General features: G+C 66.9%; 46 protein-coding genes, 1 tRNA gene, 2 pseudogenes and 1 riboswitch (1 of these 50 running past the window's edge). Of the genes and pseudogenes, 27 read left to right on the top strand and 22 right to left on the bottom strand.

Translation table 11 applies throughout. The annotated features are described in order from the left end of the window. On the bottom strand, window positions 1-942 hold the 5' portion of the coding sequence (locus LCD33_RS13595) for a hypothetical protein (RefSeq protein ID WP_224961749.1). The gene continues 327 nt to the left of window position 1, outside the view; only the first 942 of its 1,269 coding nucleotides appear in the window; it begins with the start codon at window positions 940-942; the stop codon falls past the left edge of the window. A 369-nt stretch (window positions 943-1,311) separates the two neighbouring features. On the opposite strand from LCD33_RS13595, the gene LCD33_RS13590 reads away from it, so the two are divergent. Both LCD33_RS13590 and LCD33_RS13585 read left to right on the top strand, forming a co-directional pair. Continuing rightward, window positions 1,312-1,815: a DUF3145 domain-containing protein gene (locus LCD33_RS13590; RefSeq protein WP_224961748.1), complete on the top strand. Its 504-nt coding sequence runs from the start codon at window positions 1,312-1,314 to the stop codon at window positions 1,813-1,815. Window positions 1,816-1,876: 61 nt separating this feature from the next. Then, entirely contained in the window at window positions 1,877-2,464 is a 588-nt protein-coding gene (locus LCD33_RS13585; RefSeq protein WP_224966352.1) for a hypothetical protein, read from the top strand. Between the two features lie 78 nt (window positions 2,465-2,542). Here LCD33_RS13585 and LCD33_RS13580 read toward each other — a convergent pair whose 3' ends face one another. The 5 genes from LCD33_RS13580 to LCD33_RS13560 all read right to left on the bottom strand — a co-directional run bounded on the left by LCD33_RS13580 (window position 2,543) and on the right by LCD33_RS13560 (window position 7,399). Next, a complete protein-coding gene (locus LCD33_RS13580; RefSeq protein ID WP_224961744.1) occupies window positions 2,543-3,790 on the bottom strand; it encodes a beta-ketoacyl synthase in 1,248 nt (415 codons plus the stop codon). Continuing rightward, window positions 3,787-4,026, bottom strand: a complete 240-nt coding sequence (locus LCD33_RS13575) for an acyl carrier protein (protein ID WP_373689974.1) — start codon at window positions 4,024-4,026, stop codon at window positions 3,787-3,789. The genes LCD33_RS13580 and LCD33_RS13575 overlap by 4 nt, the downstream gene beginning before the upstream one ends. A gap of 71 nt (window positions 4,027-4,097) precedes the next feature. Further along, entirely contained in the window at window positions 4,098-5,078 is a 981-nt protein-coding gene (locus LCD33_RS13570) for a beta-ketoacyl-ACP synthase III (RefSeq protein ID WP_224961742.1), read from the bottom strand. Next, window positions 5,075-6,052 carry an ACP S-malonyltransferase gene (locus LCD33_RS13565; RefSeq protein ID WP_255614751.1) on the bottom strand — a complete coding sequence of 326 codons (978 nt, stop codon included), beginning with the start codon at window positions 6,050-6,052 and terminating at the stop codon, window positions 5,075-5,077. The genes LCD33_RS13570 and LCD33_RS13565 overlap by 4 nt, the downstream gene beginning before the upstream one ends. Before the next feature lie 144 nt (window positions 6,053-6,196). Continuing rightward, a complete protein-coding gene (locus LCD33_RS13560) occupies window positions 6,197-7,399 on the bottom strand; it encodes a CdaR family transcriptional regulator (protein ID WP_224961738.1) in 1,203 nt (400 codons plus the stop codon). Between the two features lie 245 nt (window positions 7,400-7,644). Here LCD33_RS13560 and LCD33_RS13555 point away from each other — a divergent pair, with 245 nt between their 5' ends. Then, window positions 7,645-8,592 carry an N-acetylmuramoyl-L-alanine amidase gene (locus tag LCD33_RS13555; RefSeq protein ID WP_224961736.1) on the top strand — a complete coding sequence of 316 codons (948 nt, stop codon included), beginning with the start codon at window positions 7,645-7,647 and terminating at the stop codon, window positions 8,590-8,592. 210 nt (window positions 8,593-8,802) lie between these two features. On the opposite strand, the gene LCD33_RS13550 is transcribed toward LCD33_RS13555, so the two are convergent. Then, window positions 8,803-9,039 (bottom strand): DUF3263 domain-containing protein, encoded by a 237-nt coding sequence (locus tag LCD33_RS13550; protein ID WP_224966353.1) that lies wholly within the window; start codon window positions 9,037-9,039, stop codon window positions 8,803-8,805. A gap of 194 nt (window positions 9,040-9,233) precedes the next feature. Beyond that, window positions 9,234-9,378: riboswitch (FMN riboswitch) on the top strand. Between the two features lie 95 nt (window positions 9,379-9,473). Between LCD33_RS13550 and LCD33_RS13545 the strand changes: the two genes are divergently transcribed. Continuing rightward, window positions 9,474-10,112 (top strand): nicotinamide mononucleotide transporter family protein, encoded by a 639-nt coding sequence (locus tag LCD33_RS13545; RefSeq protein WP_224977909.1) that lies wholly within the window; start codon window positions 9,474-9,476, stop codon window positions 10,110-10,112. Between the two features lie 207 nt (window positions 10,113-10,319). Here the strand turns inward: LCD33_RS13545 and aceE are convergent, their stop codons facing one another. Beyond that, window positions 10,320-13,088 carry a pyruvate dehydrogenase (acetyl-transferring), homodimeric type gene (gene aceE, locus LCD33_RS13540; protein WP_224963067.1) on the bottom strand — a complete coding sequence of 923 codons (2,769 nt, stop codon included), beginning with the start codon at window positions 13,086-13,088 and terminating at the stop codon, window positions 10,320-10,322. Between the two features lie 291 nt (window positions 13,089-13,379). On the opposite strand from aceE, the gene LCD33_RS13535 reads away from it, so the two are divergent. From LCD33_RS13535 to LCD33_RS13500, 8 genes are all read left to right on the top strand, one after another. Next, window positions 13,380-13,814, top strand: coding sequence for a DUF3052 domain-containing protein (locus LCD33_RS13535; protein WP_184477758.1), 435 nt, complete (start codon window positions 13,380-13,382; stop codon window positions 13,812-13,814). A 137-nt stretch (window positions 13,815-13,951) separates the two neighbouring features. Next, window positions 13,952-14,416, top strand: coding sequence for a peroxiredoxin (locus LCD33_RS13530; protein WP_224963069.1), 465 nt, complete (start codon window positions 13,952-13,954; stop codon window positions 14,414-14,416). A gap of 69 nt (window positions 14,417-14,485) precedes the next feature. Continuing rightward, window positions 14,486-14,557 (top strand) — tRNA-Val (locus LCD33_RS13525). 1,141 nt (window positions 14,558-15,698) lie between these two features. After that, a complete protein-coding gene (locus LCD33_RS13520) occupies window positions 15,699-15,938 on the top strand; it encodes a hypothetical protein (protein WP_224966365.1) in 240 nt (79 codons plus the stop codon). After that, entirely contained in the window at window positions 15,920-16,942 is a 1,023-nt protein-coding gene (locus LCD33_RS13515; RefSeq protein WP_224966366.1) for a beta-ketoacyl-ACP synthase III, read from the top strand. Before LCD33_RS13520 ends, LCD33_RS13515 begins: the two co-directional genes overlap by 19 nt. 32 nt (window positions 16,943-16,974) lie before the next feature. Next, window positions 16,975-17,214, top strand: coding sequence for an acyl carrier protein (locus LCD33_RS13510; protein WP_308011275.1), 240 nt, complete (start codon window positions 16,975-16,977; stop codon window positions 17,212-17,214). Continuing rightward, on the top strand, window positions 17,214-18,437 hold the full coding sequence (locus tag LCD33_RS13505; protein ID WP_224966367.1) for a beta-ketoacyl synthase: 1,224 nt from the start codon (window positions 17,214-17,216) through the stop codon (window positions 18,435-18,437). The genes LCD33_RS13510 and LCD33_RS13505 overlap by 1 nt, the downstream gene beginning before the upstream one ends. Before the next feature lie 19 nt (window positions 18,438-18,456). Continuing rightward, a complete protein-coding gene (locus LCD33_RS13500; RefSeq protein ID WP_224966368.1) occupies window positions 18,457-20,319 on the top strand; it encodes an acyl-CoA dehydrogenase in 1,863 nt (620 codons plus the stop codon). A 257-nt stretch (window positions 20,320-20,576) separates the two neighbouring features. Here the strand turns inward: LCD33_RS13500 and LCD33_RS13495 are convergent, their stop codons facing one another. Continuing rightward, window positions 20,577-21,833, bottom strand: coding sequence for an MFS transporter (locus LCD33_RS13495; RefSeq protein ID WP_224966369.1), 1,257 nt, complete (start codon window positions 21,831-21,833; stop codon window positions 20,577-20,579). A 72-nt stretch (window positions 21,834-21,905) separates the two neighbouring features. Here LCD33_RS13495 and LCD33_RS13490 point away from each other — a divergent pair. Further along, window positions 21,906-22,474: pseudogene (locus LCD33_RS13490) on the top strand (Tn3 family transposase). Window positions 22,475-22,785: 311 nt separating this feature from the next. Here LCD33_RS13490 and LCD33_RS13485 read toward each other — a convergent pair. Continuing rightward, a complete protein-coding gene (locus LCD33_RS13485; RefSeq protein ID WP_224966370.1) occupies window positions 22,786-23,391 on the bottom strand; it encodes a TetR/AcrR family transcriptional regulator in 606 nt (201 codons plus the stop codon). Window positions 23,392-23,461: 70 nt separating this feature from the next. On the opposite strand from LCD33_RS13485, the gene LCD33_RS13480 reads away from it, so the two are divergent. Next, window positions 23,462-24,481 (top strand): NAD-dependent epimerase/dehydratase family protein, encoded by a 1,020-nt coding sequence (locus LCD33_RS13480; protein ID WP_224966371.1) that lies wholly within the window; start codon window positions 23,462-23,464, stop codon window positions 24,479-24,481. A 470-nt stretch (window positions 24,482-24,951) separates the two neighbouring features. On the opposite strand, the gene LCD33_RS13475 is transcribed toward LCD33_RS13480, so the two are convergent. Continuing rightward, entirely contained in the window at window positions 24,952-25,236 is a 285-nt protein-coding gene (locus tag LCD33_RS13475; RefSeq protein ID WP_224977908.1) for a hypothetical protein, read from the bottom strand. A 479-nt stretch (window positions 25,237-25,715) separates the two neighbouring features. Beyond that, window positions 25,716-26,539 (bottom strand): IS5 family transposase gene (locus tag LCD33_RS13470; RefSeq protein WP_224966373.1). Its coding sequence is split into 2 segments (ribosomal slippage): window positions 25,716-26,194 and window positions 26,194-26,539, totalling 825 coding nucleotides; the frame shifts between segments, so codons are not numbered across the junction. Window positions 26,540-27,556: 1,017 nt separating this feature from the next. Here LCD33_RS13470 and LCD33_RS13465 point away from each other — a divergent pair. From LCD33_RS13465 to LCD33_RS13445, 5 genes and pseudogenes are all read left to right on the top strand, one after another. Next, window positions 27,557-28,308, top strand: a pseudogene (locus LCD33_RS13465) (transposase family protein). A 394-nt stretch (window positions 28,309-28,702) separates the two neighbouring features. Further along, complete coding sequence (locus LCD33_RS13460; protein ID WP_224966374.1) at window positions 28,703-29,623, top strand: metal ABC transporter substrate-binding protein; 921 nt, start codon at window positions 28,703-28,705, stop codon at window positions 29,621-29,623. Continuing rightward, window positions 29,620-30,375, top strand: coding sequence for a metal ABC transporter ATP-binding protein (locus LCD33_RS13455; protein ID WP_224966375.1), 756 nt, complete (start codon window positions 29,620-29,622; stop codon window positions 30,373-30,375). Before LCD33_RS13460 ends, LCD33_RS13455 begins: the two co-directional genes overlap by 4 nt. 8 nt (window positions 30,376-30,383) lie before the next feature. After that, window positions 30,384-31,247 (top strand): metal ABC transporter permease, encoded by an 864-nt coding sequence (locus LCD33_RS13450; RefSeq protein ID WP_224966376.1) that lies wholly within the window; start codon window positions 30,384-30,386, stop codon window positions 31,245-31,247. Then, window positions 31,237-32,112 carry a metal ABC transporter permease gene (locus LCD33_RS13445; protein WP_224966377.1) on the top strand — a complete coding sequence of 292 codons (876 nt, stop codon included), beginning with the start codon at window positions 31,237-31,239 and terminating at the stop codon, window positions 32,110-32,112. Before LCD33_RS13450 ends, LCD33_RS13445 begins: the two co-directional genes overlap by 11 nt. 153 nt (window positions 32,113-32,265) lie before the next feature. Here LCD33_RS13445 and LCD33_RS29615 read toward each other — a convergent pair whose 3' ends face one another. Further along, a complete protein-coding gene (locus LCD33_RS29615; RefSeq protein WP_224966378.1) occupies window positions 32,266-32,745 on the bottom strand; it encodes a transposase in 480 nt (159 codons plus the stop codon). Window positions 32,746-32,902: 157 nt separating this feature from the next. Here LCD33_RS29615 and LCD33_RS29610 point away from each other — a divergent pair, with 157 nt between their 5' ends. Continuing rightward, window positions 32,903-33,118: a (2Fe-2S)-binding protein gene (locus tag LCD33_RS29610; protein WP_374228472.1), complete on the top strand. Its 216-nt coding sequence runs from the start codon at window positions 32,903-32,905 to the stop codon at window positions 33,116-33,118. 3 nt (window positions 33,119-33,121) lie between these two features. Here LCD33_RS29610 and LCD33_RS13430 read toward each other — a convergent pair whose 3' ends face one another. From LCD33_RS13430 to mrf, 3 genes are all read right to left on the bottom strand, one after another. Then, the gene (locus LCD33_RS13430) at window positions 33,122-34,261 is read right to left on the bottom strand and encodes a serine hydrolase domain-containing protein (protein ID WP_224966380.1); all 1,140 of its coding nucleotides are present in this window, start codon (window positions 34,259-34,261) and stop codon (window positions 33,122-33,124) included. 180 nt (window positions 34,262-34,441) lie between these two features. After that, window positions 34,442-35,260, bottom strand: a complete 819-nt coding sequence (locus LCD33_RS13425; protein WP_224966381.1) for an arsenic resistance protein — start codon at window positions 35,258-35,260, stop codon at window positions 34,442-34,444. A gap of 563 nt (window positions 35,261-35,823) precedes the next feature. Continuing rightward, on the bottom strand, window positions 35,824-37,059 hold the full coding sequence (mrf, locus tag LCD33_RS13420) for a ribosome hibernation factor-recruiting GTPase MRF (RefSeq protein ID WP_224966382.1): 1,236 nt from the start codon (window positions 37,057-37,059) through the stop codon (window positions 35,824-35,826). Window positions 37,060-37,164: 105 nt separating this feature from the next. On the opposite strand from mrf, the gene LCD33_RS13415 reads away from it, so the two are divergent. Beyond that, complete coding sequence (locus tag LCD33_RS13415) at window positions 37,165-38,295, top strand: NAD(P)/FAD-dependent oxidoreductase (protein WP_224966383.1); 1,131 nt, start codon at window positions 37,165-37,167, stop codon at window positions 38,293-38,295. Between the two features lie 124 nt (window positions 38,296-38,419). After that, entirely contained in the window at window positions 38,420-39,229 is an 810-nt protein-coding gene (locus tag LCD33_RS13410; protein ID WP_224966384.1) for a class I SAM-dependent methyltransferase, read from the top strand. Window positions 39,230-40,620: 1,391 nt separating this feature from the next. On the opposite strand, the gene LCD33_RS13405 is transcribed toward LCD33_RS13410, so the two are convergent. From LCD33_RS13405 to LCD33_RS13390, 3 genes are all read right to left on the bottom strand, one after another. Beyond that, window positions 40,621-41,679, bottom strand: a complete 1,059-nt coding sequence (locus LCD33_RS13405; protein ID WP_224966385.1) for a hypothetical protein — start codon at window positions 41,677-41,679, stop codon at window positions 40,621-40,623. Then, window positions 41,676-42,029, bottom strand: coding sequence for a PadR family transcriptional regulator (locus LCD33_RS13400; RefSeq protein ID WP_224966386.1), 354 nt, complete (start codon window positions 42,027-42,029; stop codon window positions 41,676-41,678). Before LCD33_RS13400 ends, LCD33_RS13405 begins: the two co-directional genes overlap by 4 nt. Before the next feature lie 1,239 nt (window positions 42,030-43,268). After that, window positions 43,269-43,961, bottom strand: a complete 693-nt coding sequence (locus LCD33_RS13390) for a TetR/AcrR family transcriptional regulator (RefSeq protein WP_224966387.1) — start codon at window positions 43,959-43,961, stop codon at window positions 43,269-43,271. Window positions 43,962-44,083: 122 nt separating this feature from the next. On the opposite strand from LCD33_RS13390, the gene LCD33_RS13385 reads away from it, so the two are divergent. The 3 genes from LCD33_RS13385 (at window position 44,084) to LCD33_RS13375 (ending at window position 50,155) form a co-directional block, all read left to right on the top strand. Continuing rightward, the gene (locus LCD33_RS13385; RefSeq protein WP_224966388.1) at window positions 44,084-45,628 is read left to right on the top strand and encodes an MFS transporter; all 1,545 of its coding nucleotides are present in this window, start codon (window positions 44,084-44,086) and stop codon (window positions 45,626-45,628) included. 13 nt (window positions 45,629-45,641) lie between these two features. After that, window positions 45,642-48,791, top strand: coding sequence for a bifunctional cytochrome P450/NADPH--P450 reductase (locus LCD33_RS13380; RefSeq protein ID WP_224966389.1), 3,150 nt, complete (start codon window positions 45,642-45,644; stop codon window positions 48,789-48,791). A 206-nt stretch (window positions 48,792-48,997) separates the two neighbouring features. Continuing rightward, the gene (locus LCD33_RS13375) at window positions 48,998-50,155 is read left to right on the top strand and encodes an MFS transporter (RefSeq protein ID WP_224966390.1); all 1,158 of its coding nucleotides are present in this window, start codon (window positions 48,998-49,000) and stop codon (window positions 50,153-50,155) included. Between the two features lie 93 nt (window positions 50,156-50,248). Here the strand turns inward: LCD33_RS13375 and LCD33_RS29390 are convergent, their stop codons facing one another. The 3 genes from LCD33_RS29390 to LCD33_RS13360 all read right to left on the bottom strand — a co-directional run bounded on the left by LCD33_RS29390 (window position 50,249) and on the right by LCD33_RS13360 (window position 54,754). Continuing rightward, on the bottom strand, window positions 50,249-51,631 hold the full coding sequence (locus LCD33_RS29390) for a M28 family metallopeptidase (RefSeq protein WP_224966391.1): 1,383 nt from the start codon (window positions 51,629-51,631) through the stop codon (window positions 50,249-50,251). Next, window positions 51,628-53,025: an NAD(P)/FAD-dependent oxidoreductase gene (locus LCD33_RS13365; RefSeq protein ID WP_308011274.1), complete on the bottom strand. Its 1,398-nt coding sequence runs from the start codon at window positions 53,023-53,025 to the stop codon at window positions 51,628-51,630. Before LCD33_RS13365 ends, LCD33_RS29390 begins: the two co-directional genes overlap by 4 nt. 319 nt (window positions 53,026-53,344) lie before the next feature. Then, window positions 53,345-54,754 (bottom strand): FAD-binding oxidoreductase, encoded by a 1,410-nt coding sequence (locus tag LCD33_RS13360; protein ID WP_224966393.1) that lies wholly within the window; start codon window positions 54,752-54,754, stop codon window positions 53,345-53,347. Between the two features lie 205 nt (window positions 54,755-54,959). On the opposite strand from LCD33_RS13360, the gene LCD33_RS13355 reads away from it, so the two are divergent. Together LCD33_RS13355 and LCD33_RS13350 are read left to right on the top strand one after the other, a co-directional pair. Further along, window positions 54,960-56,375, top strand: a complete 1,416-nt coding sequence (locus LCD33_RS13355; protein WP_224966394.1) for an amidase — start codon at window positions 54,960-54,962, stop codon at window positions 56,373-56,375. Window positions 56,376-56,524: 149 nt separating this feature from the next. Then, a complete protein-coding gene (locus LCD33_RS13350) occupies window positions 56,525-57,157 on the top strand; it encodes a TetR/AcrR family transcriptional regulator (protein WP_224966395.1) in 633 nt (210 codons plus the stop codon). Window positions 57,158-57,671 lie beyond the last annotated feature (514 nt).

Here is a 57,671-nt window from a genome sequence, read left to right as displayed (position 1 = left end):
CTCGCACGGGTGCCGCTGGAACCAGGCCCGCACGTCCCCGAACGCGGCCTCGGTGCAGTCCCCGCCCTGCTCGGCGCTGGTCCGGGTGAACGCGACGCCGTCCACCCGCTGCGCCGCGACCTCCCGAGCCCCCTCCGAACCACCGGCCAGCAGCAGCGCGGACACCGCACCGGCCAGCACCACCGCCACCGCGCCCAGCACCAGCAGCTTCGCGCGGCGCGGCACCGCGGCGAGCCGCTCCCGCAGGCCGTCCGGGCGCGCGGGCGGGCCGGGCGCCGGCTCGTCCGCCACCTTCGGGATGAGCAGCGTGCTCGCCACGGCGAGGTCGGGCGCCACCGAATCCGGGAAGCCCTCCTCGGTCAGCTCCGCCACCGAGATCCGGCGCGTGCGCTCGTCGAGGACGCCCAGCACCTTCCGAGCAGCCTCCACCCCGCACGCCCGCTCGTAGGTGGCGAGCTCGCGGGCCGCCGCGAGCATGCTCGTCGTGGACGGGTACAGCACCCGCACCCCGCGGTGCAGATCGCTCGTCGGCTGGATGATCCGCTCCGCGTAGGGACCGACGGCGATGATCGCGGCCACCGGCAGCGGTTCCGCGCCCCGGGACTGCAGCGCGCGGGCCAGCGCGGCGGCCGACTCCAGCGCGTCCAGCGCGGGGTTCATCGCCGAGTCCTGGCGCAGCAGCGGCCAGCCGTCCACCGTCCACGGCGTCTGCACCGGGGCCTCCAGCGAGAGCACCGACCCCGGCAGGTCCACGCCGACGACCACCACGATGCCGCGGGGCAGCACCAGCACCGCGTCCAGCGCCCGCGGCGCCCCCGGCGGCCGCACGCCGCACACCGCGACCCCGCCGTACACGCCGCTGCCCGGCCCCCAGGCCGTCACGGCCGCCCGGATGTCCGCGCCGATCTCGGTCGGCTCCTCGCCGAGCCGCACCACTCGCATGCTCGTCTCCCGTCCCCGAAGCTCGGGCCGGCCTGCCGCCGCCGGGCCCGGGTCGGCATTCTCGCCTACTCCGCGTACTCCCCCGTTCGAGTGGTATCGGCCACTCGTCCGCACCTGCTCCGTTGCGCCGTTCGGGGCGCCCGCTGCGTCGCGCGGGTGCGCCCGGAACTGCGACGACCCCGCGCCGGGTGGGCCGGGGAGCTCCGGCGAACCGTAGTCGAACCGCGCGACCCGTACGGGGAGTTCACCCACTTCATGTGGCGGTCGCGGTCGAGGCCCGTGCAGAATGACGCCGATCACCCGTGATCGGATCGCCGCAGGACGAGGTCGTAGGGGAAGACGTCCCTCGTCGAACAGCGGAGGTCAGCAGTGAGCACCCGTGGCAGCACAAGTGGCGTGATCTACGTCCACTCGTCGCCGTCTGCGGTCTGTCCGCACATCGAGTGGGCCGTTGCCGGCGCACTCGGCACGCGGGCGGAACTCCGCTGGACGGCGCAACCCGCGGCGCCTGGGCAGTTGCGCGCCGAACTCACCTGGACCGGCGAACCCGGTACCGGATCCAAGCTCGTCACCGCGCTGCGCGCGTGGCCGATGCTGCGCTTCGAGATCACCGAGGACCCCAGCCCGGGGATCGACGGGCAGCGCTTCTGCCACGTGCCCGGGCTCGGCCTGTGGAACGCGCGCACCAGCGCCAACGGCGACATCGTCGTCAGCGAGGACCAGTTGCGCACGCTCGCCGCCAACAGCCGCGGCTCCGAATCGTTCACCCACCGCGTCGACCAGCTGCTCGGCGCCGCCTGGGACGCGGAGCTGGAGCTGTTCCGCCACGCGGGCGACGGCGCACCGGTCAGCTGGCTGCACCGGGTGGGCTGACCGAGGTCCGGTCCGCGCCCGGTGCGGTCGCGGGACGTGCGGCTGTGGGAAGCTGATCGGCGTGCAGTCGTATTCTCCGGCCGGTCGTTCGCAGCACTCCTGGTGGAAGTTGGGGGTGCCGATCGCCGCGCTCGTGCTGATCGCGGCGGGCGTCGGCGGGGTCGCGGCGCAGCAGTACTACCCCGACTCGGTGCTCGCGGGCATCGACCCGGGCGTGCCGGGGCAGCCGGAGAGCTCCGAGTACGCCAACATCGAGTTCACCCCGGACGCGGAGGCGCACCCGGACCACGCGGACATCCGCTGGACCCTCCAGATGCACTTCAACGCGATCAACACGCGCCGCTACGAGACCTGGAAGACCACGGTCGTCGCGGCCAAGCAGCAGCAGCTGCCCGAGGACAAGTGGCAGCGCGAGTACGCCACCACGCGCGACGCCGCCATCAAGGTGCACCGGATCGAACCGGGCCCGGACGACTCGGTGCGCGTCCTGATGACCTTCGTCAGCACCCAGGACCCGAAGGACGCCCCCGCCGGGATGCAATCGGCGTGCCTGCGGTGGCGCGTGGTCTACCCGATGGTCGTGGACGGCGGCGGGTTCCGGCTCGACACCAACAGCCTGCCGGGCAGCGCGCTCGCCGTGCCCTGCTGACGGCAGCCGCACGACGAGGAGCGCCCCGCCCTCCGGTTCGCACCGGGAGGGGGGGCGCTCGCGCGAGCGGCCGGGACATCAGGCCTTGGTGAAGGCCAATGCCACGTTGTGCCCGCCGAAACCGAAGGAGTTGTTCACCGCGGCCGACACCTCGACGTGCCGCGGCTTGTCCGTCACCACGTCCAGCTCCACCTTCGGGTCGAGCTCGTCGAGGTTGCGGGTGGGCGGGATCTGCCCGTGGTAGATCGACAGCAGCGTCACGATGCTCTCGACCGCACCGGCGCCGCCCACGAGGTGCCCGAGCGCGCTCTTCGGCGCGGTCAGCGCGACCCCGTCGCCGAACGCCTTGCGGATCGCCGCCGCCTCCCCCACGTCACCGACCACGGTGGAGGTCGCGTGCGCGTTGACGTGCTCGACGTCGGAGGTGGACAGGCCCGCGGTGCGCACGGCCTGCGTCATCGCGTTGACCTGGCCGACGCCGTCCGGGTGGCTGCCGGTGATGTGGTAGGCGTCGGAGGTGATGCCCACCCCGCCCAGCCGGCCGTAGATCCGCGCTCCGCGCGCCTTGGCGTGCTCGGCGCTCTCCAGGATGACCACGCCGGCGCCTTCGCCGAGGACGAAGCCGTCCCGGCCCGTGTCGAACGGGCGCGAGGCCAGCTCGGGCTCGTCGTTGCGGGTGCTCAGCGTCCGGGCCTGGCAGAACCCGGCCACGGTGATCTGGTGGATGCAGGACTCGGCGCCACCGGCCACGACCACGTCGGCCTGCCCGGAGCGGATCATGTCCCACCCGCGCGCCAGCCCCTCCGCACCGGAGGCGCAGGCGGAGGCGGGGGAGTGCACCCCGGCTCGCGCGCGCAGGTCGATGCCGACGTGCGCCGCGGGCCCGTTGGGCATGAGCATCGGCACGGTCAGCGGCGAGATCTTGCGCAGCCCGTGCTGCTCCAGCAGGTCGTCCTGGTCGAGCAGCGTCACCGGACCGCCGATCCCGGTGCCGAGCGCGACACCGAGCCGATCCGGATCCACCGACTGGTGCTCGTCGGTGGGCATGTCGTAACCGGCGTCGCTCCAGGCCTGGCGGGCCGCGATGATCGCGATCGCCTGGCAGCGGTCCAGCCGGCGCAGCTGCACGCGGGGCAGCACCTCGGCGGGCTCCACGACCAGCGGAGCGCCGATCTTGGCGGGCAGGTCGTACTTGTCGACCCATTCCGCCGTCAGCCTGCGCACCCCGCTGCGACCGGTCAGCAGACCGTCCCAGGTGGACGCGACGTCACCACCGAGTGGTGTCGTCGCGCCCATCCCGGTGATGACGACGTCGGTCGCCGTCATGCGTTCTTGGTGATGTAGTCCACCGCATCACCCACGGTCTTGAGGTTCGCCAGCTCGTCGTCGGGGATCTTGACGCCGAACTTGTCCTCCGCCTGCACGGCGATCTCGACCATCGACAGCGAGTCGATGTCGAGGTCGTCGACGAAGGACTTCTCGACGGTGACCTCGTCGGCGTCCACACCCGCGACCTCTTCGACGATGCCGGCGAGACCCTGCGCGATTTCCTCGTTCGCCACGATGGTTCCTTTCGTTGTTGCGGTGGTCACCGCGGACGTGCCCGCGGCGGTTCCGGTGAGCGCGGACGCGCTCAGGGGCAGATCACGACCTGGCCGGCGTAGGACAATCCCGCCCCGAAACCGACCAGGAGCAGCACATCGCCGCTGGAGAGCTCGCCCGCCGACCGCATGTGGTCGATCGCGAGCGGGATCGACGCGGCCGAGGTGTTGCCCGAGTAGACGATGTCACGCGCGACCACCAGGTCGTCGCGGGCACCCTGGCTCTGCAGCTTCTTGGCGATGCCCTCGACGATCCGCAGGTTCGCCTGGTGCGCGACCAGGGCGTCCACATCGGACAGCTCCAGGCCCGCGAGCTCCACGGCCCGCATCGCCACCGGCGCGATCTGGGTGGTCGCCCAGCGGAAGACCGACTGGCCCTCCTGGTAGATGTACTTGCCGTCGCGCAGGTAGATCGTGTCGACCAGGTCACCCGCGCTGCCCAGCGCGGCCGGGGCGATGCCCGGCTCGTCGGCCGGTCCCACGACCGCCGCACCCGCGCCGTCGGCGAAGATGATGCAGTTCGCCCGGTCCTCCCAGTCGATCCACTCCTGGAACCGCTCCGCGCCGATCACCAGCACCCGGCGGGCCGAACCGGCCAGCACCATGTCCGATGCGGTGTTGAGCGCGTAGCAGAACCCGGCGCAGGCGGCGTTGAGGTCGAACGCGCCGGAGGCCTTGATGCCGATCTTGTCGGCGACCTGCGCGGCCGCGTTGGGGATCCCGCCCGGCATCGTGCAGGTCGCGATGATCACCTGGTCGACGTCGGCCGGAGTCAGGCCCGCGTCGGCGATCGCCTTCGAACCGGCCTCCACGGCCATCGAGACCACGGTCTGGTCCTCGTCGCCGAGGCGGCGGTGCACGATGCCGACGCGCTGCTGGATCCACTCGTCGTTCGTGTCGACGATCTCGGCCAGGTCGTGGTTGGTCACGACCCGGTTGCCCTGGGTGCTACCGAAGCCGAGCAGCTTGGTCGCCGCCGGTCCGGTGGACTTGCGCAGGGTCGGTGTGCTCACGCATCGCTCCCAGAGGTGTTCGCGTCCTGGGCGGTCTCCTCGGAGTCCGCTGCCAGCAGGTCGGCGACCTTGTCGAGGTCTTCGGGCTTCTTCAGCGCCACGGTCTTGGTGCCCTTGAGCTCGCGGCGCACCAGGCCGGTCAGCGCACCGGCGGGCGGGAACTCGACCACCGCCGTCACCCCGCGCTCGGCGAGGGCGGTCATGCAGTGGTCCCAGCGCACCGGCCGGGTGATCTGCGCGACGAGCAGGCGCACGAACTCGTCGCCGGACTCGACGAACGAGCCGTCCGAGTTGGACAGCAGCGGGAACGCCGGGTCCTTCGCCGCCGCCTCCTGCGCCCGCGCGCCGAACGCGTCCTGCGCGGGAGCCATGAAGCGGGTGTGGAACGCCCCGGCCACGGCCAGCGGACGCACCTTCGTGCCCGGCAGCGGCTCCTCGGCCAGCGCCTCCAGCGCGGGCTTGCGGCCGGCCGCGACGATCTGGCCCGCACCGTTGCAGTTCGCCGGGTCCAGGCCCAGCGACTCCAGGTGGGAGATCACGGCGTCCCGGTCCCCGCCCATCACCGCGGACATCGCGGTCGGTTCCAGGGCGCACGCCGCCGCCATCTCCCGGCCGCGCACCGCGGCCAGCGCGACCGCGTCGTCGGGGGAGAGCACGCCTGCGATCGCCGCCGCCGCCAGCTCGCCCACCGAATGACCAGCCACCGGGGTCTCCGCGGGCACGTCGAAGCGGGCGCGCAGCTGCTCGGCCGCCAGCAGGGACAGCGCCACCACCAGCGGCTGCGTGACCGCGGTGTCCTTGATCTCGTCCGCGTCGGCGGTGGTGCCCAACCGGACCAGGTCCAGGCCGGCGTGCTCCGACCAGGCCTCGACGCGCTCGCGGGCGCCGTCCGGTTCGAGCCACGGGGAGAGCATGCCGGGGGCCTGGGAGCCCTGTCCGGGAGCGAGGAGCGCGATCACCCTGCTACTACACATGGCCGACCGAGATCGGCGTGATGCCGGTACGGACGAAGTCCGAGGCACAATCTTGTGGAGTGTCTACAAGGACAACGACGATTCGGGCATCACGCACCGTGATTCGTTGTCGCTCGTGCCGGTCCGGTGCCGACACGGGACCGATCACCACAGGCCGCGGGCCCGCGCCAGCCGGCCCACGGACAACGCTACCCGCAGCACCAGGGCGTCCCGCGCGTTCGCCGGGGTGCGGCCGGTCAGCTCGGCGACCCGGCGCAGCCGGTACCGCACCGTGTTCGGGTGCACGTACAGCTGCCGGGCGCAGTTCTCCAGCACCCCGCCCAGCTCCAGGTAGGTGTCCACCGTCTCCAGCAGCGCACCGCCCGCGTCCACCAGCGGCAGCACGATTCCCTCGACCAGCTGGCGCTCCGCCTCCGGATCACCGGCCAGCGCGCGCTCCGGGAGCAGGTCCTCCGCCAGCACCGGGCGCGGCGCCGTCGGCCAGGCCACCACCGCCCGCAGGCCGGACATCGCGTCCGCCGCCGAGCGGTGCGCCTCGGACAGGCTCGCCACCGTCGGGCCGACCACCACGGGGCCGCTGTCGAAGGCCTCCGCCAGCTTGTCCGCCGCCGCCGGCGCGCCGTGGTCGTCGGACGGGCCGCCGAACACCACCACCAAGCGGGTGCCCTGCACGCCGAGCAGCACCGGACGTCCGGCGCGGGCCGCGCTCCGGCGCACCTGGTAGATGATCGTCGGCGGGTCGTCGGAGGGGGCCGTGCCGACCAGCACCGTCGCCTCCGAACCCGGCTCCCAGCCGAGGGCGGCGGCCCGCGACAGCAGCGACTCCTCGGGGTCGCCGCGCACGATGCCGTCCACGACGAGCGCCTCCAGCCGCGCGTCCCACGCACCGCGCGCCTCGGCCGCCGCCGCGTACGAGGTGGCCGCCGCGAACGCGATCTCCCGCGTGTAGCGCAGGATCGACTCGGTGAGCGCGGTGCGCTCCGCCTCCTGCTTGGCGAGCTCCGGCAACCGCTGCTCGAACACGTCGATCGCCGCGCGCACCAGGTCCAGCGTCTGCCGCAGGCTCACCCACCGCGACAGGTCCTTCGGAGCGGCGCGGAACGCCTCCGCCGTCAACCGGATGGCCTCCGTCGGATCCTGCATCCAGGCCACGAAGTTCGACACCCCGGTCTGCGTCACCAGCAGCACGCTCGCCCGCTGATCGGCGGGCAGCCTGCGGAACCACGGCAACCGCTGCTCCATGGCGCCGACGCTCGCCGTCGCCAGGTCACCGGAAGCCCGCTCCAGTGCGCGCAGGGTGGTCGAGGAAATGCGTTCGCCTTGTTCACCTGCGCCTTCGGAATGCATGCCGCCAGAATCGCACGCCCCCGCGACGCCCGGTGCCGGGCACCGCGTGCACCGCGGACCGGGCGACCAGGTAGGCGGGACCGGGGTCCGGCGCGGCGTCGCCCGCTCGCCACGCCCGGTTCGGCCCCCGGAAACCGGCAGCGCAGCGGCATTTCATCCGATCAGGCGTGGCCGGTGCGGCGCACCGCGGGACACGATGGGAGCAGGCGACGCGGCCACCGACGGCCGCCAGGGGAGTGATGGCGATGGCTCTGCCGCTGGTGTGGCTGGGAGACGTGCTGCGGGCGGCGGGGCTCACCGTCGTGGAGACGCCCGGATGGCTGGAACGCACCGCGAACTCGGGCGCGCAGCCCGAACCCGTCGGGGTGCTGGAGCACCACACCGCCACGGTCGCCTCCTACGAGGACCCGGCGCCGAGCCTGCAGCTCGTCGTCGACGGGCGGTCCGACCTGGCCGGGCCGCTGTGCCACGGGCTGATCGGCTTCGACGGCGTGGTGCACTTGATCTCCGCCGGGCGCGCCAACCACGCTGGGAAGGCGCGGGCCTCCGGGCCGGTGCCCGAAGGCGACGGCAACGTGCTCTACGTCGGTTTCGAATGGGACTACCAGGGCGTCGAGCAGGGGCCCAGCCCCGAGCAGTACGCCGCAGCGCTGACCGCGACCAGGGCCGTGCTCGACCACATCGGAGCACCTCCCGAGGCCGCGCGCGGGCACAAGGAGACCAGCGTGACCGGCAAGATCGACCCCGGCCACGTCGACCTGGACCGCTTCCGGGCCGAACTCGCCACGAGTGAACAGGAGAACGCCGACATGACGCCCGAACAGGACGCGATCCTGCGCCGCATCGAGAACGAGCTGCTGGGCCCGCGCGGGCCGGAAGGGCAGATCGCCGGCTGGAACACCGCGCTCGGACCGCGCACCCCGGTGGCGATGCTGGTGGACCTCGTCAACGGGCTGCTCGCCACGCAGACCCCAGCGCCGCAGCAGCAGGCCGCCCCGCAGCAGCAGGCGCCCGCCGTGCCGCAGCAGCAGGCTCCACCGGCTCCCGCGCAGACCGCGGGCGACGTCGAGTCGATCAAGGCCGCGTTCGCCGCGCTGTCACCGGCGCAGGCCGCGCCGCTGCTCGCGGACCTGGTGCGCATCCAGCAGGAGCGCCAGCTCACCCCGGAGCAGCAGGCCGCCGCGGACGCTTAGGCCACCGCTCGGCCGCACATCGCCTGGGTGGGGGCGGAACCGCACGGCTCGTCCTCGCGCGCGGTGGGTGCTTCGCCGGTTCCCGGGGGAGGGAGTCGCCGGAGTTCCCGAGACCGGGGTCTCCGGGAGAAAGCCGCCGCGGTCCTGCTGCCCGAGTTCCCCGCGCCCGGAGCCGAGGGGCGGGCCGTGGGCGGTCGAACTCGGCGGAGGTCAGCGCCGGGGGGCCGCCGCTCGACGATCGGAGCGTTCGGCCCGCATCCGCAATAATCGCTTCACCAGGACCGGCTGCTGGGCCAGCGCCTCCGGCTCGTCCAGCAACCGGTTGAGCCGCTGGTAGTAGCGCGTCGGCGAGAGGCCGAACCGCTCCTGGATGACGCGGTCCTTGCTGCCCGGGTAGCGCCAGAACTCGCTCTCGAACGCCAGGATCGCCTGATCGACGTCGTTCACCCCGCCACCCCCTTCGCGTCGAGCGCTCGCCGCCCGGCCGATGAGATCCGTTCAACCGGAGATCGCCACTGTACCCCGCGACGCACGTTTGTTCGATCACTTGAGCGACGACTCACCCGTGGTGTGATCCGAGCCACCAGTTGGCGACGGAACAACTCCCGCGGTCGACGATGTTGGCAGGAGTACGAGAAGTCGTGCGCTCCGGGGCTCGGTGAGATTCCGAACCGGCGGTGACAGTCCGCGAACCGGCGCCTCCCGGCCGAACCCGGCCCGGGGAGCCCGGCCGATCCGGTGGAATTCCGGAACCGACGGTGACAGTCCGGATGGGAGGCGGCGCACGGGTACCTGACCGGAACCGGTCGCCGTCCGCGGCACCGGCGCCCGTCGCGTTCCCGACCATCCCCGGCGCCAGGACCGGCTGGGAGGAGTGGGTTGTGCGCGCTGCGGCGGAATGGTTGCTCGGCAACGGGATCACCGTGCTGGGCCAGCAGATCTCCTGGGCAGAGCTGGTGGGGCAGCTGTGCGCGCTCGCCGTGGTCTTCCTGGCGCAGCGCCGCACCTTGGCGACCTGGCCGGTGCAGGTGACGGCGACGGTGCTGCTGTTCGCGGTGTACGCGTCGGCGCAGCTCGGCGGGCTGGCCGTCCGGCAGATCGTGATCCTGCTGATCTCGGTGTACGGCTGGTGGGCGTGGAGCCGCCGCAGCGACCCGGTGTACGGGGTGGCGGTCCGCAAGGGGACCGCGCGCGAGCGGCTGGTGCTGCTGGGCGTGCTGGCGGCGGCCACCACCGGGTTCGCGCTGCTGCTGACCGCGCTGGACGCCTCCTGGGCGCCGTGGCCGGACGCCTGGATCTTCGTCGGTACCGCGGTCGCGTTCTGGGCGCAGGGCCGCGGTCTGGTCGAGTTCTGGCTGGTGTGGCTGGCCGTGGACGCGGTCGGGGTGCCGTTGCAGCTGGCGTCCGGGCTGCACTTCAGCGCCGCGATCTACGTGGTGTTCGCCGCGCTGGTGATGCACGGCTGGTGGAGCTGGAACCGCACCGCCAAGTCGCAGCAGCTGGCCCCGACCCGGGTCTGAACGGCGAACGGGCCCGGCCGTCGCGGGGCGGCCCGTTTCGCCCGGACCTGGGCGGTGGGTCCTGCCGATTCCCCGCTGAGCAGCGACCCGGCGCGGAACAGGACCATCCGGTGGTTCTCAGCGGGATTCGCGCGAGGACGTCGCGAGCGATCATCCCGCTGAGGTTCTGCCACCCGCTCCGCCGAGCGGCCCGGGTGGCGGTCCGTTTCAGGCGTCGCCGGACTCGGAGGTCTGCGGACCGGCGGCTCGCACATCGCCCAGCCGGTAGCGCTGCGCGGCCTCGGTGACCCGGGACCGGTCGACGAGTCCGCGGCGGGCCAGCGCGGCGAGCACGGCGACCACGGTGGACTCGGCGTCCACCAGGAACACCCGGCGCGCCGCCGGGCGGGTGTCGGAGAAGCCGAACCCGTCGGCGCCCAGGCTCACCATGTCGCCCGGCACCCACGAGCGGATCAGGTCCGGCACCGCCCGCATCCAGTCGCTGACCGCCACCACCGGCCCGTCGGTGTCCAGCAGCGCGCGCGTCACGTACGGCACCTTCGGCTCGGAGTCGGGGTGCAGCAGGTTGTGCCGGTCGACGGACTCGGCCTCGCGGCGCAGCTCGGTCCACGAGGTCGCCGACCACACGTCGGCCCGCACGTCCCACTCCTCGGCGAGCAGCTGCTGCGCGCGCAGCGCCTCCGGCATCGCCACCCCGGAGGCCAGCACCTGCGCGGGGACGGAGCCACCGGTGCCGCGGCGGAACAGGTACAGCCCGCGCAGCAGCCCGTCCACGTCCACGTCGTCCGGTTCGGCGGGCTGCCGGTACGGCTCGTTGTAGACGGTCAGGTAGTAGAAGACGTTCTCGGCGTCCGGCCCGTACATCCGCCGCAGCCCGTCCTTGACGATGTGCGCGACCTCGAACGCCCACGCCGGGTCGTAGGACACCACCGCGGGGTTCGTCGCCGCCAGCAGCAGCGAATGCCCGTCGGCGTGCTGCAGGCCCTCCCCGGTGAGCGTGGTGCGCCCGGCGGTGGCGCCGAGCAGGAACCCGCGCGCCATCTGGTCCCCGGCGGCCCACAGGCTGTCGCCGGTGCGCTGGAACCCGAACATCGAGTAGAAGATGTAGATCGGGATCATCGGTTCGCCGTGGGTGGCGTAGGCGGTGCCCGCGGCGGTGAACGAGGCGCTGGACCCGGCCTCGTTGATGCCTTCGTGCAGGATCTGCCCCTGCTCGCTCTCCCGGTAGGCGAGCATCAGCCGGTAGTCGACCGGCGTGTAGGACTGCCCGTTCGGGTTGTAGATCTTCTGCGACGGGAACATCGAGTCCATCCCGAAGGTCCGCGCCTCGTCCGGGATGATCGGCACGATCCGCGGTCCCACCTCGGGGTCCTTGGCGAGGTCCTTGAGCAGCCGGACGAACGCCATCGTGGTGGCGACCTCCTGCTTGCCGGAGCCGCGCCGGATCACGTCGTAGACGTCGTCGCCGGGCAGCACGAGCGACTTCGCCTTCACCCGCCGCTCCGGCAGGTAGCCGCCGAGCCGCTGTCGGCGTTCCCGCAGGTACTGGATCTCGGGAGCGTCCTCACCGGGGTGGTAGTAGGGCGGCAGGTACGGGTCGGCTTCGAGCTGCTCGTCGCTGATCGGGATCCGCAGGCTGTCCCGGAACAGCTTGAGGTCGTCCAAGGTCATCTTCTTCATCTGGTGCGTGGCGTTGCGGCCCTCGAAGTGCGGGCCGAGCCCGTAGCCCTTGATCGTCTTGGCGAGGATGACGGTGGGCTGCCCGTGGTGCTCGGTGGCGGCCTTGTAGGCGGCGTGGACCTTCCGGTAGTCGTGGCCGCCGCGGCGCAGCGCCCACACCTCGTCGTCGGTGAGGTCCTTGACCATGTCCTTGGTGCGCGGGTCGCGGCCGAAGAAGTGCTCGCGGACGAAGGCGCCGTCGTTGGCCTTGTAGGTCTGGAAGTCGCCGTCGGGCGTGGTGTTCATCAGGTTGACCAGCGCGCCGTCCCGGTCGGCGTGCAGCAGCGAGTCCCACTCGCGGCCCCACACGACCTTGATGACGTTCCAGCCCGCGCCGCGGAAGAACGACTCCAGCTCCTGGATGATCTTCCCGTTGCCGCGCACCGGCCCGTCGAGCTGCTGCAAGTTGCAGTTCACGACGAACGTCAGGTTGTCCAGCCCTTCGTTCGCCGCAACGTGCAGCAGTCCGCGCGATTCGGGCTCGTTCATCTCCCCGTCGCCGAGGAACGCCCACACGCGTTGCTGGCTGGTGTCCTTGATGCCGCGGTCGTGCAAGTAGCGGTCGAACCGGGCCTGGAAGATCGCGTTCATCGGGCCGAGGCCCATCGACACGGTGGGGAACTCCCAGAAGTCCGGCATCAGCCGCGGGTGCGGGTAGGACGGCAGCCCGCCACCGGGGCCCGCGTGCGAGTGCTCCTGGCGGAACCCGTCGAGCTGGTCGGTGGTCAGCCTGCCTTCGAGGAAGGCGCGGGCGTAGATGCCGGGGGAGGCGTGGCCCTGGATGTAGAGGTGGTCGCCCCCGCCGGGGTGGTCCTTGCCGCGGAAGAAGTGGTTGAACCCGACCTCGTAGAGGCTGGCGGACGAGGCGAACGAGGAGATGTGCCCGCCGACGCCGATCCCGGGCCGTTGTGCACGATGCACCATCATCGCAGCGTTCCACCGCATCCAGGCGCGGTAGCGCCGTTCGACCTCCTCATCGCCGGGGAACCACGGTTCCTGGTCGGTGGCGATGGTGTTCACGTAGTCGGTGCTGGTCAGGGCGGGAACGCCGACGCCGCCTTCGCGGGCGCGCTCCAGCAGGCGGAGCATCAGGTAGCGGGCACGCTGCTGGCCGTGCTCGCCGAGCATCGTGTCGAACGACTGCAACCATTCTTCGGTCTCCTCCGGATCGATGTCCGGGAGATGCGAGGCGAGACCGTCTCGGATGACCCGCACCCGTTGCGGGGTGCCGCCGACGTCGTTGCTGTGCGCGGGCAAAGGAACTCCTCGACTGCTTGCGGTGCTTGTCGCGGGCTGGGGTGACGCCCGACACGTCCCATGGTCCCCCATCTTCACGGCCGCTGCGTGCACCGCGGTCATTACTTGGCGGTACCGTTCTAGCCTGACCTGGATGCGGGCGCCTACAGTCGAGTTCCACGCCGGATACCGGCGTGTCGTGCGCCCAGCAGTTGCGCCGGAAGCGGTTCGCAGTGTTCGCTATCGGCCAGATCTGCCCAACCTGGGTGCGGTGGAGGCACCGCACCACCGCATTGGAGGAGTGAGAACGCCGTGGTCGCCGCGGGAGACGCCGGCAAGAGCGAGGTCGACGTCGCCGACAGGCTCGACATCGAGCCGGAGATGGTCGTTCAGGAGATCGGTTGGGACGAGGACGTCGACGACGCCGTTCGTGCCGCGATCGAGGAGCGTTGCGGGAGCGAACTGCTCGATGAGGATGCCGACGAGGTCGTCGACGTCGTGCTGCTGTGGTGGCGGGACGATGACGGTGACCTGACGGACACGCTCCTCGACGTGATGACGCCTCTTGCCGACGAGGGGGTGATCTGGGTGCTGACGCCGAAGACCGGTCGGGACGGCTACGTGGAACCCAGTGACATCGCTGAGGCAGCGTCCACGTCCAACCTGGCCCAGACCTCGAACGCGAGTCTGGGGGAAGCCTGGATGGGTACCAGGCTCGCTTACCGCAAGGCCAAGTCCAAGCGCTGACGAGTTCGGCCCAGCGCCGAGCGGATCGCCGTACCCACTACTGGGCACCGGTGGCGACCTGCCGCCGGTGCCCAGGTGTGCGTGATCGGTGTAGGTTCGGCGGCGTACGTGCACAGGCCGAACAGAAGGGTGCGCGCATGACGGTCGAGGTCGGCGCCGATGCTCCGGACTTCACGCTGCCGGACTACAACAAGGAGCAGGTCTCCCTGTCCGGCTTCAAGGGCGACAAGAACGTGCTGCTGGTGTTCTACCCCTTCGCGTTCAGCGGGGTCTGCCAGGGCGAGCTGTGCCAGGTCCGCGACGACCTGGCCGACTTCCAGAACGACCAGGTGCAGGTGCTGGGCGTCTCGGTGGACACCCCGTTCGCGCTGAAGGCGTGGTCGGAGCAGCAGGGCTACACCTTCCCGCTGCTGTCGGACTTCTGGCCGCACGGCGAGGTCGCCAAGGCCTACGGCGTGTTCCACGAGCCGGCGGGCATGGCACTGCGCGGCACCTTCCTCATCGACAAGGACGGCAAGGTCCGCTTCGCCGAGGTCAACCAGCCCGGCGAGGCCCGCGACCAGAACGTCTGGAAGAAGGCGCTGGCCGAACTGGCCGCGTGAGGCCCGGCGGTTCCCGGTCGGTACAGTGATCCGGCCGAAGCGCGGCCGATCTTCGGACGGCCGCGCCCGGGGCGCATAGCTCAGCGGAAGAGCACTTGCCTTACAAGCAAGGGGTCGCTGGTTCGAACCCAGCTGCGCCCACCGCGCGAGAAGCCCGCTGATCTGGATCGAATGTCCAGGTCAGCGGGCTTTCTGCTTGATTGGTATTGATCTTGTTTGTCTGTCCTTTGTGGTCTGGAAGTGCTGCCCGGGGCGCTGATGGGAGGATTTTGGGAGGATTCGTTTTGCGCGCCTGTGTCCGGCCGTGTTGGGTGCGTCGTCGCGGGTTGGGTGCCAGCTGAGCCAGCTAATGGGGAGGGCTGGTTGCCCTACGTGCGATTGTCGGGATTCTTGGGGTTCTGGACGGTTGGTGCGCGACGCGGGGCCTGATGAGGGGCAGCCCCTGGCGCTGCAAGTGCACCCGCCCGGCAGTGATAGCCGCCGTCGGCCGCGCGACGCCCCGATGAAGGGCGGCCCCCTGAAGGGGCCGCAGGATGTTAACGATCGTGAGTGCACGTGCCAGTGCGGATCGCCGCCTCGATGAAGGGCGGTCCCCGGAGGGAGCCTCACACATCAGGTGTCAATCAAACCCCGGGAAGCCCCCTGCGGTTCCGGAGACGTCAGACGGCTTTCAAGTGAGCACAGCCGTCGACGACGGCTTCGACTGGATGGTCGGGCGGGGATCGTGACCGAAGACCGGTGCCGGAAGCTGCGATGATGCCCGCCCGGCGAGCTGAAGGGCAAGCGCGTGCACTTCTGCGCGGAGCGCCGACGGCCACCGGGAACTCCGAGAGGCGGGATCCAGCGGGTGTGGGCGTGCACGGAGAACGGTGGATCGGCCACGAGCGCGCGGTGAAATCCTGATGAAACAACCATGTCCGGAGTGGCGCGCCAGCGCACTGCGGGCGCACCGGTGATAGCGATTTTCCGGATCATCAATTCGGATGTGATTCCGGGATCGCGCGCGCAGATACCCCGAAGCGTCCGGGCGGTCCATCCCGGCTCGATTTTTGTCGGGAATTTGATGCGTTCCACCCGGCGCGCCCAGAGCCGTGTGTCGGCCAACACACTGCGAGGGATCTTGTCGTCCCGTGTGGACCTCGGGTAGCCTCCTGTTGCATTGAAAATGAGGCTACTGAAGGTAACGAACTCGGCGTTGCCGAAGCGGGATCGAGTCGTGTCGATCGCATCGAGCAGTCGATGTGATTGCCGTGTTTTCGCGCCTTGGTGACGAACGGCGCTGGTGCCGAAATCGGACGGATGGCGTTGCCGTAAAAAGTCGCTGAACGACGCGGTTCGGGCACGGCTGCCGATCCTGGTGGACGGCTTTGCATTCGGCCTGCGCGCGCTTCCCGGCAAGGCTCGGGATGCGGTCGGCCGTTTCCTTTCGGTCGCGCGATGCTCGTCTTCTTCTGTTGGCCGTTTCGGCAATGAAGACGCCGCAGGGATGATGGAGTTGGGAAGATGGCAGCGAGTGCTGTAATTGCGGGGTTGGGGGCATGGCTGCCGCCGTCGGTGGTGACCAACAGCGACCTGTGCTCGCGGCTGGACACTTCCGAGGAGTGGATAGAAAGCCGCACTGGGATTCGGGAGCGCCGCGAGGTCTCCGGCGGGGCGGCGACAGTGGACCTCGCGGTCGAAGCCGGCGAACGAGCGCTGAAGTCGGCTGGTCTGCGATTCGTCGACGCGGTCGTCGTTGCCACTACCTCGCCTGATCGGACCTGTCCGGCGGGCGCGCCGGAGGTGGCGTCAAGGCTGGGCATGGGTGGGGTCGCCGCTTTCGACCTGACTTCCGCCTGCAGCGGTTTCGTGTACGGGCTTGCCACCTGCGCGGGGCTCATCGCCGCCGACATCGCCGAGACGGTGCTCTTCATCGGTGCGGAAGCGTTCTCCACGTTCGTCAACCCGGCGGATCGGACGACGGCGCCGATCTTCGGCGATGGCGCCGGCGCGGTGGTGCTGCGCCGCGGGAGTCCCGGCGAAAAGGGCGCGATAGGCCCGTTCGATCTGGGCAGCGATGGCGAGAACGCCGATCTGCTCGCGGTATCGGCAGGCGGTTCCCGGCAGCGCGCATCAACCGGGCTCGGCAAGCAGGACGTGCCGACGGAGGACTGGTACCTGTCGATGTCCGGGCGGGCCATCTTCCAACACGCGCTGGCGCGGATGACGGCGTCGGCGAACACAGTGCTGGACCGCGCCGGCTGGGCGGTGGCGGACGTGGATCGTTTCGTGGGGCACCAGGCGAACATTCGAATTCTCACGTCGGTCGCCCAGCGTCTGAATATTGCGCAGGACCGGGTTCCCGCCAACATCGACCGGGTCGGTAACGCTCTGGCCGCTTCCATCCCCCTCGTTCTCGCGGAATCCTGCTCCACGGGCGAGCTGAGGCCGGGTGATCGGGTGTTGATCACCGCGTTCGGTGCGGGACTCTCGTGGGGATCGACGGTGCTCGTGTGGCCGGACATCCCGGCGAAGAGCCCCTTCTGATTTTAACCGGTCCATTGAAGGAGGAGATTGTGGTGGAAAAACTGATCAGTCGTGTCGGGGAAATTTTGGCCAGTCGGTTCGAGGTCGATCCGGATGGTGTGATCCCCGAGGCGTCGTTCGACGACCTGGGATTGGACTCGTTGGCGCAGGTCGAGCTCGGGGAAATTCTTGAGCAGAACTTCGGAATCGAGGTGTCCGACGAAGAAATGGAGAAGTTGGCGACGTTGGCCGATCTGGCCGAGATGCTGAAGAGCAAAGGCGTGGCCGCCTGATGCCTGGGTTCGCCGCGGCGGTCACCGGGCTGGGGTTGATCACCCCCGCCGGCATCGGGGTCGAAGCGAACTGGGAACGCGTCACGTCCGGTCGGCCGACAGCAGCCATCGATCCGGAGCTCGACGGTCTCCCGGTCAAGTTCGCATGCCGAGTGCCTGACTTCGATCCCGCCGCGAGCCTTGGCGAGCAGAACACCTGGCAGCTCGATCGCCATCAGCAACTCGCCCTCGTAGCCGCCCACGAAGCCATTCGAGATGCCCGGCTCTCCCCGGGGAGTTGGGACGGCTCGCGCGTGGCCGTCGTTCTCGGGTCCGGCGCCGGCGGCAGCTCGACGATGGAGACCCAGCAGACCCGATTCCTCGAACGGGGAGCCGCGAAGGTCTCCGCCCTGACCCTTCCGATGGGACTCGTCAACATGGCCGCCGGCCGGTTGGCGATCGAGTTCGGTGCCCGTGGGCCGAATCTAACGGTCTGCACGGCGTGCGCCTCCGGGGCGAGCGCGATCGGCACGGGCCGCGACCTCCTCCGTTCCGGTGCGGCCGACGTCGTGATCGTCGGTGGCACCGAGGCGGTAGTGACTCCGCTGTTCGTCGCCGCCTTCAACCGGATGCGAGCCTTGTCCAGGAACAATTCCGATCCCGGTGGGGCATCCCGTCCGTTCGACGAGGCGCGCGACGGTTTCGTCATCTCCGAAGGTGCTGCCGTGCTCGTCCTTGAGGGCGAACGCCACGCCCAGGCCAGGGGGGCGCGGGCGCGTGGTCACGTCATCGGCTATGGAGCGTCCGCCGACGGCCATCACATCACCGCGCCGGATGTGGAAGGCGCAGGCGCCGAGCAGGCGCTGCGGACCGCGATGAGAGATGCCGATCTCACAGCCGAAGAGGTTCAGCACGTGAACGCCCACGGCACTTCCACGCCTCTCAACGACGTCGCCGAAGCGGCGACCATTCGGCGAGTAATCGGGGACGACGTCGCCGTGACCTCGACCAAGGGCGTGACCGGGCATGCGCTCGGCGCGGCAGGCGCGATCGAAGCCGCCTACAGCGTGCTCGCGCTCCAGCACGCGTGCGTTCCGCCTACTGCCAATTTGGAGAATCCGGATCCGCGGGTCGACGTCGATCTCGTCGCAGGGGCGGCGAGGGCGGGTGACATCCGGGTGGCGCTCAGCAATTCATTCGGATTCGGCGGGCAGAACGCGGTTCTCGCGTTCGCCCGCGCTTGAGAGAACGGGGAGGAACCCCATGACACGCTCCGCGGAACGACGGGAGCAGACCGAAAATCGCAGTTCGGCTGCCCACGACGAGCTCGTCGCGCTCATTTTTGACGGAAAGTTCGAGAGCCTGCACGAAGACCTGCGCACTGAGCTGGAACGCCCGCTGTTCGATGCGCGACCGGGATTGTCGGTCCTGGATGCGGGGCGGCTGTCCTACGAACGGGCTCGCCGGCTGCACGCCAGCGCGGGCCGTGGTGACGAGCTGGTGCCCGACCCCGAGAGGATGTTCGCGATCAGCGAGTGGTCCTGCCTGGCAGATACCACCGTGCTTCCGGTGTTGAACATCCACTACAACCTGTGCATGGGGACCATTCTCGCGCACGGCGCGGAGCGCGACGACCTCGACGATTACCTCGAAGAGCTCAGCGGCATGTCCTCGGTCGGCCTGCTGATCGCCACCGAACTCGGTCATGGGAACAACATCGCGGCGTTGGAGACAGTGGCGGTCTACGACCACGCGAATGGCGAGTTCGTGCTGAACACTCCGAACGCCAGGGCGCAGAAGTTCATGCCGAACACCGGAATCACCGATATTCCCAAGCTGGCAGTGGTGCTGGCGCGGCTTGAGGTATCCGGGGTCGACCGTGGCGTTTTCCCGTTCATCGTGCGCATCTCCGACCACGACGGCCTGCGCCCGGGCGTTCACGTCGAGCGGCTTCCGGAGAAGCCCGGTTTCGCGCTCGACAACGGGGTGACCAGGTTCGAGCACGTCCGCATCCCGCGCCGGAACCTGCTGACCGGGAACCTGGGTGAACTCACCCCAGAGGGCGAGTTCCGCAGCATCGTGAAGAACAAGCGCAAGCAGGTTCTGCGCGTCCTGGACAGGGTGGCGCCGGGGCGGATCTGCTTGAGCGGTGCGCTGGTCTCGGCCGGGCGGGCCAGCACCTGCATCGCGATCCGGTACTCGTGGCAACGCCTGACGGCCGGCCCCGGGAACGGTGAAATGCCGATCATGGCGTTCCGCAGCCAGCAGACCGCGCTGTTCACCGCACTGGCCCGTGTCTATGCGATGACGTTCCTGCTCAACCACGTGAAACGCGAGTACCTCGGTTGTCGCGGGGAAAACCGCACCGAGGTCAACCAGTTGATCTCGATCGCGAAGGTGCTGTCGAGCTGGGAGATGTCCGAGGTTCTCCACGTCTGCCGGGAGCGGTGCGGCGCACAGGGCATGTTCTCGATCAATCGAATCGCGGACTACATCCCGATGGCGCAAGGCGTGGTCACCGCGGAGGGCGACAACCTACCGCTGCTCGCCACGGTAGCCAGCCAGTTGATGGCCGCCCGACACGGCAGGCCGGTTCCCCGGCCACCGGCGTCCGCCGACCTCCACGACCGCGACGTTCACCTCGAATTGCTGCGGTACCGCGAGGAAAGCCTGCACCAGGAAGCGCAGCAGGACATGTCCGCGCAAAATCAAGAGCGGCAGAGCCTGCACGCCCGGTGGAACGACAGCATGAACACGGCCATGTCGATGGCTCGCACCCGCGGCGCGCGACTCGCCTTGCAGCGATTCGTGGCTGCCGCGGACAGTGCCAGGATCGCGGAAAGCCGTGCTGCGCTGGAACTGCTGTCGAAGATCTACGGCCTCGTCGAGATCGACCGGGACAGCGGCTGGTACCTCGCTCGGGGAGTTGTGCGACCCGATCAGGTGGAGCGACTACCTCGTGAGATCGATTCGCTTTGCCACCAGCTCCTGCCGCACTCGGCGATGCTCGTGGACGCGTTCGAGCTCACTCCCGAACTCTTGCGCGCGCCCATCGCGGCCGAGGACTACGTTTCCGCGGTCGATCAGGCGGTCGGACACGGGCTCACCACGGCTGAGGGCAGCTGACCGCTGCTGCAGCCCTCTCGCAGGAGTCCCCTCCTCTGAGTGCGGCGGTTCCTGACGCGCGCCGCGATCCGCACACGGGTGCATCCGGCCCTGCCCGGTTCCCGGCCGTCTTTGCGGTCATCGGCGATGCGGCGGCGAGCAGGCGCGAGTTGCCTTGCCCGCTTCTCCGCCCGGCCCGCCATCCGAGGCCCTACTGGTGACGGACGCACACGGAACGCAGTTGCGGGTGACTGCTGACGGCAGCAACCGCAACGACGTCATCGGACGGGTCCCGCTGATCGATCCGCGCCGGTGCTACTGACCGGTGAGTTGCGGGGATGTCCTGACCGCGCAGCAGGGCGGATGAACGCGCCGAGCACAGCGATCACGGCCGCGGTCGTGAATGCGGTCACCGGGCCGGCCTCCTCCGAGAGCGCTCCGACCACGCGTGCGCCGACGGCTTGGCCGAGGGCGATGAACAAGAAGGCGAGCCCGACGCCGGCTGCGGGAGCCTGGGTGTAGACCTCGGTTCCCCAGATCAACAGCAGCCCGGTCAACGCGATGTAAGCGGCGCCGAAAGCTGCCGACGCCAACCATGCGACAGCCACAACGCCGGGATACGCGGTGAACAGGGGCGTCGCGGCGGCCAGGACGAACATGGTCGCCATCCAGCTGGTTCCGATGCCGAATCGGTGGGCCAGGTTGCCGGTAGCGGCGCCGAGCACACCGAAGGCCCCGAGGAAGATCCATGCAGTGGACGAGCCGGACTCACTCATTCCTCCGGTGGTGACCAGCACGTCGCGCCCGAAGGTCCACACGGCGGAGCTCGCCGCTCCCATCAGCGCGGCAGCGGAGAGCAGCCGAGCACTGCCAGCGGGTAGGAAAGGTCGCGGGATCAGGGTCTCGCCGACGCCTCCGCCAGAGCGTTTCGCGGGCTCGGAAGAAATCGTGAACGAGGCCCACACGGTGGCAAGAGCGCAGACGAGCGCGAACATGACCCAGGCAGACCGCCAGTGCTCATGGGTCAGTACCGCGATTGGACCGGCGACGGCGACACCGACGCCAGTACCCGCATTGATCACCGTCTGCGTCCGATCGCGTATCGGCGCTTGCACGGTGTGAGCGACAGCATGCGCTAAAGGTGGGGATGCCACGCCCGTACTCGACCCTGCGATGAGTACCCCGGCTGCCAGCACACCGGCCGTCGGCGCGGCCGCGACGACGAGTACCCCGATAGTCGCGATGACTCCTGCTGCAGTGGCGACGGCGCGTCCACCGAACCGCGGGGTGAGGATCGTGGAAGCGATGATCGCGATGCAGTAAGCGACGTAGGAGCCAGAGGCGATCGCCCCGGCTGTACCGGCGTCCAGGGCGAACTCGGAGCGGAAGACCGGCACGAACAATCCGTACGCAAATCGCGCCAGCCCGTAGCAGGCCGCGATCAACGAGAGTCCGGCGCCGGTCAGCCGCAGTGCCTGACGTCGGCTGAGCAGGCCAGGCGGGGCGCCTTCGATCATCGCGTTCTGCTCTGACACCAACCCGCTCCCACCTCATAGATCTGTGAACATTCCCTCCGCCACGGTAGGTTTACCGGTCTGTGAAGTCAATTGGCCCGCGGCCGGGTCGACCTGGCCCGCATCGAGCGGCACTGGGGGGACATCCTGCGGATCATCGGCTCCATCCACACCGGAGCCGTCCGCGCCTACGACGTGATCCGGATGCTCTCCCGGGACGGACGCCCCACCCCGCTCGGTGACGCGATCGCGCACTACGGGCGGATCGTGAAGACCCTGCACATCCTGCGCCTGGCCGACGAACCCGGATACCGCCGCCAGATCAAGGTGCAGGCCAACCTCCAGGAAGGCCGCCACGCCCTCGCCCGAAAGATCTTCCACGGTCGGGCCGGGCAGCTCTACCAGCGCTACCAGAACGGCATGGAGGACCAGATCGGCGCCTGGTCCTCAACGCGCTCGTGCTGTTCAACACCCGGTACGTGGACGCCGCCGTCACCCAGCTCCGCGCGGACGGATTCGATGTCCGCGACGAGGACGTCGCCCGCCTCTCGCCGTTCGTCCGCCACCACATCAACGTGCTCGGCCGCTACTCCTTCCAGCTCCCCGACCTGCCCGGCGGCCTGCGGCCCCTGCGGGACAAGCACGCCACCGACGACGAGTGAACCGTGCTCGCACCGCCGCCGAAGGCGTGGGGCGGGCTTCACTTCCCGGCGGCGCGTGAGCCCTTCGCTACGGCGGACTGTGCGCGGGCCGGGAAACCGGTCTGCGCGGTCCCGCCGCCGGGGTTCTTCGGGCAAAGAAACAGCTGAACCTCACGATCAAACCTGTCAGCCGCCCGAAGGGCATCTCCGGCTTCGTCCTCCTGCCCTGCCGCTGGGGCCAGCGAGCTCATCAGAGGCGCGGCCTACCACGCATCGAGTCCCGGCTGTGCCGCACCTGGCTCTGTCCGTGCCAATAGAGGCCCGGACGCGGTCTACGGGACGTCGAGGAGTGTGAGCATCGCGGGGAGCAGGTCGCTGCCGAGCGGGTCCGGATTGGTGCTGTCGATCGCGCCTTCCAGAGCGAGGGTGGTGTATCCGTGGACGAGGGACCAGACGGCGTAGCTGGGGATGAGTGTGGGGTCGGTGTCGTGTGCTGGTTCGGCGTCTTCGCCGTGTAGGGCGCGGTGCAGGGCGGTGAGGGCGCGGTGTTTCTGCTCGGCCAGTTCGGGGGCGGTGTAGTCGAACTGGGTGATCCGCCACATCAGGTCGAACAGGGCTCGGTTCTCGCCCGCGAACGAGACGTACTCGGCGGCGATGCGTTGGACGCGTGCCGGGGTGCTGAGCCCGGTCAGGTCGAGTGCTTCCAGCTGGTCGCAGAGCTGTTGGTAGGCGCGGGTCGCCAGGGCGCCGAGGAGCCCGCGTGCGTCGCCGAAGTGATGTTTGGGGGCGGACTGTGAGACCCCTGCGCGCCGTGCGGCTTCGCGCATGCTGAACCCGGGGACGCCTTTCTCGGTCAGGACCGTGAGTGCGCTGTCGAGCAGCGCGGCGCGCAGGTTGCCATGGTGGTAATGCTCTCCGGCGAGCGGTTCCTTACCCATCCCCTCATCTTGACAATGGGTAGATGCTCCGTAAAGTGCTCACTGTCAAGATTCTGGTGAAGGAGTTCACATGGCGGACAGAGTGCTGGTCACGGGTGTCTCAGGATTCATCGGCGGGCATCTTGCCGCCGAGTTGTTGCGGCGCGGGTATGCGGTAAGGGGTTCGGTGCGGTCGCTTTCCCGTACCGCCGAGGTGCATGCCGCGATGACGGCCGCAGACGCCGGCACGGCAGATCTCGAGATCTGCCGTCTCGACCTGACGTCCGACCGGGGATGGGCGGAGGCGGCAGAGGGGTGCCGGTACGTCGCGCACGTGGCTTCCCCGTTCGTGCTGGAGAAGCCGAAGGACCCCGACGAACTGATCCGTCCTGCCGTCGCGGGTACAACCCGGGCCGTCACCGCGGCCCTGGACGCGGGCGCGGAGCGCGTGGTCATGACCTCGGCGCTGGCGACGATGCAGTTCGCCCGCGCGCCCAAGGGGCACCTCTACACCGATGCCGACTGGACCGACCCGGACGACCCGAGCCTCAACGCGTACACCGTCTCCAAGATCAAGGCCGAACGTGCCGCACTGGAACTCGCGCAACAGCGCGGAGCTGAGGACCGGCTCGCCCTCATCAACCCCGGCGCGGTGATCGGCCCGCTGCTGACCGATGATCCCGGAACCTCGATCACCGCGATCCAGCAGATCATGTCCGGCGCACTCCCCATGATCCCCGATCTCCGGCTCCCCTGGGTCGACGTGCGCGATGTAGCCGACGCCCACATCGCCGCGATGACCTCCACAAGCGCCGCCGGCCGCCGCACTATCACCGCCACGGACCCGATGTCGCTCATCGAGGTGGCCGCAGTGCTCCGTGAACGCCTTCCCCGGGCAAGCCACAAGCTGCCCAAGCGGTCCATGCCGACCTGGCTCAGCTGGCTCGCCAGCACGTTCGAACCCCAACTGCGCGACAACAGATGGCTGATCGGCCAGAAGCAGCGCTTCGACCGTGCCCCGGCCGAAGCCCTCCTCGGACACCCGCTACGACCGATCTCCGACGCGATCGTGGCAACTGGACGCAGCCTGACCGAACGACAGCTCATCTGAACCCCGAACCCCATAGCCGAGCGCAGTCCTCCCATCGGTGCTGACGGCATTGCGTATCAGGGTGTCGTGAGTCGACCGGGCCCGCGGCGAGTGGGGACGTAGTTAGCCCATGTCATGCCTGACGCCTTGGCGTGTCGTTCGGCGCACTGAGCGGCGTAGCCAACAGCCTGTGCGGGGATGGCGGGCGGCATCTCCGAGACAAGAGCTCGGAGTGCGGTGATGCGGCTGCCGACGAGGGGATGCTGCTGGTTCCGAGCGAGTTCATCAGGTAGGTCGAGTGGATGCGCCGTCCAGGACAGCGGCCGGAGAAGAGCCACGGACGGCTGCGGTTGGCCGCCATGTTGTAGGGGCCGCAGTTCTCGGCGCACTCGCGCAGCACTTGGCCGAAGGGCTTCGGGACTGGAACGGCGCCGTGCCGGCCAGGGGGCGTGCCCCCGGGCCGGGGCGCCCATTCAGCTCAGCGCCGGGTGTCACCGGGCGCGAGGAGGCTGGTCAGCTCGGAGATCGCCTCGTGGGAGGGCTTGAAGTAGCGGGACGTTCTCCGGCTTCTTGTGCCTCGACTTCGCCATCAGCATCAGCAGGGAAGCACCTTGCACTCCGAGTTCGGTCAGGCCGGAGTGGCGGTACTCGTGCAGGTCCCAGCCGGTGCCCGGCCCGTGGGCGGCGGTGTGCTCATCGAGGAGGGCGCGGGCCTGGCCGTAGGAGAGGCGGGTGCCTACCGCCCTTACCAGGGGTCGCAACAGGGCGGTGACCACCTCGGGCCAGTGGATGCTGGCCAGCGGCTGTGCCGACCACCCCTACCAGGGGTCGCAACGCGAAAGACGCGTGCTGGAGGGCGTCCTGGAAATTGTGCCCGCCGCCCCTACAAGGGGTCGCCACACCAGCGCGAATCGGCCGTCCGTCAGGGCCGAGCAGTGCCCGCTCTCAGAAGGGGGCGCAACCGGGTCAGCGGCCTCGCGCGGGTGTGGCTACGTTCGGTGTGCTCGCTGGCCCCTTTCGGTGGGTAGCAGCTACTGCGACCCGTTGAAGTTGTGGCGCTGTTTGGGCGGGTTCTCTGGTTTCTAGTGGGCGCGTGCAGCTGTGGTGACGCGGAACCGTCGTGCGTTCCCGCGCGGTGTTGGATTCGCGGGGAAGGGTGGTTGTGGCGTTAGGGGCTCTTAGCCTCGATCCACCGATGGTTGCTGGTGGTGATCGTTGTCTGGGTTTGCGGTGTTGTTGATCGTGCTTCTGTGATTCAGAGCTTGTCTCGGTTGGCGCGTTGGAGTCGTTTGAAGCAGACGAGGGCTGCTGCCAGGGCGAGGAAGGCTTTGAAGGTGTCGGCGCGGCGTTCGTAGCGCAGGGTCAGGCGCCGGTAGCCGGTGAACCAGGCCATGGAGCGTTCGATGACCCACCGGTGGCGGCCGAGACGTTCCTTGGACTCGATGTCCTTGCGTGCCAGCCGGGGTCGGATTCCCTTGTCCCGCGACCATCGGCGACGTTCGCGGCTGTTGTAGGCCTTGTCGCCATGCAGCTTGGCGGGCTTGCGGCGTCGCGGCCCGCGTCGGGAGCGGATCGGCGGGATCGCGTTGACCAGTGGGATCATCGCCTCGCCATCAGCGGTGTTGCCCGCCGAGATCCCGGTGGCCATCGGCAACCCGGTGGCGTCGGAGAGCACGTGGAGTTTCGAACCGGGTTTGCCGCGGTCGACCGGGCTTGGGCCGGTCATAGGTCCCCTTTTTTGGCGCGCACGTGGGCGGCGTCCACTACCGCTCGGGACCAGTCGATCAAGCCCTGGCCACCTAATTCGTCCAGCACCGCGTGATGGATCCGCGCCCACAGCCCTTCCTCGGTCCAGCGCACGAACCACCGGTGCGCGGTCGGGACCGTGACCCCGAACGACGGTGGCAGCCACGGCCACGCACACCCACTAGTGAGCACATACACGATCGCCGTGAACACCATCCGAGCATCCGCCGGCGCCCTGCCGCCACCCTGTGGGCGGTCCTTGACCTCGGGAATCAACGGCTCAACCAGCTCCCACAACTCGTCCGGAACCAACCGCCGTGACAACGCGATCATCCCGGATGGCGGGTCAAGATCCAAACGAGACGCCCTCTTATTATCCGAAGCGCTAAGCAAGATCGTTCTGTGAGCCTTAATGGTGGGTCGGACGCTCACGGCCGACCAGAAACACCTGGTGGCGCACAGCGCTAGGTCGCTGTTGCCCTACAAGAGATCGTCAGCATCTGGCACGTCCGTGGGCACGTTTTGGAAGCTCGCGGCGACGTTTCCGCTGCGGGTGCGGGCTTGGGGGCGCGCCGCAGCCTGCTACGGCCAGCTCGGGACGGGCAGCTGACGCCCGAGCTGGGCCACCGGGGGCGAGACGAATCCGTGGGAATGCGTTCGCGAACATCCTGATCGGTTACTCCGAGGCGGTGCCTCGGCCGCTTTGACGTGATCGGCTCAGCCGAGGGCGAACCCCAGGCCGTGATGCGCGAGTACCGCCGCTCATCCTGGCACACCACGCTGGCATCGGTGACGGGTGTCCACCTGATCACCTACACCCACGACAGACATCAGTACGTCGGCAACATCGAGCGTTGCGAGGTGCCGAGTCGGCTCCGCCGCGAAGGCCATCAGATGAAAACGGTAACCGTTTTCGTTAGTATGGCGGGATGCAGCGCACGGAGGGGTTCACGGTGATGGCGTGTGGGGTCAAGCCTTGCCCGGCTGTGGGTGTGGACCCGCTAGGGGCGTTACGGTCAGCAGTTCGGAAGTGCGAGCACGGGGTGCTGGTTCAGAGCAGCTGCCCGTTCGCGCTATTCCCTCGCACGACCAGAGCCACGGCTTGCCCGGGCGCGGGACCTTTTGTCCTTGTACAGCCGTGCGACGTCGCACGGCGACCGAGTGGTGGAGCGGTGCTGGCGGGCCCGCTTCACGAAGCAGGTGACGTGGCCGATCTCTGTGATTGGCTGGCCGACGGACTGCTCATCGGCATGCCACTGCCGCAACACCTCCGCCCGACGATAATCACTAGCATCGACCGTCGCTAAAGGTTGTCCCGTAACTGCTGTTCAGGGGTGAGGCGATCTTGTCGTGACCGGTGTGATCATGACGTCGGAGCCGTCCTGGATAGCCCCGTTTACCGGGCTGAGCCCGCGGCAGTTCACCAAGCTGATCACCGCGTTGCGGCTCGGGGGTGCCGATCCGGTCCGCAAGGGTCGGCCATGGTCGCTGCCGGTCGAGGACCGGGTGCTACTGGTGGCCGTGTACTGGCGCACCAACCTCACCCTGCGCGAGCTCGCCCCGCTCTTCAGTGTTTCGAAGTCGGCGGCCGACCGGATCGTCGACAACGTCGGCCGGCCCTCGCCCTCCAGCCCCCGACGGTGCTTCCGCAAGGGCGCCGTGCTCATCGTGGATGGCACGCTGGTCCCCATCCGCGACCGCAGCGTGGCCGCCTCCAGCAAGAACTACGGCTGTTCCACCAATCACCAGTTCGTCATCGATGCCGACTTTCATCTGGTCGTCGCCGTCAGCAATCGGCTGCCCTGCGGCCGCAACGACTGCCCGGCTTGGGAGGAAGCGGGAGCCGGGGCCGCCGTCGGCATCACCCCGGCGGCGGCTACCGCGGCACCGGCCCGCACTACCGCCGCCACAAGAACGAAGTACTGCCAGCCTGGGAAGAAGGCCACAGCGCCTCCCGCCGCACGGTCCGCGCCCGCGTCGAGCACTCCTTCGCCCGCATGAAGAGCTGAAAGATCCTGCGCGATTGCCGCCTCAGGGGCCATGGCGTTCACCACGCCATCTCGGTATCGCCCGCCCTGCACAACCTCACCCCCACCGGATGACAGGCAAACCAACAGGTCAACCAGCATGCTCCCGAGCATTTACGGACACCGTCTAGGGACAGCCTCTTTCGTAAGTGAAGCTCACTGTTGTTGCTGGCCGTTCGTCCTCGCGCTACATGAAAGCGCAGGTGGCAGTAGCTCCCTGCACTGGCGAAATGGCTGTCCTCGCGAGGGGCCGCTGCGAACCTGCCGGTGGTCGTTTTACTCGGATGGTCACTGCTCAGCGGCTCCGTCGCTGACAGGCAGTGAGCAAGAAGTGTCCCGAAGGGAACTAAACGACAATAGTAGTCAAAATAACCAAAACGGATATTTTAATGTGTGCCATCTCATCCCGCAGTCCGGTGCCGGTGTAAGTAAAATGATTACGGTTTTCAATAGTGGAGGTGTGTGGAACATGGGCTTCAGGCACATGGCCGGTGGGGGAACGGCAGCCTTGGTGGCTGCCGTGGTCGGCTTATCCGGGTGCTCGCCGCAGGCGTCGCAGCCCGCGCCGCAGGATGAGGGGCCGGTAGTGGTCGCCAGCACGACGCAGACTGCGGATTTCGCGCAGCAGGTGCTCGGGGATCGCGGGAAAGTGGTCGGCTTGCTGCAGCCGAATCAGTCTCCGCATCACCATGAGGTCACTCCTGCGGATGTCACCAACATCGTGCAGGCGGATGTCGTGGTGCACGGCGGCGCGGGCCTCACGGATGCATGGCTGCCCCAGGCGGTGGCCTCGGCCGGTTTCCAGGGGATTCAAGCGGACGCTGCCGCGGGAGCCAAGCTGCGCAAGCGGGTGAAGGACGGCAAGGTTGAAGACGATCCGCACATCTGGCACGACCCGGACAACGCCAAGGTCATGACTCGCAACATCGCTCAAGCGGTCGAGCAGCAGGACCCTGCCAATAAGGATCTCTACGAGCAGAACGCCTCGGCTTACTTGGCCAAGCTCGACGAGCTGGAGCAGCAGACTCGTCGGGCTCTCGACTCGATCCCGGCTGACCAGCGCAAGATCGTCACGACGCACGGCGCCTTCGGATATTACTGCGATCACTATGGTGTCGAGTTCGCCGGTTCGGTGATCCCTAGCTTCGATGACCAGGCTGAGCAGTCGAGCAAGCAGATCGATGACTTCGTTCGCACGCTCCAGGAGGCGAAGGTGAAGGCGATCTTCACCGAAGCCACGATTCCCGTCGACGTGGTGCGCTCGGTCGGTGAACAGGCTCATGTCAAGATCGTGTCCGACCCGCTGTACTCGGATAACAACGGTCCTGGGCTCGACTACATCGCTACCGAAACGCACAACGCCGACGTAATCGTTTCGAACCTGCGATGACGGACGGCGCTGACCACCGGACGGTCGAGGTGAGTGCGGCCACGTTCAGCTACGACGGGCGGGCCGCGCTGGAGGGCGTCGAGTTCACTGCCTGCTCCGGGGACATGCTGGCGTTGATCGGTCCCAACGGGGGAGGGAAGTCCACGCTGCTTCGAGGACTTCTCGGTCTTGTCGACAGCACCGGGGTCGTCCGAATCCTCGGTGAGAACGCCACCCTGTCTCGATCACGCTGTGCCTATGTGCCGCAAGCCGACGGCGTGGATCCGGAGTTTCCCATCAGCGTGCTGGGTGTCGTGCTCACGGGAGTCGGGAAGCGGACCGGGCCTGCGCTGTGGCCCCGGACCCGGGATCGTGCCACCGCGCGCGAGGCGTTGGGCAGGGTCGGGCTGGACGGGTACGAGCGACGCCTGTTCGGGGAACTGTCCGGTGGCCAGCGCCAGCGCACCCTGCTCGCGCGCGCCCTCGCGGCGCAGCCGCGGGTGTTGTTGCTCGACGAGCCGTTCAGTGGCGTTGATAAGCCGAGCGCGGACATTATCGAGGCAGAGCTGCTGGAGCTGACACGGGGTGGTCGGACGGTGCTGATCTCCACGCACGACCACGAGTTCGCCCGCCGGGCGTGCACGCGTGCAGTGCTGCTCAATCGGGTTCAGCGGGGCTTCGGCCCGGTGGCCGATGTGCTGACGTCGGAGTTGCTCGTGTCCTGCTACACGGGCCGCTCCAGCTCCGTCGGCACCGGAACGGGCAGGGAGTGAGCGGGTCCATGCTGGTCACCATCTTCGCCGTCCCGTTCATGGGGAGGGCGCTCGCCGTCATGCTCGTGCTCTCGGTGCTCGGCGGGCTCCTCGGCCCGTTCATCGTGCTTCGTCGGCTGGAGTTCTTGACCGACTCTCTCACGCACACGGTGCTGCCGGGCGTCGTCGTCGGTTTTATTTTCGGTGGCGTGCCGGGGGTCTTCTGGGGGGCGCTCGGCGCGGCGGCGGTGACCGCGGTCGCCGTGACCGTCCTTGCGCGCAGCGCCGTGGTGCGGCAGGAGACCACCGTGGCCGTCCTGCTGACGACCTTGTTCGCCACTGGGGTCGTGCTGTTGTCCCGGCGCAGTGATTATGCGGGAGAGCTGACGGACTTCCTGACCGGCCAGCCACTGACCTTGTCCACAGTGGATGTTGAAATGGCGTTGGGAGTCGCGCTACTGGTCATGCTCGTGCTGCTCGCGTGCGGCTATCTTCTCTACCAGCGCACATTCGATCCCGTGGATTACGAGGCACGAGGACATAGCGTGTTCGCGGCCGATTTGATTCTGAACCTCCTCATCTCTGTCACCGTGGTCTGCTCGGTCCGCACGGTGGGCACGCTCGTGGCCTTGGGGGTGCTGCTGTTGCCAGGGCTCATCGGCACGACCCTGAGCCGCAGCTGGTCCGGAGCGATGATCAGCGGAGGACTCGGCCTAGCGGTCGCCAGCTGGCTCGGTCTGGTGGTCAGCTACATCGCTTCCGTGCAGGCGGATGTCCAGGTACCTCCATCCGCGGGCATCGTGCTCATCGGCTGTCTGCTGGCCGCGGTCGCTGGAACCTGGCGCGGCGTGCGCTACCGCCTGTCCGGTGCGAGGAGGCCTGATGTGGCCTGAGCTCGACTTCCACGCCCGGGTGCTGATCGAAATCGTGTTGCTCGCCGGGATCAGCGCCGTGCTCGGCACGCATGTGCTGGACCGGAGACTGTCCTACCTCACCCACGCTCTCGGGCATGCCACGTTTCCTGGGATCGCCGCGGCCGCCGCGCTCGGTGTCCATCTGGCATTCGGGGGTTTCGCGGCAGGCATCGTGACGGTCGGCGTGCTGACCTTGTTCATCCGCCGACGTCCGAAGCTGGTCTCGGCCTTCACCGGCGCGTTGATGGTGGGCGGATTCGGCCTGGGCACGGTATTCACGAGTGCCTTCTTGTCGAACACCGCGCGCAATCTGGAGCAGTTCCTCGTCGGCCAGATCGTCAACGTCACCGAGACGGACCTCGTCATGGCGGGGGTCCTGCTGGTGGTCACCTCGGTGGTAGTACTGGCTATGCACGGGAGACTGGTGTTCTCCGCGTTCGACCCCGACGGCTACCGGGCGGCGGGACACCGTACCGGGCCGATGTCGGCCATCATGCTCGTGCTCCTGACCGGGGCTACGGCGCTGATGGCCTCCCAGGTCGGTGCCATCCTCACCGTGGCATTCCTGCTCGCGGCGCCCAGCGCCGCCAGGGTCCTGGTGCGTGGTCCGGTGCTCACGATCGTGCTGAGCTGGCTATTAGGCGCGGCGGCAGGAATGGTCGGGGCGACAGTGTCGGCGAACGTCGCGGTACCCACCGGGCCTGCCATCACGATCCTACTGGGCCTGCTCGCTGCCGCCGCCGGACTCGTCGGCCGATTCTGCCTGCGGCGGACGGTCCGTCCCCTGGGGCCGATAGACGCCACGGGCCGAGACTCGCGGACTGCGGTCCCGCGAGAAAACTGAATCAGAGCCGACTTCGACACTGGCAACCCGTGCCCATTCCCGAGTCGTTATTAGGAGGAGGTTCCACCAAGAAGTCGTGGGACGGTGTCGGCGTGGTGAATCGAGACGCGCAGGGGCCGATATGGCCAGCTCTGATGCTCTCGTTTAGAGCTCCTAGCGCGTGTGGTGTGGGAGTCGGCGGCAGGTGATGGGTCCGCGGGCCAGGGCGGGGAAACCGCAAATGGACGTCGATGCGGCGTTCCCACCTTTCCGGTCAAGCGCCGGTACTGGTGCAGGGGGCCAGGGTTTGCTCAGCGAGTTGTTACCTCGGGTGACACGACGGCTGGTCACAGGCCGTATTCCGCGCTGCCGCAGCAGGTTCCGGTATGTGCCGTAGTCGTAGCCTCGGTCGGCGACGAGGGTCTTTGGTGGGTGGAGCGGTCGACCTCGGTGGTCTCGGACACGGGCAACGGTGTCTGCGAGCGGAACGAGCTGCGCGGTGTAGTTGCGGTTGCCACCGGCAAGTGTGACTGCGCGAGGCACTCCGCCGCCGTCACAGATCAGGTGATGTTTCGATCCGGTCTTGCCACGGTCGACCGGGCTCGACCCAGTCGCAGATCCCTCTTTTTTCGCGCGGACGTGGGAAGCATCCACACATGCGCGCGACCAGTCGATCAGCCCGGCCCGTATTGAGCTCGGAGCAACACCTCGTGGAGGCGGTCGAAGACCCCGACTTCCTGCCAGTCCCGCAGGCGGCGCCAGCAGGTCATCCCGGAACTGGCCCCCAGCTCTTGCGGTAGATCCTGCCTCGGTGGCGCTGGCGGCTGAGGCAGGGTCAGGGTTGCCGCCGCCGCGTTACGTCGACGTGCGCCGCCCTCCTCCCGGTACGGGTACCGCTAGGTTCGTGCGACGTGCCTCATGCTGCCTTGCTTTCCGTTTGTTGGAAAAGGGGAAGTGCGCGACGTGCCCGCGGCGTTCGCCAGTTGATCGTGCAGCTTTCTTGCGGGACCGCGCCGCGCTGCTCTGATGCTCAGAGCTGGTCGAGAGCTTCGAACGCGGCGGTCAGGTACGCGGCGGCGTTGGGGGAGACCAGACCAGGGTGCATCTGATTCATCACGTAGGTGATCGTGACGCGCCGGTCCAGGTCGTTGACGGCGAACGAGCCTCCCGCGCCGAACCAGAAGCAAATCCTGCGGTCCGGGATGAACGGGAAGGTCGCTTCACAGGGCAAGGCGTAGCCGATGCCGAATCGCAGCGGAACGCCGAGAACGAGGTCGGTGCCGTTCGACTGCACGTCGAAAATCCGATCGAGGGTGTGTGGTCCGAGCAGCCGTCGGCCTCCGAGAGAGCCCCGGTTCGAGACGATCGATTGGAGACGGGCCAAGGCCTCCGCGGTGCCGTGCCCGTTGCCGGCCGGGATCTCCGCGCACCGGAAGCGCTCATCCGCGAACTGGGAAAAATCGGGGAAAGGGCCGGTGTAGCTCCGTGCCTGGATGCCGTCCGGATCCGGCATGCTGGTGACGTCCGGTTGAGCTGGCGGAATGAGTTCGGCCACTCGATGGAACTCGGCAGGGTCGAGCCCGATGTGGAAATCCGCGCCGAGCGGTGCCGCGAGTTCGCGGGCCACGAACTCTCCCGGCCGCATTCCCGTGATCCGGCGGATCACCTCCCCGATCAGGTGGCCGAAAGTGATGACGTGGTAGCCGGATGTGCTACCCGGTTCCCACCACGGAGCTTGCGTGGCCAAGCGTGTCGTGGAGGTATCCCAGTCGTAGACGTCGGGCAACGCGATGGGTTGCTGCCAGCCGGACAGCCCCGAGGTGTGGGACAGCAGATGCCGCACCTTGATCATGTCCTTCTGCTCGGCCGCGAACTCCGGCCAGTACCGGGAGACGGGAGCATCAAGATCCAGTTCTTCTCGGTCGGCCAGCAACAGGGCGGCCAGCGCGATCACTGTCTTGGTAGTGGAGCACACGCACACGAGGGTGTCCGCTCGCCACGGTGTGGCTCGTACGGCGTCGGCCCAGCCGCCGTGGAGATCGACCACCGATTCGCCTTCCACGCGGACGGCCAGTGCCGCTCCGAGTTCGTGCCCGGTTTCCAGCCGGTGGGCGAATTCCTCCTGGAGCCGGCCGAAGCGCTCGTTGCAGGATCCAGTTGTTGTTGACAATGCGTCCTGCCCTCGGTTCGTGTTTCGCCGGTGCGGTGCTGCTCACCGCGTCGCGAAAGGTAGGCCGAGTTTACGTTTGTTGCCAAGGTGCTTTGCTGAATCGGCAAAATTGGCTCGTTCGTCCTCCGGTGAGCTCTGCGTGCCCGCGCGTCGAACCAGGCCGGGAACGGTTGCCGGGTTTCATCGGCGTTTCCTCGAAAGCAGCGTTCGCAGCGCGACGAGGTGCGGGAATTCCACCAGCATCCCGATCGTGATCGCGGCATGTGTGAGGTGCTGATCAGGGAAAGTGATCGTGGTCAGGGCGAGCATCATCGGGGCATTGCGTGCCGCCGTCGTCATCACCAGCAGGGCGTGCTCTGCATACTGGATATGAAAGGTTCGTGAGATGGCTCCGGCGAGCAGGTAAGTGACGACGAAGAATGTCAAAGTGACGGCGAGAATCCGCAACATCGAGTCTGCGTTGTTCACCATGGCCCGAGTGTTTCCGGCGAATATCTCGATTACCAGAAACGCCAGTGCGATCGGTATTGCTTTCCTCGCCGACTTCATCGTGCGGTTGAAGGCCGCGGTGGAAAGAGTCGCGTGCAATGCCGCGCGGGCCGCTGTCGCGACGAGTACGGGGAGGAGGAACCACGTGCAGAGCGACTGGGTGATCTCTCCGATGTCCCAGGGGGTGCTGTTGCGCGTCAGCGCGTAGATGACCACGGGGTAGAGCAAGAGCTGAGTGAGCATGTTGACCGGCACGAGTATCGCACCGATCGTCGTGTTCCCGTCGGCGAGCCGGGTGAATCCCAAGAACCAATCCGTGCACGGGGCCCACAGGTAGAGGAACACTCCCGTGGCGAGCAAAGGCTGATCGGGAAGCATGATGAGGACGAGAAGCGTGGCTATGATGGGGCTCAGGATGAAATTGTGAGACCAGGTGACTCCGACGAAGCGCAGCTGTTCCCGCGACGGGGTTTGCGCGCTGAATGCCGTTTCCAGCATCAGCAGTGTCACGAGCGCGAGAACAGTGTGACCGACCGCCGCGTCGGCCAGCTGGGCGGCAGGGGGGCTGGTCAGTCCGAGTAGTGATCCGACCCCGATTCCGGATAGGACAAGAATCGGCGTACCCGATCCGTCCGGTATTTCAGTTTTCATCTGGTGTGCTCGCTCTGGCTGTGACCGGAATCGTCGCCGAGCTGTTTTCCTTGCTCAAGGATGCGATTCGTGGATGCGAGCAAGGTGTGCTGGTGCAAAGTGACTGCCTTTTCGTATGTCTCGCCGCAGGGTGGTCCTATTCGGCGCCCGGCGGGCGCCGCCCTGCCGGGCTGTGTGCGGTCCCATTCGTCATTGTCCAGCGATGTGCGCATCCGGTCGCGCGCAAGGTCTGCCACCTCGGTGAGGCGTTGCAGAATCGGCGTATGTTGTCGATCTGTGTCGCTGGTTGACGGACGAGGTTCAGGCTGAAACGCCGTTGCCGAAATATCTGCGGCCGGTCCCGTTCGGATTGTCGGGAACGCGTCATTGCATGCGGGAGGTGGAGTGGGCCGGTTCGCAGGGTGCGGCAAGATCCACCCGGCTCATCGTTCGCCGCTGGAACCGGATCCTGTGGTCGTGTCCTCGGCGGAATCCGTGTGGGATGCCTCCTTGAACGGGTCCCGGTAGCGCAACCACGCTGCTTCGCCCTCGGCTAGTTCGTCGTCGGTCAACAGCGCTGCTTGCAGGGCATCGACGATGTCGTCCGGGTCCGTACCCGAGTGCGTGATGATCACCAACTGCTGTTCCCGATCGCCGTAGTAGGGGTCCCAGTTCAAGGACTTCATAGCGCTCTGTACGGGTGAGAGGCTTTCCCAGTCCGCGTCCTCGTGCTCGTGGCCGCCGAGGCTGGAAAACCACGGGGAGCTGTACCAGGCCCGCATGCCCGCACCTGCCGATTCGATCCACAACATCTCGTCGGGCTGAGTGGCGAGCCAGATGCGCCCTCGGCTACGGACCACTCCGTCGACGAGTGCACCGGTTGCCTCTTCGAGTCGTTCTGGGTGGAAGGGGCGGCGTGCACTGAACAGCGTCAATGCGACACCGTGCTCGTGCTCCAGTGGAGGCTGCCCTTGCAGCAGGGGACCGTGCGCGTCGTCGCACCGACCTCGCCGCGCTTCGGCGGGAAGGTCGTCGAGCAAGCTGCGGTGATCGATCCCATGTTCCGGGACACGGGATGCCAGTGGAGCCAGCCGGGTGAGTACTGCCGTGGTCGGGTCGTCGGAGACGGCGCCGGAAGTGACGAGGACATCTGCGAATTCGGCTTGACTGACAGCGATCTGTGCCAGCGTGCGGTCATCGCTTTCACCGAATGCGGCGGCGAAGGAGGGCACGGGCTCGGCTGAGGTGGCCTGCTCCAGCCAGCGTGCCTGGTCGATAGTGGTGATCACCCCTTCGATGTCCGCCACGTCGGTGACGCACTTGTCCCCGACCAGTGCGTGCGACAGTGCCCAGCACACCGGTTCCGGTTCGATACCGGGGTCCAGGTGCAGCACGATCCGATCATGCCGGCCGGTCTCGGCAAGACCTAGTGCGACGCGGAGTACGTCCTCGCGCAGCGTGCACGACAGGCAGCAGCGTACGAGTTCCACCGGGGTGGCCAGAACGCGCGACGCGGTGCGCACTTCTCTGCGGATGACACCTTCGCGAGCAGCGCTCAAGTCGTGGTGAACGGTCACGGTGCGGCTGCTGGCCGCATTGAGTCCGTCGGCGACTTCTCGTGCGCAGTCGGCGGCCAGCCCTGCGACGACAACGATCCTGGTCGGCTCGTTCGCAGACAACCGGGGACTCCTTCGATCTCGGGAAACACGGGCGGAAGTGCGCTCGCGGCGTGAGTGATCAGGCGCACGGGGCAAGACTACACGATAACGATTATCATTTTCATTATGACGCTGGTTGCAGACACCCGCCGGATCGATGCGCTCGTCGTCGGAGCTGGCCCGGCCGGTCTCGGCGCGGGGCTCGCGCTGATGGCCGTGGACGAGCTTGTGGTCGGGATCGTCGAGCGGGGACGGGTGGGCCAGACCTTCCGCCGGTGGCCGCAGAAGATGCGCTTCCTCACGCCGTCGTTCACCGGCAACGCCTTCGGGGCGATCGATCTGAACTCCATTCACCCGGAGACCTCACCCGCGCATACCCTCAAGATCGATTACCCGTCGGGGAAGGGCTACGCCCACTACCTCGACCGAGTCCGCGAACACTTCAACGCCCCCGTGCTGGAGGAGTGCGGCGTTCTTGCCGTCGACAGGAACGGTGCGGGCGAGTTCGTCGTTCAGACCAGCCGCGGCCCGATCACGGCACGAACGGTGATCTGGGCCGCTGGCGAGTTCTCCGCACCTGAGGCCCCGAGAATCCCGGGCGCTGAACTCGGGGTGCACACGTCCAAGTCCGCGGCCTGGTCTGCTCCGCACGGTCAGCCCGTGACCGTGGTGGGAGGTTACGAGTCGGGCATCGACGTGGCCTGCTCGCTGGTTCACCAGGGCAATCCGGTGACGGTCGTGGATCCACGTGCTCCGTGGGAAGCGGAGGGTTCCGATCCGTCGATGGTGTTGGCGCCGCGTACCCGGCAGCGACTGGAACGGGCGAGGGCCAGCGGGCTCCTGCACTTCGCATCCGGCGCGGCCGCCACGTCGATTCGTCGCAACGGGGACGCATACGTCGTGCACACGACTGAGGGCGACGAGATGCGAACGGAGACCCCGCCGGTATTGGCGACCGGGTATCGCCCGGCGCTGAACGCGGTGGAGGGGCTTTTCGTCGCGCGAGAGGACGGATGGCCACTGCTGACCGAAGACGACGAGTCCACCACCACCCCGGGGCTGTTCTTCTGCGGGCCGTCGGTGCGGCACCGGGCGCTGCACCTGTGCTTCGTCTACAAGTTCCGGCAGCGCTTCGCCCATATCGCTGAGGTCATCGGAAAGCGCTTGGAAAAAGACACCGAAGGACTCAAAACCTGGCACGCTGCCGGCATGGTCGTCCACGACGTGGCTGCGTGCGATGTCGACTGCGCGTGCTGAGCGTCCTCCGGCGACCGCACGCCCCCGCCCGACGGCCGAGGTGCTCTGCGCCACCGATGGATGAAACGCGCAGATCATTCCTAACCCCGAAGTGGGGCGTCCGTAGAGATGAAAGGGATTTCGGGTGAATGCAGGAAAGCTGGGTGCATTGTTCGGGGCGACGAGGCAGGACTATGTCGCCTGCACGCCGCTGGTCTGGGGGCCGATGGGGCGAGCCCTCGTCGATGAAGTTGCTCCCGGTGCAGGACACCGGGTGCTCGACGCGTGCTGCGGAGCCGGAGCGTCGGCGATTCCCGCCGGGCGTGCCGTGGGAGAGAGCGGAACGGTCGACGCGGTAGACCTCGCCGCAGGCCTGCTGACCGCCGGCCGAGAACGGGCCGACGCCGAAGGAGTCGGCAACGTGTCCTTCTGGGAAGCGGACGTGACATCCTGGCAGCCACCGAATGGGATGCCCTACGACAGGGTGCAATGCGCGTATGGTGTGTTCTTTCTGTCGGAGATGGATACGGCGGCGGCCCGCTTGGTCGGCCTGCTGCGCAGCGGGGGACGATTCGGAGTCAGCGTGTGGCGCAGAGGCGCGATCGAAGAATACAGCAAGGCGTTTTACAACATCGTCGAACGGTACAAACCGAACATCGCGGACGGGCAGGATCAGCCGAATCCCATCACCCGAATCAACACTCGGGAATCGCTGTCGCAATGGTTCCAAGGCCTCGGTCTCACCGAAGTCACGGTGCGGGAAGTGCCCGGCGCGGTGCCGTCCGGCCAAGATTTCGCCTGGCGGTTCGTTCTCGGTAGCGGACTCCGCGGTGCCCTCGACGGTCTGACGCCCGATCAGGTACGCGCACTGCGCGGAGATTTTCTCGCCTCGCTGGACGAACAGGATGTGCGGACAGTGGATACCAGCACGCTCGTGGGCACCGGGGTCCGTTGATCGCGTGCCGGGGCGCACCGGTTCCAGGTGAGCCTCGTTCGAGTCCTGAACTCCCGAACGTGGAGGCAGACGGGCGGCGATTGCCGTCCGTCTGCCATCGGTTCGATCTTTCCGAAGCTGTGACCCAGGAATCCTATGCGCCATCCTGAAAATATGGGTAGTCGCGCTCCTTTTGGTCGGTATTATTCGGGGCGATGTAGTGCACGCAGTGAATCCACAGCACGACACGAGACCGCGAATGTTCTCTGGACAGTGATGCTCGTCGATAGCGCTCGGCACTGGACCGAGTGAGGCGGTGCAACGAAGCTTGGGGGAGCCTTGCATGCGACAAGGGGATAGGCGAACAGATACTAAATGGCAGGCAGGGGCCATGCTCGGCCAAATATTTGCAATGCCGCGGATGGTGTGCACAGACGGGCGGCGAGGCGCGCGAGGGCTGGGCGGTCACTGAGCGCGCGGCCCTCGACGTCGCGAACGATCGGTGTGGGGTTCACGGCGGGGGAAATGCCTGTGTGGGGGCGAGAGGTGTGTCAGGGTGTCATGTCGGCAAGTTCGGCACCGATGCAGAGTCGGGCGAGGCCATCGAACGTCGTTCCGTAGTCCCCGCGCTGTACAGCGACGGTGTCTCCGACCTTTCAGAGCGGTGAAGAGGGGCGAACGCGAACCGAAGCCGGGGAACGTCGGTTACTGCCGGCGAGGTTGGGTTCGACGGGGAGTACGGCGGCATAGTCCTCGATTCGCGGAGGTGGCGGCGCACGGTTTCGGCGCAGTCTGAGCAGCACCAGGCAGTGAGGTCTGCGGGGTTGGTGCAGGGCGCACCGTGATCGTTCTCGTTGGTGGGTCCTCCGGTGGGGTTCGGTGTGGTGTTGATCGAGTGATCGGTCGGGAAAGGTGGTCAGCGATGGCGTTTTCTGCGCTAGCGTTGGTTCTGCGAGTTCCTCGTGCAGGGCCGGTTTCGGGAAATTACTGTCGCGTCGAAGCCGGTGAGTGGCGCTCGCGCGAGTGCCCGGGCTGGGGTTGAACCTCCATCGACCTCAGCCCGGCCTCCCTGTTTCTGGGGTACCCATGGGGTTACGAGACAGCGTTTAGGCCAGCCTGCGGGTGCTCTCGGCGTGTTCTCGGGAGTCTCGCCGACACGAGCCAGGAACCGTGAACGACCTGATCGCACTTGTCGCTAGCCAGCGCACTCTTCAGTCACTCCTGTCGCGGGCTCGTGGGCGCCGGGTTCATGGGTGCGACCGTGCGGGTTCCGCCGGTCCAACGCCGTCGCCCACGAAGCTCGTCTCCGGACCGCTTCCCGCGCTGATCGCTCGGCAGCGGTCCGGGGCCTCCCGAACCTAGGGCACGATCGCGTTCATCGGAGAAGCCGACCGGTCCCGCGCTTTCGCGGCTCAGGCCTGGCGGAGGAGCCGCTGCAACCAGAAGGCCGCGGTGCTCCCGGAGAGCAGGAGCAACACGCCGGCGGTGAGGAGCCGTCCGCTCCACTGCCAGCCCTCGGCGGTCCCGTGCGTGAGGACCAGTCCCGCGGCCAGGGCGGCGAGCACGGCCCAGAACCAGGCCAGCCGCCGCGAGCGCACCCGCTCGGCCCGCTCGAACCGATCGGCGTAGCTCTCGGGGGAGCCGAACTCTTCGCGCGCAGATCGGCCGGACTGCGCGATGTGGTCTCGGGACTCGGCGATGATCTGCGCTACGCGGGCGTCGGTCATGTCGTCCCGGCGCCGCAGGGCGGCGGCCAGGTCATCGCACCACGCCGCTTGGTCGTCGCCGACGGCCGAACCCGGTTCCCCGGCGGGCCGCGCATCAGGCTGCGGCCACACCTTGCCGACGATCCAGGCGGCGGCCCACCAGGCTCCCCCGAGCACGAGGTGCCAGAACCCACCGGCTTCGAAGGCGGGGCTATCGCCGAACGTGAGGAAGAGCGTCGCGATGATCAATGCCAGTGCCACGACGGTGCCAGCGGCCAGGCCCACCGCGGAGTGGAAGGAACGCCCGACCCTGGCCCGGTGGAAGGTCTGGAGAACGGCGAGCGGCGCGGCGCTCAACAGGAGCGGGAACAGCACGTACATCGGGGTGTAGACCTCGGTGCCCCCCTTGTCGAGCAGCGTCAACAGGAACTGGATGCTCGAGATGAGGCCTGCGCCGATCAGCGAGACGATCACTAGGTCGCGTCGGGTGGTCACGTCCGGCTCGGTCCGGACGTTCTCGCCGTTTTCCCACCGTTCTCGCTGGTACTTCCCGGCCCAGTCGGCAGGGGTGCCGAACAGCTCCGCCGGAGCCTCCCCGCTGTCCGCGACGGTGGGCAGCAACTCGCGCACGGCTTCGTCGGCCACCTGGCGCGGGACGCCGTCGAGCACCAGGCGCGCAACGGCGAACTGCGCCCAGTCGCCGTCGGTGCTCACGCCACGTGCTGCGGTGAATTGTTGCTGGACCGATTCCAGTCCGGTGCTCATGAGCGTTCTCCTTCGTGATCGGTGTGTTCGGAGCTCAGCGTCGTGACCAGGTCGGTCCACTGTCCGCGTTCGCGCGCGAGGCGCTCACGCCCGGCAGCGGTGAGCGTGTACGCGCGGCGACCTGGCCCGCCATCTCCCTCGTGCCATGACGCCGCGATGGCGCCTGAGGATTCGAGCGTGCCGAGGAGCGGGTAGAGGGATCCGCCTCGCGGGCGGCCCATCCCGAGCCCCTCGAGTCCTGCTGCGATCGCATAGCCGTGGAGCGGGCCGCGCTCCAACGTCGCAAGGATTGCCGTCGGCATGGCGGCCCGGATCCAGGCCGCCGGCCACGCCGCAACGCTGTCGTTCATGTATCTAAGTACACTTCATACTTAGATAGATTGTCAAACACCCGGACCGCACGACGACGGCGGAGCGGGCACCACCAGGGTCTTCAGCGCTACGACGGGGGATTCGCCGGCGAAGCCCGTGCGGCTGGCGAGCTGGAGCAAGTCCTCGGGTGGATGCCGTTTCGGATGCCCCAGCAGAGGCGAAGTTCGCCGAGCAGTGGTGCCGAATGTGGCTTCGGCGTTCCAGTGGAGAGTGCCGAGGCCGGGTCCGCGCTGGTCACCGCGGCGTGCGATGTTGGGCTGATGTTGCGGTCCCGGAGCGCGTCTGGCGCGACGTCGAGCGCCAGCTCAAGCCCTCCCCGTGGCATCGTGACGCCACCGCGCCACGTGCGGGCCAGCGGTAGGCACTCGGCGGGTTTCGCTTGGTGCGCCGAGTACTGGGCGCGGCGTCCAGTCTCCAGCAGCTGCTTCAAGTTCGGTTCGCGGCAGTGCTCGCGGCGGAAGGCCGTGATTCCACGCGCCCGCTCCCGTTCGACCACGTCGGCGCGTCGGGAGAATCCATTAAGGGGGCGTCTCACTGTGGGGGCGCTCAGGTGAGGGCTGGCAGGGTGAGGAATCCTGCGAAGCTGCTGGCTTTGCGTTCCCGCCGCGGGGTTAGAAAGCGATAGTTGAACAACCAGGAAAAGCTGCGTTCGACGCGACACCGGTAGCGCCCGAGCCTGGTGCTGGATTCGACGCCCGTGCGGGCGTTGCGGGGCACGATGTTCCCGTTGCGCAGCCAGTGGGCAGGTCATCGTAGACGTAGCCTTTGTCGTCGTGGATTCGCAGTGCGTCCATGTCATGGGTGTTGGCCGCGGAGACCGACACCGATAGAGGCAGCCCGCCCACCTCGGTAGAGATATGCAATTTTGACCGCTTTTTGCCTCGGCCAACGGGCTTCGGTCCGGTGCCGATCCCCAGTCTCGTCCGATTCCTCACTCTCAGTTCAAACGTCCCCACGCGAGGACGTGGAACGACAGTATGACGCAGCCGCAGATTCGATCTGATGCGGCCCATCATCTGATAATTATTACGATATCTATGTTCCCGTGAAGGCCTCTCCCTCACGGGGTGGACTTAAGTGGCGACGTCGTTTTTCAAAGCGAGATCGGGTGGCAGCGCTCCGTGAAACAACTTACGACGCAGGGTGCTGGGGGTCTGTTTGTAAGGTGTGTCGAGCGGTCCTGTGACCCCCGGTATTCGAGGAAGGCTGATGGGGTGTCATTTTTGGCTGAGGGTTGGTCGTGCGATGGAATCAGTTGGCCGAGATCGGCGCGTGGGTTGCTTATCGCTTTTTTGTGCGAGTGCTGCGGCGATGCTTGCGAACTGGTCGAGGCTGCGGCGGGCTTGGTCGTTGTCGCGGTGTGCGAGCCATGACCATGCGACCCCGTTGAGGGTATCGAGGACGAGTTCGGCGAGCGTGCGTTCGTCTTGAAGGAATGTCAGTCCTGCTTCTGCGCCGAGGCGTTTGATGTATCCCGTCGTCTTGTTCAGGGAGACGTCATGTTCCCATCGCGGCAGGTCCTGGAGTTCGGGATTGTGCAGAGCGAAGCTGCCCAGGTCGAACAGGACCAGCTGGGCCTCAGGGTCGGATTCGATTTGAGACCAGAATGCAAGTAGCAGCGTTCGGATGTTCTCTTGAGGACTGGCCTGCGACGAGATATCCGGCCAGGCTGCGCCGAGGTCAATCTCGATGTCGCTGGCCAAGAGTGCGGCGTAGAGATCTTTTTTGGAGTGAAAACAGTAGTGGAACGCGCCGTGAGACATGTCGGCCTCGGCGCAGATCGCCCGCGTGCTCGCGGCCGCGATGCCGTCGCGCTTCATCACCCGTAGTGCTGCGTCGAGGAGCCGTCGGCGACGCTCGTCGGCGCTGATCTTCTTCCGTGGTGCCGTCACCGTCTCGTGGTCGCTCATGGCCTCATCCTAGTTGCCGTCCCCCCGCTTGAGCATGTGACTCAGACAGACGACTTGGCCAGTTGACCTAGTCGGTTGGCCAAGTTACTCTCGAGTGAGAAAGATTCGGGCTAGGAGACGACATGCGCGCAGGTGAGGGCACGGAAACCGGTTGGCCGATTGCTGGTCGCCGGTGGTGGGCACTGGGCGTCTTGACCGTTCCGGTGCTGTTGATGAGTGTCGATCTGACGGTGTTGTCGCTGGCTGTTCCGCACCTGAGTCAGGATTTGGCGCCGTCGGGCACACAGCTGCTGTGGATCATCGATATCTATGGGGTGTTCCTCGCGGGGTTGCTGATCTTGATGGGCGCTTGGGGGGACCGGATCGGTCGTCGCAGGTTGCTGTTGATCGGTTCGGCGGCCTTCGGGGTGGCTTCGGTTCTGGCTGCGTTCGCGTGGAGCCCGGAAGTGTTGATTCTGGCCAGGGCGTTGTTGGGGGTCGGCGGTGCCACGTTGATGCCGTCCACGCTGTCGTTGATCCGGTCGGTTTTTCAGGACGCGACCGAACGGCGGCGAGCGATCTCGGTGTGGATGGCGGTGTTCGCCGGCGGAGCGGGGCTCGGTCCGGTGATCGGCGGGGTGCTGCTGGAGCACTTTTGGTGGGGCTCGGTGTTCCTGATCAATGTGCCGATCATGATCGTACTGTTGATCATTGGCCCTGTGCTGCTGCCCGAGTCGAAAGATCCGCGGCCTGGCCCGTTCGACGTGCTGTCAGTGATCTTGTTGATCGCGGCGATTCTCGCGGTTATCTTCGGATTCAAGGATGCGGGCAAACAGGGATGGAGCTTTGTTTCGATCGCGTGGATTCTCGGCGGAATTCTGATCGCATGGACGTTCACCTACCGGCAGCGCACGCTCACCCATCCTTTGATCGACATTACGTTGTTCCGGTCATTGCCGTTCACTGTTGCGGTGCTGGCCAACGTGGCGGGCGTGTTCGCGATGACCGGGGTGCTCTACTTCTTCCCGCAGTACGTGCAAGTCGTCCTGCAACGGTCCCCGCTTGAGGCCGGATTGTGGTCGTTGCCTTTGGCTGCGGGCGCGATCCTGGGGTCGCTCGCCGCTCCATCGGTCGCGAGGGCACTGTCCATGGGATGGGTGATCGGCTTCGGTTTGGCCACGGCCGCATGCGGCTATCTGGTGTTGAGCTTCCTGGGCGGGAACGAGGCGATGCTCCTGTCCTTCACAGGCGGCGCGTTCTTGGGCCTAGGAGTCGGCGTGGCCGACACTCTCACCAACGACGTGATTATCGGCACGGCGCCCGCGGACAAAGCCGGCGCCGCAGCCGGTATCAGCGAGACCGCCTATGAGCTCGGCGGTGCGATGGGCACCGCAGTCTTGGGAAGCGTCGGTGCGAGTCTTTACACCGGTACCGTCGCCCAGAATCTCGCAGGAGAGCTCCCCGACGAGGTCGTCGGCCCGGCTTCGGAGACGGTCGGCGCGGCCAGCGGCATCGCCACGACACTACCGCCCGAGTCGGCGGCACCGTTCATGGCGGTCGTGAGCGATGCGTTCGTCGGTGCGATGACACACACCTTCTTCGCCGCAGCAGTCATCGTCGCCCTCGCTGCGCTCGGGGCCGTGCTCGCGCTCCGGAAGCATCGATCCACTACCCAGTCTGACCATTGACAAGGAGATTCTGATGGCCGATCAATCCGGTGCGATCGCGGCGGAATGGATTCCCGGTCCCAAATCGTTGCCTGTGGTGGGCAACTTGTTCGACGTGCTCGGAGGAACGCAAGAGACCACAATCGAATTCGCCGAGGACTATCACGCCCGATTCGGTGGTATCTTCGTCCTCAACGTATTGGGGCAGCGCCAGATCTTCGCTTCCCACCATGAGCTCGTAGCGCAGATGTGCTCGAACCCGCTATGGTCGAAATCGGTGCACGATGCTCTGAAAAAGGTTCGCGACTTCGGTGGTGACGGGCTGTTCACTGCTTACAACGAGGAACCGAACTGGGGCAAAGCTCACCGGCTGTTGATGCCGGCGTTCGGCACTATGGCGATGAGGGACTACTTCCCGCAGATGCTCGACATCGCCGAGCAGATGATGACCCGCTGGGAGCGGTTCGGACCGGACCACGCCATCGACGTTGCCGAAGACATGACCAGGCTGACCCTCGACACGATCGCGCTGTGCGCCTTCGACGTCCGCTTCAACTCCTTCTATTCGGAGAAGCCACATCCTTTCGTGGACGCGATGGTGCGCGCACTGGTCGAAGCTGGCGAACGTACGGAGCGGCTGCCCGGCGTGCAACCCTTCCTCGTCGGCACGAATCGGCAATACCGGGACGATCTGTCCACCATGCGACAGATCACTGAGCGCATCGTCGCCTTGCGGACACGCACACCAAGCGAGGAACGCCCGGACGACCTGCTGGAGCGGATGCTCAGCGCCGCAGACCCACTCACCGGGGAGAAACTTTCGGAAGAGAACATCCAGTACCAGCTGGCGACATTCCTCGTCGCAGGGCATGAGACCACCTCCGGGCTGTTGTCTTTCGCCACGCACGAGCTTTTGGCTCATCCTGATGTGCTCGCCAAAGCACGCGATGTGGTGGATCAAGTACTCGGGGACAGGACTCCCCGATTCGACGACCTCGCCCGCCTCGGCTACATCGGCCAGGTTCTGCGCGAGACGCTGCGGTTGCATCCCACCGCACCCGCCTTCGCTCTTACGCCGAGTGAACCCACGACTCTCGGCGGATACGAGATCGGCCCGGACGACAGCGTGATGGTCATGCTTCCCGTGCTGCACAGGGATCCCGCGGTGTGGCCAGAGCCAGACCGGTTCGATCCGGATCGCTTCGCCCCGGACCGGATGGACGAGATCCCCGAGTACGCGTGGATGCCCTTCGGACACGGTGCCAGGGCCTGCATCGGTCGTCCCTTCGCGCTGCAGGAGGCGACGCTCGTGCTCGCGATGGTTCTCCAGCGCTTCGACATCACTCTCGTCGACCCAGGCTACGAGCTTGCAATCAGCGAGTCGCTGACCATCAAACCCAAGGACCTCGCCGTCCGAGCCAAGGCCCGGACGAGCCGTTTCCGAGCCCAGGCTGAGACCGCCTCCACCGCCCGAGCAGCACGACCAGTGTCGCCGACGCGCGCCGCGGACGGACCACCGCCGCACGGCACCCCTATGCAGATCCTCTATGGCTCCAACGGCGGCAGCGGTGAACGCCTGGCCCGCACCATCGCCGCCGACGGGGCCGCTCGTGGTTGGAACACCGCCGTCGCGGCGTTGGACGACTACGGAAAACCACTTCCGGTCGACGGGCCGGTCGTGATCGTGACCTCGTCCTACAACGGCAACCCGCCCGACAATGCGGTGACGTTCGTCGACTGGCTCACTCAAGCATCGCCGGATCTGTCCAACGTGGACTACCTTGTGCTCGGCTGCGGCAGCCTCGATTGGGCTCCCACCTATCAACGGGTGCCTGCCTTGATCGACGAGGCGATGAGCGCCGCCGGCGCCACCAGGGTTCGCGAACGTGGTGCCATCGACGCACGTACGGACTTCTTCGGCGATTGGGAACGCTGGTACCAGCCGCTGTGGGCAGAACTTGCCACGCACTACGGGATCGACGACACCCAGCCGACCGGGCCGCGCTACCGAATCACGGTCTCCGACCAGCCCGATGCGGACCGTGACGCCGCCACGGCGGTGGTACTGGAAAATCGTGAACTCACCCGCGGTCCCGCCGAAAAATCGAAGAGACACCTCGAACTGCGCTTGCCGGAAGGGACCTCCTACCGCACCGGAGACTACCTTTCCGTGCTGCCCCAGAATCATCCGAGCCTGGTCGCACGCATGATCGCCAGACTCGCCGTCGGCGCCGACCAGATCGTGACCGTCGTCTCCGATGCGCCCAGCGGCAGGATCCCCGTCGACCTGCCCACGAGGGTAGACGATCTGCTCACCCGCCATGTCGACCTTTCCGCGCCGGCCTCGCCAGGCGTCGTCACGGCCCTGGCCCAAAGCACGAAATGCCCCCCCGAACACGACGAACTCGACAAACTCGCCGGATCGGAATACGCGGATGTGGTCAGGGCACGACGGTTGTCCCTGCTGGATCTGCTGGAAATGTTCCCGTCCTGTCAGGTCGATCTGGCGTGGGTTCTGGAGAGGCTGACTGAGCCGCGCGTGCGCCAATACTCGATCTCTTCGGCTGCCGAAGTGCAGGCCGACGTCGCGCTCACCGTGTCCGTCGTCGAAACCCCGGCGCTCTCGGGCACCGGTACCTACCGGGGAGCCGCCTCCAGCTATCTGCAGCGGGCACTGCCCGGCGATCGGATCACCGTGGCCCTCGCCCAACCGCAGGAGTCCTTCCGCCCGCCGTCGGACAACTCGGTACCGATCATCATGATTGCTTCTGGATCGGGGATCGCGCCGTTCCGGGCGTTCATCCAGGCCCGACACGCCCGTGCAGAACGGGGCGAAGCACAGGGCGAGAACGTGCTGTTCTTCGGCTGCCGACACCCCGAACACGACGACCTCTACGTGGACGAGTTCGCCCCGCACGAAGCGGCCGGGACCCTACGGACGTACCGGGCCTACTCGCAGCGTCCCGACGACCACGTTCGCTACGTCCAGCACCGGCTTTGGGCCCAGCGCGACACCGTGCTCGATCTCGTGGAACGCGGTGCCCACGTCTACGTGTGCGGCGATGCCACTGGCATGGGGCCCGCCGTCGAGGACACCCTCATCCGAATCGGCCATCGTGAACACGGCTCCGACTGGATCGCCCGGCTGGCGGCCGACGGGCGTTACGCGACCGACCTCTTCTAACGGACCGCGCAGGCCAGCGCTGTGCGGCACGCACACCGAGATGTATCTTTACCGTAATATAACGTGAATAATATTTCGTGTGGGTGTGCGGACCCAGGAGGGCGGGTAGCAGCTGAGCCCGCCGAATCCGCCCGGATCACGGCTGATGCCCCCGAGCGGGGACTGGCGGTCGGCGTCGATGAGAAAAGAGCTCATATGTCAGATCAATGTCCACGGTGGACGAACCGATGCGGTCACTGAGCCGCTCCTCGTCCGGGATCGGCTTCGGCGTCGGTGCCGCACTGATTACGGGGGCTTCGCTGGGAAACCTAGGGGCCAACTTGATGCCGGTGCTGTTACCGGGCGTGGCGAACAGGTTCCACCTCTCGAACGCCTCGGCGGGCATGGTCGCCACGCTGCAGCTGCTGGCAACGGCGCTGGCCGCCCTGATCGTGGCGCCACGGGCGGCCCGGTCTGGGCGGCCGCGCGTCGCCACGTTGGGGCTCGCCGCCACGGTTGCCGGCTTCGTGGCCGCCGCCGCCGCGCCGGATCTTGCGGTGCTGGCCCTGGGAAACATTGTGGCCGGGGTGGGGCTCGGCATTGGCTACGCCGCCGCCATGGCCGCGATCACTGCTACACGTGACACCGACCGGGCCTCAGTTGTTGCCGTCGTAGGCGGCACGATCGTGATCGCGGTCCTTGTCATCGCGTTACCCGAGGCGAACGCCGCGTGGGGTGGTGCGGCCGGCTTCGCGGTTTTAGCAGCGTGCTGCCTACCGGCTTTCTGGCTGGTGCGCGCTCTTCCCGACAGTGTTGAACCCGATCGGGCAACTGGATCGGCTGTCTCGGTGCCCGTCGTGTTCCTGCTTGCGGTCGCACTGTTGGGGGCGGCGGATCAAGGGGCCTGGTCCTACAGTGCCGTGCTGGGCGAACGCTACGCTGGGATGTCTACCGACGCGGTCTCGGTGGTACTGGCGATCGCATCGATCACATCATTGGCCGGAGTCGGCCTGAGCGCGATGGCGGCCGGCAAGTTCGGACGTTTGCCCACCATCGCCGTTCTCACTGCCGTGGAGGGGGGTGCCAAGTTAGTGATCGCCGCCGACCCCTCGCCCCTGAGCTACGGCGGTGCTGCGATCGTGTGGCAGGTTTGCTTCATGGGCCTGCTCGTCCAAGTCCTCGCCGTGGCGGCGGCCGCAGACCCCAGCGGCCGCTGGGTTGCGGCCGCCAGTGGTGCACTGGCGATCGGCACAGGGCTAGGGCCCGCCCCCGCGGGCTGGCTCCTCGACTCATTCGGCGCACCGACGTTCGGGCTAGTCCTCGCCCTCGCAACCGGTGTCGCAGCAGTGCCTCTTTTGCGTGCCATACGTCCCATCTGCCAGTAAATGGCAGCAGGCGGGCTAAATAAAGCGGTCCTGGCTGGACTGGGGAGAATTCTCCCCAATCCAGCCAGGACCGCGAATCGCTGGGACGACTGTTCAGGGGTGGAAGTGCTTCCGTGGCTCGTCTAGCAACTCGGTGGCCAGCTCGGCGAACATGCCGGTGATCGGACGAAGCTGGTCCCGGTCCACCTTGTCGAGCGTGTCGCACTCGTCGTAGAGGTAGATCGGCGCCGAGATGAAACTGATGACCGGAATTCCCGCCTGGTAATGAAAATCGGCATCAGTGGGCATCTCCGCGGTGGGGAGAAACGAGGTCGGAAGGAGCATGATCCGGTCGAGTGGACTCGTTAGTTTCACGAGCAAGTCTTCGACTTTCTGTCCGGTTCGGTGCAGCACCAGCCGGAGTTCTGATTCGTCGCCTGTCACCAATTCGCCATCGACAACACGGCCAGACCGTGCGATGTGCTCGATGGCTATATCGATAAGAATCTCTCGACCGTCTTCTGGGTGGTCGACGTACTTATCAACGAACGCCTGATGTGCTTCGTATCCGGTGAAATGGGTATCCATGCTGGCGAAAATGAGGGTACGGGCGCGTTCCTGTATGGGGATGGATGCGAAGTACTCCGCCAGGGCGATCACGACCGCAGTCCCGCTCGCGTCTTCGACCGCTCCGGACCACACTGAATCGTGGTGCGAGTGGATCAAAATGGATTCGGAGCTACGTCCGGGCAGGACCGCCACCGGACTGTATCCGGTTGCCGGCTCGCGGCGGCCGTGCAACGACAGCGTAGCCTCAACGACGGGGGTAGCACGTAGACGGGCCCGGACCTCGTTCGCTTGCCTGCGAGTGATCCACATTCCTGGAATAGGGATATCACCGATATCCTCGTTGATATACCTGTTGGAATCGAAGTAGTCGGCCAGTACGGCGATAAATCCAACGGCCCCGGACTGTACGAGACGAGGAATGATGTCGGGCAGTGACGTATGGTAGGGGTCGATGAGCTTCCCTTCGGGCAACGTGCCATCAGGGAACGAGGTGGAGATTTCATGGCCCGCTTCCGCAGCGACGTCGGAGCCGATGAAATGTACATCAAAAATGACGATCGCACCTGTTAATTCCTCGGCGGTTGGCGAGCTGTCGAGATCAACGAGCCGCGCAGTGTAGCCATCGCTGCCGGTGGAGAACTCCGCAATGTCGTTCTCGCCTATGAACGAGTGTGTGACCGGGAAGCACGGTACGTCTGCGCCGCCGACGGTCAATCCCCAGTGATCTGCCTCCCAGCGGGTGGAGTGGCACTCATCGATGCGAACGTCGGTGATGCCGAGCGCGCGGAAAGTATCGGCAACATAGTAGGCCGAGGATTTTCCTTCGGGGGTGCCGGTTCGTCGTGGCCCGATCGAAACCAGATCGTGGATGGTGTTGAAAATCTTATCAGTGCTGGGAAGCAGCTCAGGTTTGAACGTGTTGGTCACTTGAATTCCTCTTTTTCTGTCGTGTTACCCAACAGGCGTGCGGCGAGGTGTTCGCCGACTCGGACGGCGCCATCGACGTGCAGGAAACCGTGCCCGGCTGTGTCGCTGCTGCCGAACTCAAGGGGCCCCGCCGGCTTGAGCAGGGCTGCTCCGTAGCGGGTCAGGCCTCCCAGGTCGAACGTGCTCCCGTAGGCGCCGCCGGTCAGCTCCTGGTGCTGCCAGTCGGATTCCACGTAGAGCAGTGGGTCACGGGCTAGATCACCGAAGTAAGCCGCCAGCGAGTCGAGAATCCGCTCGCGACGTGCCCTGCCGCTGAGGCGGCTCACCTCATCGGCGTTCACATCGGAGACGAACCCGACAAGGAACCCGCGCTGATCGTCGGCCGGAGCGTTGTCGTAGACCTCGTGCACCACCTGATACGGGCTGAATCCGGTGCCGCTGAGCCCTTCTTCGCGCCAAAACGGGTTCGGATACGCTGCTTGCACCTTGATCACAAGACCGAATGACTGATGCTCCATGGCCATCCTGCGCTCAGTCGGCAGCGCCGGCGAGAAACGGACCCGACGAAGCACTGGTGGCGGCACGGCCAGTGCGACCTGACATGCCCGGACCGTCTCATCCGCGGTGTGCACAGTGGCGCCGTGGTCATCCCACACAATCCGGGTGACCTCGACGCCCAGCCTTACTCGTTGTCCGAGCCGCTCGGCGAGTACGAGGGGGACCGACTGCAGGCCGCCCTTGACGCGCCGGTCAAGGATGACATCGGCGTCGAGCAGATTGCTGAACGAGCCTGCGCTCGCCGACATCTGGAGAGCCTGCAGCACGGAAAACGCGTGCGGCGGTTTGGTCAGCATCGCGGGTCCGATGTAGAGCGCGATGTTCTCGCACGCCTCACGATCGTCGCACTGCTGCTCAAGCCACGTACCGAAGGAGACCCGGTCCAACCGTCGTGCATCGGGATGCGTCCAGGGCCGCTGGGGATCGATTTGAGCAGCGAGTGCGTCGAGAGTCGCGGTCAGTGTCTGGATTCCGGCCGCAGTCCGCCCCCGCACCGGGAGCTCGTCGTCGAAGCGATGTGATCTTCCACTGCGGTCCAGGTAGAGAGAGTGCCCGGCCCGATGGCGAGTAAAGGTCTGCAGCCCGAGTTCGTCGAGCAGCGCCAGTAGTGCGGTCTGGTCGGGGGCGATCCACTGACCGCCCATCTCGAAGTCCGCCCCGTCATCGTCACCGTATCGCTCGGTGAGCAGCCGACCTCCGACCCGTTCACGGGCTTCCAAGACCACCACGTCACGTCCTGCCTCAGCCAAGCGCCACGCGGCGGTCAGGCCGGTCACCCCGGCACCGACCACCACCACGTCGTGTCCTGCATCCCGGGAAGTGCTGGTGAAACTCACGATTCGCCTCTCCATCGATCGAGAACGTCGAGCACTGCAACGGGGCGTGATTCCCGGGCTGGTGCCATGATGGCCTGGTCATCACCGGAGTGTTCGGCCCCGGCATACGACATTTCTGACAGGGGCCCGCCGAAATGGTTCTCGCCGACGAGGACGACCTCGTCGGTGATCTCGGTTCCCGAGACGTGGCTGGCACGTTTTGGTTTCGTTGCAGGACCTGATCCGGACGCCACACCTCGGTTTGACCCGTCAATAATTCTCAGGGGCTGGTGGGGGTACAGGCCGAGCGGAACGTGCGCAGTCGTCGATGACCATCGCACTATGAGTCGAACCCCAGCCCCAGACGATCGAGCAATCGCAGCCACACGTTGCGCCGTCCTGTACGGTCCTCGCGTTCTAATGACCAGCGAGTGATCCGGATGCCGAGCCAGGTGATCGGTTCGGGCGGGAACGGCATCGGTTTTTCCCGAACCATGCGCAGGCGGGTGCGTTCGGTATCGAGGCCGGCAAGCTGATCCAGCATGACGTCGGCGGCGAACCGCGAGGCACCCACGCCGAGTCCGGTGAACCCCGTTGCATAGGCAGTTCGGCCCCGGTGAGCGCGGCCGAAGAAAGCAGCGAAGCGAGTGGAAGTGTCGATGACCCCTGCCCAGCGATGGGTGAATCGAATTCCCTCAAGCTGAGGGAACGTATCGGCGAAGTGCTGCGCGAGCTTCTCGAAAGTGGTTCGCCGATCCTGAAGTTCGCTGCGGATGAACCTGCCGAAGTGATAGACGGCATCATAACCGCCCCAGAGAACCCGGCGGTCCGGTGTGATCCGGTAGTAGTGGAACTGGTTACCGGAGTCGGTCACACCGATGGCGGGGTCCCAGTTCAAAGAACGAAGCTGCTCGTCGGTGAGGGGCTCGGTCGCAAGGACGTAGTCGTAGACGGGGACGACCGACCAACGCGGCCGATTCAGCGGTCCGGGGAAGACGTTCGTCGCCAACACGACGTTCGCGGCGTGCACGGTACCGCCGGCGGTCGTAGCCCGGACCCGACCGCCTTTGTACCGCAGCGAGTCGAGTCGGGTGTGTTCATAGATCCGCACACCGTGCGCCTCAGCGGTGTCGGCCAACCCCCACGCCAATCGTGCCGGATCGACGACGGCGCAGTCGTCGCGGCTGTACCTCCCGGCAAGGTAGGTCGGTGAATCGACGATGGACCGGGTGGTAGTGGCATCGAGGAAACCTTCGCGGTCCGGGCGCAGCCGCAAGACCTCGTGCGAACGAGTGGCCACGGACAGCGAGCCCCCGCGGCGGAACCCGCAGGCGATACCGTAGCGGCCGACGGTCTGCTCGATGTCGTCGAGGTTGCGCATGCCGATCTCGTCGAGCCGGTCGTATTCTTCGGGCCAGCGGGCGCGCCCGTTGTGCTCGCCGTGAGTGATGCTCGCCTCGCACAGCCCGCCGTTTCTGCCGGTGGCGTGTTCGGCAATGCGGTCGCCTTCAATGAGCACGACCCGGCGCCCCGGGTCGCGTTCGACAGCTCGAAGCGCAGTCCACAGGCCGGTGAAGCCCCCGCCGACCACAAGCAGATCGACTTCGATGTCGTCGGTGAGCGGAAGCCGCGGCGCGGGACGGTCGGGAGTGTCCAGCCACAGGGGGCGAAGTTTGGACCCTTCGAGCGGGTCAGGCCCCCACCCGCGCTCACGCGGCAGGCGCGGTCTGCTGATGCTCGGATCGCTCATCACTTCTCCCCGCTCGGCCGATGGCTCTCATCGGGACAGGTGGTCATGCATGCCTCCCGGCTGATCCCGTCCGGCCGGTCCGGTCGGGCGTGTCCGACGATAGCAGGAAGTATCCGTTGCGTTATACAACGTGTGTCGCACATAATCGGCATGATCTGTTGGGCTACCGGGTGTTCACCGCGGTCCGGGACGGGATGGAGCAGGCATGTCGGATGAGCTGTACTGGAAGACCGCCATGGAAATCGGGGAGCTCTACCGGCGTCGTGAGGTCTCGCCAGTCGAAGTGGTGGACGCCATACTGGATCGGATGGATCATGTCGACCCGCTGCTCAATGTCATGGTCACGAGGGCTGGCGACGAAGCACGGGCGCAGGCCCACAAGGCCGAACGTCGGCTGCGATCCGGTGAGCACCTCCCGCCGCTGTTCGGGATTCCGGTCACCGTGAAGGACCTCGTCGAGACCGCGGGGGTGCGCACCACCTATGGCTGTACGGCTTTCGCCGAATTCGTCCCGGACGACGATGCGATCGGCTGGGCACGACTCAAGCAGCAGGGCGCCATCCTGCTCGGGAAAACCACCACACCCGAATTCGGGCTACTCGGAGTGACCGAGAGCAAGCTGACGGGATCGACGAGCACGCCATGGCGGCCCGGGTATACCGCCGGCGGATCCAGCGGGGGTGCCGCCGCGGCTGTCGCCTCCGGGGTAGGGCCGGTGGCCTGGGGCACGGATGGCGGTGGCTCGATCCGAGTACCCGCTTCGCTATGTGGCGCGGTGGGAATCAAGCCGTCGATCGGACGGATCCCCACCGTCGACAACACCGACGGTGACGCGACAGAGGGGCCGATCGCGCGGACCGTGCTCGATGCGGCGCTGGTGTTCGAAGCGACCCACGGGCACCACCCCGCCGACCGCTTCTCGATACCGCGAGATACGCGCAGTTACGTCGAGGCGGCAGGCACACCAGGCGATCTGACCGGCATCCGTGTCGCAGCCTGCTCCGATCTGGGACAGAGCGTCCTCGACCCTGAGGTGCGGGCGGCATTCATTCAGGCGCTGGAGGACATGCGCTCGGACGGTGCCGTGGTCGAGGAGGTGAGCGTGACACTGCCTGACACGGCTCAGTTTTTCGAACGTATCAACGGATTTGACTACCTGGAACTCGTCGAGCAGATGCATGCCAACGGCGTCGAACTATGGCCGATGTGCCACGACCTCGCTCGACGTGCCGAGGGTGTCACCGGCAAAGAGGTCAACTGGGCTTTCCGTGAAGGAAAGACCGAAATCTACAACGCCTTCGCCACGGCCATGGCCGGAGCGGACGTGCTCGTCACCCCCACGACCCCGGTGCCGGCCTTCCCCCACGGTGGCGATCGCGGCCCGATCCGCCTCGTCGACGGCCAGGAAGTCCCTCCACTGGGCATCCTGATCCATTCGATGACCGAGCCGCCCAGCCATGCCGGCTTGCCAGCGCTGAACCTGCCCTGTGGCTTCGACTCAGAAGGCTTACCGATCGGCCTGCAGTTCGTCGGCCACCTGTGGGCTGACGCCGATGTCATCTCCATCGCCGCACGGTACGAGCGCATCACGACCTGGCACGCTCGCCGCCCCGCACTGTGAGAAAGCACTTGTAAGCCGCTTCGGGCGGCCGTACCCCTCGCCGCGAAGTAGCGCCGCCGCTCGGGACGATCGCCTGAACCAGCGGATGAGTGGGCCGACTCAGCGGTGACGAGTCGGCGGGCCCGGCGACCTCATCTATGATCGCGTCGTTGTACAACGATGTGACCGATAGAAGCGGGGGCGGCGCAGTGCCGATTCATGTCGACCATGAGCAGCGGCGACAGGAGATCGTGGCCGCGGCGACCGCGGTGCTGGGAGAATCCGGGTTCGCCAAGTTCACGCTCCGCGCTGTCAGCGACCGACTCGGAGGTTCGGTCACAATGGTCACCCACTACTTCCCGAACCGGGAGGCGTTGCTGACACGAATGCTTCAGGAAACCCTGGACGAGGCGCAATCCATGCAAGAGGAACTCGCCTCGATCGAAGACCCACATGACCGCATCGAGGCAGTAGTCCGATACTTCCTGCCGATCGACGAGGAGGCGATGGCCGTCGAGCGCGCCCGTGTGGCGCTGGTAAGCCACCGCAATGTGGAACCGGCCGTCGCACGACACCTCGACCGCATCGAACCCGGTATGCGCGACCTGATCAAGAACGCGGTACAAAGTTTGATCCCGCCCGAGGAGCTCGACGCGACAGTAGACCTCATCCGACTATGGACCAGCGGCGTCGTGCTGTCGGCAATCGAGCACCCAGAGTTGTGGACCGCCGAAAGGCAAATCGAAGCAATGCACCACTTCATGCGGCTGATCGACCTACCGGTGAAGGTGTCTTGGCAGTAATGGTGTTAAGTATAGCCAGCGTCCGGTATCGGGGGGATCGTGGCTGGAATTGTGTTACTCGCTGTACCTCTTGGATGTTTTCTGCGGTCGTGATGGTGTCCGGAATCCGCAGGTGATCGTCACCGGCATCGCCCCTTGCTCTTTTAATATCACGTGGGGGCCACTGGTTGAGAGGTGGCGAGTGCGGACATGAATTCATCTTGATAAATGTTATCCGAAAATTATCGGCACGCATCACGCTCTTGATTTCTTTTTCGAATAGCTCCAGCGGGCGGTTGGCGGGTCGAGAAATCATGTCTCAGTGAACGATGTTAGCGCCGCTATGTGCTTTCCGGGAATTCTCGGCCGGTGTCGGTGAGGGTGTAAGACCATGCTGTCGATTCTTCTATATAGCCGTATTCTTTGGGGTCGAGGCGTCTGGCTGCGACACGGCTGATGTCGACTTTCGGGAGTCCGGGGGGGGAGCGCTGGCGACGCGAGCGAGGGCTTCGTACAGCCAGGGGCGCAACGGGGC

This window comes from Saccharopolyspora sp. 7B (assembly GCF_020177435.1).
Taxonomy (GTDB): Bacteria; Actinomycetota; Actinomycetes; order Mycobacteriales; family Pseudonocardiaceae; genus Saccharopolyspora_C; species Saccharopolyspora_C gregorii.
This window is presented reverse-complemented; position numbering and strand designations above follow the sequence as displayed.

Bases quoted from the DNA above. Each gene is read 5' to 3' on its own strand.
- LCD33_RS13580 (WP_224961744.1), bottom strand. From the start codon at position 3,790: ATGACGGCGACCGACGTCGTCATCACCGGGATGGGCGCGACGACACCA.
- LCD33_RS13565 (WP_255614751.1), bottom strand. From the start codon at position 6,052: ATGTGTAGTAGCAGGGTGATCGCGCTCCTCGCTCCCGGACAGGGCTCC.
- LCD33_RS13560 (WP_224961738.1), bottom strand. From the start codon at position 7,399: ATGCATTCCGAAGGCGCAGGTGAACAAGGCGAACGCATTTCCTCGACC.
- LCD33_RS13555 (WP_224961736.1), top strand. From the start codon at position 7,645: ATGGCTCTGCCGCTGGTGTGGCTGGGAGACGTGCTGCGGGCGGCGGGG.
- LCD33_RS13530 (WP_224963069.1), top strand. From the start codon at position 13,952: ATGACGGTCGAGGTCGGCGCCGATGCTCCGGACTTCACGCTGCCGGAC.
- LCD33_RS13515 (WP_224966366.1), top strand. From the start codon at position 15,920: ATGGCAGCGAGTGCTGTAATTGCGGGGTTGGGGGCATGGCTGCCGCCG.
- LCD33_RS13505 (WP_224966367.1), top strand. From the start codon at position 17,214: ATGCCTGGGTTCGCCGCGGCGGTCACCGGGCTGGGGTTGATCACCCCC.
- LCD33_RS13500 (WP_224966368.1), top strand. From the start codon at position 18,457: ATGACACGCTCCGCGGAACGACGGGAGCAGACCGAAAATCGCAGTTCG.
- LCD33_RS13485 (WP_224966370.1), bottom strand. From the start codon at position 23,391: ATGGGTAAGGAACCGCTCGCCGGAGAGCATTACCACCATGGCAACCTG.
- LCD33_RS13480 (WP_224966371.1), top strand. From the start codon at position 23,462: ATGGCGGACAGAGTGCTGGTCACGGGTGTCTCAGGATTCATCGGCGGG.
- LCD33_RS13460 (WP_224966374.1), top strand. From the start codon at position 28,703: ATGGGCTTCAGGCACATGGCCGGTGGGGGAACGGCAGCCTTGGTGGCT.
- LCD33_RS13455 (WP_224966375.1), top strand. From the start codon at position 29,620: ATGACGGACGGCGCTGACCACCGGACGGTCGAGGTGAGTGCGGCCACG.
- LCD33_RS13450 (WP_224966376.1), top strand. From the start codon at position 30,384: ATGCTGGTCACCATCTTCGCCGTCCCGTTCATGGGGAGGGCGCTCGCC.
- LCD33_RS13445 (WP_224966377.1), top strand. From the start codon at position 31,237: ATGTGGCCTGAGCTCGACTTCCACGCCCGGGTGCTGATCGAAATCGTG.
- LCD33_RS13415 (WP_224966383.1), top strand. From the start codon at position 37,165: ATGACGCTGGTTGCAGACACCCGCCGGATCGATGCGCTCGTCGTCGGA.
- LCD33_RS13405 (WP_224966385.1), bottom strand. From the start codon at position 41,679: ATGAGCACCGGACTGGAATCGGTCCAGCAACAATTCACCGCAGCACGT.
- LCD33_RS13400 (WP_224966386.1), bottom strand. From the start codon at position 42,029: ATGAACGACAGCGTTGCGGCGTGGCCGGCGGCCTGGATCCGGGCCGCC.
- LCD33_RS13390 (WP_224966387.1), bottom strand. From the start codon at position 43,961: ATGAGCGACCACGAGACGGTGACGGCACCACGGAAGAAGATCAGCGCC.
- LCD33_RS13385 (WP_224966388.1), top strand. From the start codon at position 44,084: ATGCGCGCAGGTGAGGGCACGGAAACCGGTTGGCCGATTGCTGGTCGC.
- LCD33_RS13380 (WP_224966389.1), top strand. From the start codon at position 45,642: ATGGCCGATCAATCCGGTGCGATCGCGGCGGAATGGATTCCCGGTCCC.
- LCD33_RS13375 (WP_224966390.1), top strand. From the start codon at position 48,998: ATGTCCACGGTGGACGAACCGATGCGGTCACTGAGCCGCTCCTCGTCC.
- LCD33_RS13360 (WP_224966393.1), bottom strand. From the start codon at position 54,754: ATGAGCGATCCGAGCATCAGCAGACCGCGCCTGCCGCGTGAGCGCGGG.
- LCD33_RS13355 (WP_224966394.1), top strand. From the start codon at position 54,960: ATGTCGGATGAGCTGTACTGGAAGACCGCCATGGAAATCGGGGAGCTC.